General features: G+C 58.0%; 53 protein-coding genes (1 of these 53 only partly in view). 24 read left to right on the top strand and 29 right to left on the bottom strand.

All coding sequences use genetic code 11. From position 1 onward, the window contains the following. The 3 genes from pbpC to EQV93_RS11365 all read left to right on the top strand — a co-directional run. Positions 1-552, top strand: partial view of a peptidoglycan glycosyltransferase PbpC gene (gene pbpC / locus EQV93_RS11375; protein WP_240891693.1) — the 3' end only. It extends 1,758 nt beyond the left edge of the window; the window shows 552 of its 2,310 coding nt (coding positions 1,759-2,310); the start codon falls outside the window, past its left edge; it ends in the stop codon at positions 550-552. 282 nt (positions 553-834) lie between these two features. Continuing rightward, a complete protein-coding gene (locus EQV93_RS11370; RefSeq protein WP_240891587.1) occupies positions 835-2,886 on the top strand; it encodes a collagen-like triple helix repeat-containing protein in 2,052 nt (683 codons plus the stop codon). 181 nt (positions 2,887-3,067) lie between these two features. Next, complete coding sequence (locus EQV93_RS11365) at positions 3,068-4,750, top strand: ShlB/FhaC/HecB family hemolysin secretion/activation protein (protein ID WP_122784983.1); 1,683 nt, start codon at positions 3,068-3,070, stop codon at positions 4,748-4,750. Between the two features lie 206 nt (positions 4,751-4,956). On the opposite strand, the gene EQV93_RS11360 is transcribed toward EQV93_RS11365, so the two are convergent. Beyond that, positions 4,957-5,373 carry a response regulator gene (locus EQV93_RS11360; RefSeq protein ID WP_442968882.1) on the bottom strand — a complete coding sequence of 139 codons (417 nt, stop codon included), beginning with the start codon at positions 5,371-5,373 and terminating at the stop codon, positions 4,957-4,959. An 8-nt stretch (positions 5,374-5,381) separates the two neighbouring features. After that, entirely contained in the window at positions 5,382-5,603 is a 222-nt protein-coding gene (locus tag EQV93_RS11355; RefSeq protein WP_240891586.1) for a Flp family type IVb pilin, read from the bottom strand. 334 nt (positions 5,604-5,937) lie between these two features. On the opposite strand from EQV93_RS11355, the gene cpaB reads away from it, so the two are divergent. From cpaB to EQV93_RS11315, 8 genes are read left to right on the top strand one after another with little or no spacing between them, the layout of a single operon-like run. Further along, on the top strand, positions 5,938-6,876 hold the full coding sequence (gene cpaB, locus EQV93_RS11350) for a Flp pilus assembly protein CpaB (RefSeq protein WP_146384684.1): 939 nt from the start codon (positions 5,938-5,940) through the stop codon (positions 6,874-6,876). Positions 6,877-6,903: 27 nt separating this feature from the next. Beyond that, positions 6,904-8,130, top strand: a complete 1,227-nt coding sequence (locus tag EQV93_RS11345) for a type II and III secretion system protein family protein (RefSeq protein WP_146384682.1) — start codon at positions 6,904-6,906, stop codon at positions 8,128-8,130. Then, entirely contained in the window at positions 8,127-9,326 is a 1,200-nt protein-coding gene (locus tag EQV93_RS11340) for a pilus assembly protein (RefSeq protein WP_146384680.1), read from the top strand. Before EQV93_RS11345 ends, EQV93_RS11340 begins: the two co-directional genes overlap by 4 nt. Continuing rightward, positions 9,323-10,597 (top strand): CpaF family protein, encoded by a 1,275-nt coding sequence (locus EQV93_RS11335; protein ID WP_122784977.1) that lies wholly within the window; start codon positions 9,323-9,325, stop codon positions 10,595-10,597. The genes EQV93_RS11340 and EQV93_RS11335 overlap by 4 nt, the downstream gene beginning before the upstream one ends. A gap of 11 nt (positions 10,598-10,608) precedes the next feature. Further along, a complete protein-coding gene (locus EQV93_RS11330) occupies positions 10,609-11,493 on the top strand; it encodes a type II secretion system F family protein (RefSeq protein WP_240891585.1) in 885 nt (294 codons plus the stop codon). Position 11,494: 1 nt separating this feature from the next. After that, positions 11,495-12,379: a type II secretion system F family protein gene (locus tag EQV93_RS11325; RefSeq protein ID WP_146384676.1), complete on the top strand. Its 885-nt coding sequence runs from the start codon at positions 11,495-11,497 to the stop codon at positions 12,377-12,379. A gap of 14 nt (positions 12,380-12,393) precedes the next feature. Beyond that, the gene (locus tag EQV93_RS11320) at positions 12,394-13,086 is read left to right on the top strand and encodes a tetratricopeptide repeat protein (protein ID WP_122784974.1); all 693 of its coding nucleotides are present in this window, start codon (positions 12,394-12,396) and stop codon (positions 13,084-13,086) included. 16 nt (positions 13,087-13,102) lie between these two features. Then, entirely contained in the window at positions 13,103-13,369 is a 267-nt protein-coding gene (locus tag EQV93_RS11315; RefSeq protein WP_122784973.1) for a DUF3613 domain-containing protein, read from the top strand. A gap of 103 nt (positions 13,370-13,472) precedes the next feature. Here EQV93_RS11315 and EQV93_RS11310 read toward each other — a convergent pair whose 3' ends face one another. Both EQV93_RS11310 and EQV93_RS11305 read right to left on the bottom strand, forming a co-directional pair. Next, positions 13,473-14,267 carry a response regulator transcription factor gene (locus tag EQV93_RS11310; RefSeq protein ID WP_240891584.1) on the bottom strand — a complete coding sequence of 265 codons (795 nt, stop codon included), beginning with the start codon at positions 14,265-14,267 and terminating at the stop codon, positions 13,473-13,475. A 105-nt stretch (positions 14,268-14,372) separates the two neighbouring features. Continuing rightward, entirely contained in the window at positions 14,373-14,846 is a 474-nt protein-coding gene (locus EQV93_RS11305; RefSeq protein WP_146384674.1) for a prepilin peptidase, read from the bottom strand. A gap of 71 nt (positions 14,847-14,917) precedes the next feature. Between EQV93_RS11305 and EQV93_RS11300 the strand changes: the two genes are divergently transcribed. Together EQV93_RS11300 and EQV93_RS11295 are read left to right on the top strand one after the other, a co-directional pair. Beyond that, on the top strand, positions 14,918-15,358 hold the full coding sequence (locus EQV93_RS11300; protein WP_240891583.1) for a TadE/TadG family type IV pilus assembly protein: 441 nt from the start codon (positions 14,918-14,920) through the stop codon (positions 15,356-15,358). Then, positions 15,355-18,105 (top strand): PAS domain-containing sensor histidine kinase, encoded by a 2,751-nt coding sequence (locus EQV93_RS11295; RefSeq protein WP_240891582.1) that lies wholly within the window; start codon positions 15,355-15,357, stop codon positions 18,103-18,105. Before EQV93_RS11300 ends, EQV93_RS11295 begins: the two co-directional genes overlap by 4 nt. 177 nt (positions 18,106-18,282) lie before the next feature. On the opposite strand, the gene EQV93_RS11290 is transcribed toward EQV93_RS11295, so the two are convergent. The 7 genes from EQV93_RS11290 to EQV93_RS11260 form a co-directional block, all read right to left on the bottom strand. Further along, positions 18,283-20,253 carry a pilus assembly protein TadG-related protein gene (locus EQV93_RS11290; RefSeq protein ID WP_272492622.1) on the bottom strand — a complete coding sequence of 657 codons (1,971 nt, stop codon included), beginning with the start codon at positions 20,251-20,253 and terminating at the stop codon, positions 18,283-18,285. A gap of 220 nt (positions 20,254-20,473) precedes the next feature. After that, the gene (locus EQV93_RS11285; RefSeq protein ID WP_122784967.1) at positions 20,474-21,073 is read right to left on the bottom strand and encodes a DUF4136 domain-containing protein; all 600 of its coding nucleotides are present in this window, start codon (positions 21,071-21,073) and stop codon (positions 20,474-20,476) included. A 27-nt stretch (positions 21,074-21,100) separates the two neighbouring features. Further along, entirely contained in the window at positions 21,101-21,718 is a 618-nt protein-coding gene (locus tag EQV93_RS11280) for a DUF4136 domain-containing protein (protein WP_122784966.1), read from the bottom strand. Between the two features lie 24 nt (positions 21,719-21,742). Continuing rightward, positions 21,743-22,492 (bottom strand): methyltransferase domain-containing protein, encoded by a 750-nt coding sequence (locus EQV93_RS11275; protein ID WP_240891580.1) that lies wholly within the window; start codon positions 22,490-22,492, stop codon positions 21,743-21,745. Then, a complete protein-coding gene (locus EQV93_RS11270) occupies positions 22,489-22,794 on the bottom strand; it encodes a nucleotide pyrophosphohydrolase (RefSeq protein WP_122784964.1) in 306 nt (101 codons plus the stop codon). Before EQV93_RS11270 ends, EQV93_RS11275 begins: the two co-directional genes overlap by 4 nt. A 193-nt stretch (positions 22,795-22,987) precedes the next feature. Then, entirely contained in the window at positions 22,988-23,866 is an 879-nt protein-coding gene (locus EQV93_RS11265; protein WP_240891579.1) for a MaoC family dehydratase, read from the bottom strand. A gap of 3 nt (positions 23,867-23,869) precedes the next feature. Beyond that, complete coding sequence (locus tag EQV93_RS11260; protein WP_240891578.1) at positions 23,870-25,222, bottom strand: 3-oxoacyl-ACP reductase; 1,353 nt, start codon at positions 25,220-25,222, stop codon at positions 23,870-23,872. Between the two features lie 122 nt (positions 25,223-25,344). Here EQV93_RS11260 and EQV93_RS11255 point away from each other — a divergent pair, with 122 nt between their 5' ends. Further along, the gene (locus EQV93_RS11255) at positions 25,345-26,619 is read left to right on the top strand and encodes an acetyl-CoA C-acetyltransferase (RefSeq protein WP_122784961.1); all 1,275 of its coding nucleotides are present in this window, start codon (positions 25,345-25,347) and stop codon (positions 26,617-26,619) included. 4 nt (positions 26,620-26,623) lie between these two features. Here EQV93_RS11255 and EQV93_RS11250 read toward each other — a convergent pair whose 3' ends face one another. Next, positions 26,624-27,649 carry a bile acid:sodium symporter family protein gene (locus tag EQV93_RS11250; protein WP_146427018.1) on the bottom strand — a complete coding sequence of 342 codons (1,026 nt, stop codon included), beginning with the start codon at positions 27,647-27,649 and terminating at the stop codon, positions 26,624-26,626. 81 nt (positions 27,650-27,730) lie between these two features. Between EQV93_RS11250 and EQV93_RS11245 the strand changes: the two genes are divergently transcribed. Both EQV93_RS11245 and EQV93_RS11240 read left to right on the top strand, forming a co-directional pair. Then, entirely contained in the window at positions 27,731-28,522 is a 792-nt protein-coding gene (locus EQV93_RS11245; RefSeq protein WP_240891577.1) for an AraC family transcriptional regulator, read from the top strand. Between the two features lie 173 nt (positions 28,523-28,695). Beyond that, a complete protein-coding gene (locus tag EQV93_RS11240; RefSeq protein ID WP_122784958.1) occupies positions 28,696-29,589 on the top strand; it encodes a PA4780 family RIO1-like protein kinase in 894 nt (297 codons plus the stop codon). Between the two features lie 59 nt (positions 29,590-29,648). On the opposite strand, the gene EQV93_RS11235 is transcribed toward EQV93_RS11240, so the two are convergent. Next, on the bottom strand, positions 29,649-30,512 hold the full coding sequence (locus EQV93_RS11235; protein WP_240891576.1) for an MBL fold metallo-hydrolase: 864 nt from the start codon (positions 30,510-30,512) through the stop codon (positions 29,649-29,651). A 92-nt stretch (positions 30,513-30,604) separates the two neighbouring features. Between EQV93_RS11235 and EQV93_RS11230 the strand changes: the two genes are divergently transcribed. Genes EQV93_RS11230 through EQV93_RS11220 form a run of 3 tightly spaced genes read left to right on the top strand, consistent with a single transcriptional unit; the run spans position 30,605 to position 33,356 of the window. Beyond that, the gene (locus EQV93_RS11230; protein WP_122784956.1) at positions 30,605-30,934 is read left to right on the top strand and encodes an ArsR/SmtB family transcription factor; all 330 of its coding nucleotides are present in this window, start codon (positions 30,605-30,607) and stop codon (positions 30,932-30,934) included. A gap of 56 nt (positions 30,935-30,990) precedes the next feature. Beyond that, on the top strand, positions 30,991-32,556 hold the full coding sequence (locus EQV93_RS11225) for a bifunctional protein tyrosine phosphatase family protein/NAD(P)/FAD-dependent oxidoreductase (RefSeq protein WP_240891575.1): 1,566 nt from the start codon (positions 30,991-30,993) through the stop codon (positions 32,554-32,556). Positions 32,557-32,558: 2 nt separating this feature from the next. Next, entirely contained in the window at positions 32,559-33,356 is a 798-nt protein-coding gene (locus EQV93_RS11220) for a sulfite exporter TauE/SafE family protein (protein ID WP_122784954.1), read from the top strand. 120 nt (positions 33,357-33,476) lie between these two features. Here EQV93_RS11220 and cueR read toward each other — a convergent pair whose 3' ends face one another. The 3 genes from cueR to EQV93_RS11205 all read right to left on the bottom strand — a co-directional run bounded on the left by cueR (position 33,477) and on the right by EQV93_RS11205 (position 36,745). Continuing rightward, the gene (gene cueR, locus EQV93_RS11215) at positions 33,477-33,866 is read right to left on the bottom strand and encodes a Cu(I)-responsive transcriptional regulator (protein WP_146384656.1); all 390 of its coding nucleotides are present in this window, start codon (positions 33,864-33,866) and stop codon (positions 33,477-33,479) included. A 13-nt stretch (positions 33,867-33,879) separates the two neighbouring features. Next, positions 33,880-36,267: a heavy metal translocating P-type ATPase gene (locus EQV93_RS11210; protein WP_272492621.1), complete on the bottom strand. Its 2,388-nt coding sequence runs from the start codon at positions 36,265-36,267 to the stop codon at positions 33,880-33,882. 97 nt (positions 36,268-36,364) lie between these two features. Next, positions 36,365-36,745: a hypothetical protein gene (locus EQV93_RS11205; RefSeq protein WP_122784951.1), complete on the bottom strand. Its 381-nt coding sequence runs from the start codon at positions 36,743-36,745 to the stop codon at positions 36,365-36,367. 145 nt (positions 36,746-36,890) lie between these two features. Here EQV93_RS11205 and EQV93_RS11200 point away from each other — a divergent pair, with 145 nt between their 5' ends. Further along, entirely contained in the window at positions 36,891-37,091 is a 201-nt protein-coding gene (locus EQV93_RS11200) for a heavy-metal-associated domain-containing protein (protein WP_122784950.1), read from the top strand. Between the two features lie 1,255 nt (positions 37,092-38,346). After that, positions 38,347-39,543 carry a multidrug effflux MFS transporter gene (locus EQV93_RS11195; RefSeq protein ID WP_122782787.1) on the top strand — a complete coding sequence of 399 codons (1,197 nt, stop codon included), beginning with the start codon at positions 38,347-38,349 and terminating at the stop codon, positions 39,541-39,543. Here EQV93_RS11195 and EQV93_RS11190 read toward each other — a convergent pair. From EQV93_RS11190 to EQV93_RS11150, 9 genes are all read right to left on the bottom strand, one after another. After that, complete coding sequence (locus EQV93_RS11190) at positions 39,540-39,710, bottom strand: hypothetical protein (protein WP_167654251.1); 171 nt, start codon at positions 39,708-39,710, stop codon at positions 39,540-39,542. The genes EQV93_RS11195 and EQV93_RS11190 overlap by 4 nt on opposite strands. A 120-nt stretch (positions 39,711-39,830) precedes the next feature. Then, positions 39,831-40,784, bottom strand: coding sequence for an adenosine deaminase (locus EQV93_RS11185; RefSeq protein WP_122782788.1), 954 nt, complete (start codon positions 40,782-40,784; stop codon positions 39,831-39,833). A gap of 127 nt (positions 40,785-40,911) precedes the next feature. Next, positions 40,912-41,877, bottom strand: a complete 966-nt coding sequence (locus EQV93_RS11180) for a 2-oxoglutarate and iron-dependent oxygenase domain-containing protein (protein ID WP_240891574.1) — start codon at positions 41,875-41,877, stop codon at positions 40,912-40,914. Between the two features lie 53 nt (positions 41,878-41,930). Then, positions 41,931-43,013 (bottom strand): BMP family ABC transporter substrate-binding protein, encoded by a 1,083-nt coding sequence (locus EQV93_RS11175; protein ID WP_240891573.1) that lies wholly within the window; start codon positions 43,011-43,013, stop codon positions 41,931-41,933. Between the two features lie 222 nt (positions 43,014-43,235). Next, positions 43,236-44,594, bottom strand: coding sequence for an 8-oxoguanine deaminase (locus EQV93_RS11170; RefSeq protein ID WP_146384648.1), 1,359 nt, complete (start codon positions 44,592-44,594; stop codon positions 43,236-43,238). Between the two features lie 100 nt (positions 44,595-44,694). After that, the gene (locus EQV93_RS11165) at positions 44,695-45,381 is read right to left on the bottom strand and encodes an SDR family oxidoreductase (protein ID WP_122782792.1); all 687 of its coding nucleotides are present in this window, start codon (positions 45,379-45,381) and stop codon (positions 44,695-44,697) included. A 95-nt stretch (positions 45,382-45,476) separates the two neighbouring features. Further along, positions 45,477-46,403 (bottom strand): ABC transporter permease, encoded by a 927-nt coding sequence (locus EQV93_RS11160; protein ID WP_122782793.1) that lies wholly within the window; start codon positions 46,401-46,403, stop codon positions 45,477-45,479. Next, positions 46,403-47,506, bottom strand: a complete 1,104-nt coding sequence (locus tag EQV93_RS11155) for an ABC transporter permease (protein ID WP_122782794.1) — start codon at positions 47,504-47,506, stop codon at positions 46,403-46,405. Before EQV93_RS11155 ends, EQV93_RS11160 begins: the two co-directional genes overlap by 1 nt. After that, positions 47,490-49,055 (bottom strand): ABC transporter ATP-binding protein, encoded by a 1,566-nt coding sequence (locus EQV93_RS11150; protein ID WP_240891572.1) that lies wholly within the window; start codon positions 49,053-49,055, stop codon positions 47,490-47,492. The genes EQV93_RS11155 and EQV93_RS11150 overlap by 17 nt, the downstream gene beginning before the upstream one ends. Here EQV93_RS11150 and EQV93_RS11145 point away from each other — a divergent pair. Continuing rightward, the gene (locus tag EQV93_RS11145; RefSeq protein WP_240891571.1) at positions 49,054-49,416 is read left to right on the top strand and encodes a hypothetical protein; all 363 of its coding nucleotides are present in this window, start codon (positions 49,054-49,056) and stop codon (positions 49,414-49,416) included. The genes EQV93_RS11150 and EQV93_RS11145 overlap by 2 nt on opposite strands. Positions 49,417-49,594: 178 nt before the next feature. On the opposite strand, the gene EQV93_RS11140 is transcribed toward EQV93_RS11145, so the two are convergent. The 4 genes from EQV93_RS11140 to EQV93_RS11125 form a co-directional block, all read right to left on the bottom strand. Continuing rightward, on the bottom strand, positions 49,595-50,191 hold the full coding sequence (locus tag EQV93_RS11140) for an IMPACT family protein (protein ID WP_122782797.1): 597 nt from the start codon (positions 50,189-50,191) through the stop codon (positions 49,595-49,597). A gap of 7 nt (positions 50,192-50,198) precedes the next feature. Next, positions 50,199-50,855 carry a TetR/AcrR family transcriptional regulator gene (locus EQV93_RS11135; RefSeq protein WP_122782798.1) on the bottom strand — a complete coding sequence of 219 codons (657 nt, stop codon included), beginning with the start codon at positions 50,853-50,855 and terminating at the stop codon, positions 50,199-50,201. Positions 50,856-50,942: 87 nt separating this feature from the next. Beyond that, entirely contained in the window at positions 50,943-52,340 is a 1,398-nt protein-coding gene (locus EQV93_RS11130; protein ID WP_240891570.1) for a uracil-xanthine permease family protein, read from the bottom strand. A 176-nt stretch (positions 52,341-52,516) separates the two neighbouring features. Further along, a complete protein-coding gene (locus EQV93_RS11125) occupies positions 52,517-53,437 on the bottom strand; it encodes a LysR family transcriptional regulator (RefSeq protein WP_122782800.1) in 921 nt (306 codons plus the stop codon). Between the two features lie 123 nt (positions 53,438-53,560). On the opposite strand from EQV93_RS11125, the gene EQV93_RS11120 reads away from it, so the two are divergent. Together EQV93_RS11120 and EQV93_RS11115 are read left to right on the top strand one after the other, a co-directional pair. Continuing rightward, positions 53,561-54,910 carry an aspartate aminotransferase family protein gene (locus EQV93_RS11120; protein ID WP_240891569.1) on the top strand — a complete coding sequence of 450 codons (1,350 nt, stop codon included), beginning with the start codon at positions 53,561-53,563 and terminating at the stop codon, positions 54,908-54,910. A gap of 83 nt (positions 54,911-54,993) precedes the next feature. Then, positions 54,994-56,487: a CoA-acylating methylmalonate-semialdehyde dehydrogenase gene (locus EQV93_RS11115; protein ID WP_122782802.1), complete on the top strand. Its 1,494-nt coding sequence runs from the start codon at positions 54,994-54,996 to the stop codon at positions 56,485-56,487. Positions 56,488-56,787: the final 300 nt, after the last annotated feature.

Raw genomic sequence — 56,787 nt, 5'->3', positions numbered from 1 at the left:
CCCTTGAATCGCACTGATGTGAATTGTCGGCGTCAGCGTTTTGCCTGGACGTTGGACCACACCACACCGCCGACCTTACTGGCTGCCGACCAGCCTTTGGGTTCGGGTTTGCGCGAAACCATCTGGGTTGACCCGCAGGGCTTGCGAGTGGGGCCGCACTGCCCCGGTGCTACGCCTCGCGTAGTCGCCTTGTGGCCCGCGCCGCTTGAACCCTGGCTGCCTCGTGTTGAGCGGCGCGAAGCGCGTTTGCCGCTGGCTTCGGCGCAGTGCCCGCCGCCGGCGCTGAGTTCAGTCGCCCAGCTAACCATTGTCGGCGTTCGCGAGGGGGATCGCCTGCGCAGCCCGGCGTCAAGCCAGACGGTGGTGCGGCTTACCCTGTCGGCGTTGGGCGGCGATGGCCGGCGCTGGTGGTTTCTCAATGGCAGGCCGCTGGGTGACAGCGGCTTTGAGCAAACCTTGACCACTGCACTGGAGCAGGTGGGCCGTTACGAACTCAGTGTGCTGGATGAAAGCGGCCAAACGGCGCGGGTCGGGTTCAATGTGGTGGAGTAACAAGCAATCAATTGTGGTTATACCCTAAGGGGTAGCGAAGGTGCGTGTTTAATTGATTGAACATCTGCCCTGTTGAAAACACAGGGTTTTTTAATAACCAATAACGCCAAAGTATTAGTTATTAAGGTTGAGGCTCAGTGCGTTATATAAGGCGTTAATACCAAGGGGTGAATTGTCTGGAAGTGCGTCCTGGTTTGTTATGTGTACACGGATGAAGTGTATCTCTGGCGTCAGAACAGAGAACTTTCGAACTTAGTCGTTACGTGTGCCAGGACAATGAACATGAATACTCAACTGTGGTTAAAAACAAGTACAGCCCTACTGTTGGTAATGACTGTAAGCCTCGCTGGGTGCAGCAGTGGTGGCGGCGGTTCCAAAAGCCATGTTTCGGCAAGCACCCCTGAGGCCGGTACGGATGGTGGTACGGGTGGTGGAGACGGTGGCGCTGGCGGTGGCGATGGCACTGGTGGCGGAACCGGAGGTGGTACAGACGGCGGCGGAACCGGCGGCGGAACCGGTGGCGGAACCGGTGGCGGAACCGGTGGTGGAACTGACGGTGGCACAGGTGGTGGCGGAACAGGCGGTGGCACAGGTGGTGGCGACATAGGTGGCGGTGGTACAGGTGGCGGCGGCACAGGCGGCGGCGGCACAGGCGGTGGCGGCACAGGTGGTGGCGACACAGGTGGCGGTGGCACAGGTGGCGGCGGCACAGGCGGTGGCGGCACAGGCGGTGGCGACACAGGTGGCGGCGGCACAGGCGGTGGCGGCACAGGTGGCGGTGGCACAGGTGGCGGCGGCACAGGCGGTGGCGACACAGGTGGCGGTGGCACAGGCGGTGGCGGCACAGGTGGTGGCGGCACAGGTGGCGGTGGCACAGGTGGCGGTGGCACAGGTGGCGGCGGCACAGGCGGTGGCGGCACAGGTGCAGGCACCACACCGTTGGTGACAGGGCAGATAGTCGGGCAAGTTGGCACCGGTGTTCAAGGTGTCGGCAACGTGGTGAGCGGCATCGGCAATAGCTTGGTCGCCGTTCCTGTGGTTGGCACGGTGGGCAGTGGCCTGGTAACCAATACCGGCAACGCAGTGACGTCCGTGGGCACAGGCTTGACCAACGGCCTCGGCTCGCTGGGCACCAATAAAGATTCGCTGGGGCTGACAGTTGCGGGTGCAACGACTGCCGTGTCGGATATCGGTAAAGGGGTGACTTCGGTCGGCACGGGCGTCAGCACTGTGCTCGATAACACGATGATCAGTCAGATCCCGATCGTGGGCGGTGTGACCAACAAAGTCACAGACGTAGCGGGAGGGCTGGTTGGCAAGGTCGGCACGTCAGTCACCATGCTCGGTAACACGCTCACCGGGTCTGCAACCACTGGCCCGCTGAGTAACGTAACAGGCGCCGTGAATGACAAAGTGCTGGTGCCGGTCATTTCCATGGTGGAAACCACTACCGGTAAAGTCGGCACAACCACGGGCCTCGGTGCTCCGGTCGATGGTGTATTGAACAAGGTCAGTACCGCAGTCGGTGGTCTGGGCGACAAAGTGGCGGCAACGGGTAACAACCCGGTGACCAGTTTGGTCGGCGGTGTACTTAATACGGTAGCGGGCGCTACTGACAAGGCTGGCGGTCTGGTTAATCCGGCAGTCGGTACAGGGGGTGGTAGCACCGGAGGCTCGGGCGGCCTGGCTGGCAGTGGTCTGCTGGAAACCGTTGGCGGGGTGGTTAATGGCGTAGGTGCCGGCCTGACAGCAGGCAGCACCAATGGTGTGGTTCAGGCGGGCGGCGGCAATACAACAGGCGTAGGTAATGTGGTGGCTTCAGCCGGCTCCGTTTTGGGCGGCACAGGTGTGGCTAACACGGCGGCAGGCGCTCCGGTAGCCGCTGTCACTGGCACCGTAGCAACGGCGCTGAACCCGGTCACCACGGCGGTCACGACCGTTACCCAGAATGTCGGCGCGGCCACCGGGCTTGGTGCTCCTGTTAGCGGACTGTTGAATCAGGTGGGCAGTGCAGTCAGCAGCGTGGGGGCCAAAGTCGAGAGCACTACCTCTAACCCGGTAGGCAATGCGGTAGGCGCGTTGGTCGGCACTGTCGGTTCAACGGTAGGTTCAGTCGGTGGTCTGGTTCAGGCCGCGCCTGCTGCTCCGGGTGCTCCTGCGGCGGGTTCGGGCAATGCGGTCGGCGCACTGGTCGGCACTGTCGGTGCAGCGGTGGGTTCAGTCGGTGGTGTGGTTCAGGCCGCGCCTGCTGCTGGCGGTGCTCCTGCGACAGGTTTGGGTGGTGCGCTTGGCGGCGTACTTGGCGGCTTGGGCAACTTGGGCAAGAAAAACTAACGAATTGCTCCTGGCCGGTTCGACGGCCTTCCCTACAGCGCCTACGCTTGGTTGGACGAGAGATTGTGAGCAATCTCTCGTTTTTTTTCATGTGTAAGTTGTAGGGCTGATGCCGGGTAGCTTCACGGTCAGATGACGCGCCCCCCTCGTTTTGCCGCTGTAGTAGACCATGGAGTGTCTTATGCGAACTTGCGTCCCTTTTATATTGTTGGCGTTGACGCCTTACGTGGGTGCCGAACCTCTTCCGCGTTACCTCAACAGTAATGAAACCCTGCAAACCCTGCCCACGCCCAACTTGCCGGTCGATGCCTATCGCCCGCAGGCGCCTGCGCTTGAGTTGCCCAAACCCAAAGCTGCTCAGCCGGCACCGTTGACGATGAGCACACGTTTAACCATCCGCAAATTGCAAATTGAAGGCGGTACGGTGTACCCCCTCAAGGAGTTGGGTGCTGCCTACCAACCGTTGCTCAATCATGAAATCACCCTGGAGCAATTGATCCAGGCTACGCGCACCATCACCCAGCGCTACCAGGCCGACGGCTACCTGCTGTCCTATGCCTTTTTACCGCCACAGGACTTTGATCAAGGGTTGGTGCGCGTGGTGTTGGTCGAGGGGTACATCAGCAACTATCGCGTTGAAGGCGATGTGGGGCGGGTCAGGGGCATGATCGATGACTTGGCGGACAAGCTGAAGGCAGAGCGCCCGTTGACCCGTAAAACCTTTGATCGCTATGCCACCTTGATGGGCCGGCTGCCGGGCGTGACGTTGCAGGCGCAAGTGCCGCCACCCACAACCACCGATGGTGCGTCGACGATGCAGATTACTGCCAGTCGAAAGCCCTTCACCACCAGCATGAGCCTGACCGAAGGCAGCCGTAACAGCACTCAGGCGTTGCTTGCTGCGAGCAGCAATTCGCAGACGGGCATGGCCGAGCAGTTGACCCTGAGCGGCTTGTTTCCGCCGGGCCACGACAAAGAGCATTACTACCGTCTTGATTACAGCCAATACCTCAATGCCGAAGGCACGCAACTGAGTCTGTACGGCTCGCACTATCGCAGTGACCCGGCCTCCAGTATTGCCACCAGTGACGGCTTTGAGCTTAAGCCCCATCGCAAGAACGACCGGTTTTCGGTGGGCGTAAGTCATCCGCTGATTGCTGCGCCCGATCAATGGCTGAGCATCGGCACCCGGCTGTATGGCGTCAACGACAACACGGACTACGAAATCGTCGGGTATGACCCGACCATCAGCGAACGTACCAATGTGCGAGCACTGGCGGTAGAAGGGGATTGGCGCAAGTCTGATGCCAAGCAGTTGCGCATCGTCAGTGCCGGCGTGTACCAGGGCATCAATGGGTTGGGTGCCAAAACCGAGACAAACTTGACCGGCAGCCGGTATGACCTGGATTTCTTCCGTTTGCGCCTGTCGGGTGTTCAGAGCGATGGCTTCTTCGACAACTGGCAGGGGGTGATGTCGGGCGCGCTGTACTGGAGTGATGACAGTTTGCCGGACAGTGAAAGGGCAGTGTTTGGTGGGCAAAACTTTGGTCGTGGCTACCCGGATGACCAAGCCTCGGGTGACAAGGGCTGGGGTGTTGCTTATGAGGTTAACTACAGTTTCAACCGTGATGGCGACTGGGTGAAGTTGTTGCAACCCTATGTGGTGCTGGACAAGGCCAAGACCTGGTTCAACGAACTGCCGTTCAAAGGTTCGGACATGTCCTCGGCGGCGGCAGGGCTGCGCTTTGGCGACAAGCGTTATTACAACATTGCTTTAGAGGTGGCCAAGCCGATGTCTGACATGGCACTGGACAGCTTTAACCGCAGGCCGCGTTATACCTTGAGTTTCAGTTATCAGCTGTAAAACCCTCACCCTAGCCCTCTCCCAGAGGGAGAGGGAACTTGACCGGGGAAAGTTGGAGTAATTAGGCGGTCTGGCGTTAATGCGTTGCATCTGAAATCGGCCGGGGGATGTTCGGGTAATCATGCGGTCTGGCGTTAGTGTGTTGCATCTGAACCCGGCACGGTCAGTCCCCTCTCCCTCTGGGAGAGGGTTAGGGTGAGGGGCTTCTAAGGCGCCAACTGTTGCAAGACAGACTTGGGGAAGAGGTGATCCAGCGTACTGAGCAAGCGCACGTGGTAGATGGGTTTGCGAAACAGATCCAGCACCTGCAAGCGCAGCAGATCACTGACATCGTCCATATCGGCATGCCCCGAAATGACGATCACCGGCAAATGCTGACGCTGCGTGTGCTCGCGCAGACGCTGTATCAGAGCAATGCCGCTTTCCTCCGGCATGCGCAGGTCAGTGATGACCAGCGCAATGTCAGGATTAAGGGTCAGCAGTTGAAGGGCGCTGATGACAGACGTTGCCGTATGGCAACAAAAACCTTCGCCCTCCAACAGCTCGGCCAGCTCCATCACCGCCTCTTCTTCGTCATCCACCAGCAGAAGCGGTGGTCGCGTAGCGGTTGGATACATGCTCATTTACCGAATTAAGCTTTGGCGTCCAAGCCAGCCTTGATGGAATCGAACATCGTTGTTACGGACGTCCGAATACCCGGAGACACCGCAATAATAACAATCGCAACCATCGCAACAATCAATGCGTACTCAATAGCCGAAGCACCTTCAGTCCGTTTTGCAAACTGTTTAACCTGATGCGCGACAAACGTTCGGGCCGGAACATACACGCTAAGAACAGTATTTAAAAACATCTGACTTCTCCTTGGTGCGCCGATCGGAGCACTCTGCACATAAGGTGTCGCTAAGTTGAATCTGCACCCACAGCATTGGCAATAAACCCCTCTGCTTCAACTGTAAATAGGAACTAATGCCAAAGTATTAATACTAAAGTTATTTTCAGAAAACGCGTGTTAAATCAAACTTCCAGCATTTATTTGCAGCTTTTTAAAGTGGCTAATGGCAATTTGAAATACCTGCGCTATTTTCAAATAGCGAAATGGTTGAAACGGTTTTCAATGTGTTGATCGATACCTGATCACGAAGGTTTTATGGACTGCCGTTTGCAGTGAAAAAGGGAGTTTTTACATGAACAATCGTCGCAGTTTGATGTTGGCCGCCGTTTTGTTCGTGGGTGCCATTGCTGCAGGTTATTGGGGGTTGGTGATTTCACGGCAACAACCGATTGCGCAGGTTCCTGTAACTCAAGTCGTCGAGCAGGGTGTGGCAAACGTTGAAGACCAGACCCGTCATCCCGTGGTGGTGCTGGTACGTGATGTGCCCCCCCATGTCGCCCTGACAGCTGATGATGTGACCCTTGAAAAATTACGCACAGTCCCCGCCGGCAGCCTGACCGCCATTGATCAGGCCGTGGGGCGTACGCCGTGGCGAGCACTCAATGCGGGTACATGGGTGAATGAGCAGAGTTTCGAAATCGGCGGGCCGTTGTCGCGCATGATTCGCCCGGATGAGCGTGCGCTGGCCGTGGCCATCGATGAAGTCAGTGGGGCGGGGGGGCAACTCACGCCCGGCGATTACGTCGATATCCTGCTGTTCCTGCGCCAGGACCCGGCCAACCCTCAGCAGTCTGCGCAAGTGGTATTGCCGGCCGTGCGGGTATTGAGTGTGGGCGAGGAGTTGGGCCTGACCAGCGATGGTCAATTGGCCCGCCAGCCGTTGAACGCCGAAGAAGCCCTTAAACAGGCCCAGAACCGCGCAGCAGCGCGCACTGCCGTACTGGCGGTGCCAGAACCGTTACTTAACCAGCTGATGCTCGCGACCCAGGCGGGCACGCTGCGCTTGGCTGTGCGCAGCGCTGAGGAACAACGCCTGAGCAAATACTGGGCCGGTGAAAAAGACGCCTCCGCCAACCTTGAGTCGGCCAAGCGCAGCCTCTATCAATTCAACCAGTTAGCCATGACCAGCCCGCCTAAAGCACCGGTGGTCAGCACGGCCAATGGTGTGACGCGTGAGCGGGGTATCGAAATCATTCGCGGCAATCAAGCGGCTCAGCAGCCCGCCCAATAAAAAATCTGAACTGCAAGGAAGCCCAGCATGAGTCATCGTTTTTCGGTGTTGTACAAACGAGCTGTCTGGACTCTGATTTTAAGCAGCGCGCCATTTGAAATGGCCTTGGCTGTTCCAAGCAATTGCGCAGCCCTGGGCCAGTTGCCGTCCGTACTGGAGGTCGCGCAAGGCACCCAGCAGGCAATGGATTCCCCTGTCGCGATTTCACGCATTGCGGTCGGTGACCCGGCCATTGCCGATGTGCACGCCAATGGCAGCAATGCGTTCTTGCTCACCGGCGTTGCGCCCGGCACCACCAGCCTGATGATCTGGACCGCGTGTTCGAAATCACCCCGCCAGAGCATGGTGTTCGTCAAGGGTAAAGCCACTGTCGGCTACACCAGCGCCACCGTATCCCCTTCAGAAGACCCGACGCTGCCTGTGCAGGTGCAAACCGATATTCGTTTTGTCGAGGTCAATCGCACCAAACTTCAAGAAGCCAGCACCTCCATTTTCGGTATGGGCAGCAACTTCCTGTTCGGCTCGCCGGGCTCATTTCTCAGCACGGCTGAAGGCCTTATCACCGGTGGCCCAGTTGCAGATGGCAAGTACTTCAACATCGGTTTTGGGGGTGGTCGGGTCAGGGCCATGATCAATGCACTGGAAGGCAGCGGCTTTGCTTACACCCTGGCGCGACCCAGTCTGGTGGCAATGAGCGGGCAGAGCGCGACCTTTCTGGCCGGGGGCGAAGTGCCCATCCCGGTGCCCAGTAGCGGCAGCGACAACGTGTCGATTGAGTACAAAGAGTTCGGTATTCGCCTGACGCTGACGCCGACGGTGGTCGGTCGTGACCGTGTCATGCTCAAAGTGGCGCCCGAGGTCAGCGAACTGGATTACACCAATGCCGTGAATATCGCCGGTACTTTGGTACCGGGGCTGAATGTTCGCCGCACCGACACCAGTATTTCCCTGGCCGATGGCGAAAGTTTCGTGATCAGCGGCCTGATCAGCACCCGCAACAGCTCGCAGGTCAATAAATTCCCGGGTCTTGGGGATATTCCGGTGTTAGGCGCCTTTTTTCGCGACTCCAATATCAGCCGTGAAGAGAAAGAGTTGCTGATGATTGTGACCCCGCATTTGGTCCAGCCATTGGCGGCCAATGCTCAGTTGCCGTCATTGCCCGGCGAAAAGCTGCGTAATTACGACCCCAACTGGTACCGCCTGTATTTCCTTGAAAACGGTAAGTTCAATAACCGTAGCGGGCTATCCCAATGAGCCAAAGCCTGAGCCAGACGTTTCTCGCGCTTACGCGCAACAACACCGATCTAGAATGGCTGCAAGGTGCTCTGGCGCCGCTGGGCCAAGTCGTGGGTGCAGGCACTACCAGCCTGGATGAGTTGCTGGCGTTGGTCGATGTGACCTTTGCCGGGCTGATTTTTGTGGGTCTGGATCGGGAAAAAGTCGTCGCGCAATGTGCGTTGATCGAGGGCGCGCTGGAAGCCAAACCGATGTTGGCCATTGTGGCCCTGGGCGATGGCATGGATAACCAGCTGGTGCTCAATGCCATGCGTGCCGGTGCGCGGGATTTTGTCGCCTATGGCTCACGCTCCAGCGAAGTGGCAGGTTTGGTGCGCCGCTTGAGCAAGCGCTTGCCGGCGGTTACGCCGAGCACCACGCTGGGCGGTATGACCGTGCTGTTCAGTACTCAGTGCAACGCCGATGGCGCCTTGCTCGCCAGCCACCTGGGCTTGGTGGTGCACAAACACAATCACAAAACCCTGTACCTGGATCTGGGGGTACCTCGCGGCGATGGGCTGGCGTTACTGGGCCTTGAAAGCACCTTCTTTTTTGGCGACGCCATGCGGCATTTGCGGCGTCTGGACAGCACCTTGATTGATAGCGCATTCGCCAAAACCCCTGACGGTATGTGCGTGCTGGCCCATGGCTACAACGATGAGCCGCTGTCGCAAACCAGTGCGGCCGAGCTGTATATGCTGCTCAGTGCCCTGCGTAATCATTTCCAGCACATTGTGGTCAACCTGACCGGCCAGCCCGATGGCGAAGCCATTCGCACCTTCGTGACCCATTGCGACAAATTGCTGTGGTACACCGATCAAAGCGTGCTCGATTGCCGACGCAATCTGGACGTGCTGAGCCTGTGGCGCGCCAAGGGCATGAAGCTTGAGCACGCCGCCTTGCTGGTGGACCGGTATCTGCGTGGCGTGGCGCCGGATGCCGATGCACTGGTCAAAACCTTTGGTATACCCCTGTCGGTGACGTTACCGCCGAGCGCCGAGTTGCGGCTTAATGCCAAAAATCAGGCCACCACCCTCTATGACCTGGCCTCGCGGGATGGCTTGAGCCTGGGCCTGAAAAAAGTCGGTGAACAACTGGCCAGGCATTCGCCCGCCACTCAAGCGTCCTCGGCCAGCCCTGGCAAGTGGTTTAACCGTCTGTTGGGGGCTAAATGAAAGGTGAAAACCTGTTCGGCTCGGGCCTCTATAAAGATGGGCGAGCTGACCACGACGGCCTGAAATTGGTGCTGCACCGGTACATCATTGATGCCATTGAGGAGAGCGGCAAAAACCTGCTCGAAGATTCGCGTCAGGCGCTGTCGCAATTCGTCACTGACCGCGTGGCCGAATACGTATCTCGCCTGCATCTGGCCATTTCGCGGTATGAGATGGAGCGGCTGGCCGAAGAGATAGTCGACGAGTTAACCGGTTTTGGCCCGCTTGAAGTTTTGCTGCGCGACCCCGCGGTGACCGAAATTCTGGTCAACGGCCCGTATCGGGTGTTTGTGGAGCGCGAGGGTGTGCTTAGCCAGACCGACCTGCGTTTTATTGATGATCACCATGTCGAGCGGGTGATGCAGCGCATTCTGGCACCTTTGGGGCGACGTCTTGATGAGTCCTCGCCGATGGTCGATGCGCGCATGCCGGACGGCAGCCGGGTTAACGCGATCATTCCGCCGATTGCTTTGGACGGCCCGTGCCTGTCCATCCGCAAATTCCGCAAAGACATGCTCAACAGCACAGACCTGGTGGCCATGCACACCATTGATCAGGACATCTTGGAGTTCTTTCAAGAGGCGGTGGGCAAGCGCTGCAACGTCCTGATCAGTGGCGGTACAGGCACGGGTAAAACCACACTGCTGAATATTCTCAGCCAACTGATCAACCCCCATGAACGTCTGGTCACTATCGAGGACGTGGCCGAATTGCAGCTCGGCCATCCCCACGTGGTGCGCCTGGAAACCCGCCCGCCCAATGCTGAGGGGCATGGCGAAGTGAAATCCAGTGATCTGATTCGCAACGCGCTGCGGATGCGCCCTGATCGCATCATTCTGGGTGAGATCCGGGGTGTGGAGGTGCTCGACGTGTTGACGGCGATGAACACCGGTCACGATGGCTCGATGAGTACCGTGCACGCCAACACTGCCCAGGACGCCTTGTTGCGTCTGGAAACCCTGGTGGGCCTGACCGGCCGTACGGTGGCTGAAAAGACGTTGCGGCAAATGATTTGCGCGGCGCTGGACGTGATTATTCAACTGACGCGCATGCCCGACGGCCGCCGCTGTGTCAGCGAGGTGCTGGAAGTCGTTGGCGTGCGCGACGATGTGTATGTGACCAACACGCTCTTCCGTTTGGACAGGCGCACCGGCTTTGGGTTTATGCGCGAAGCGTTAAACCCTGCAAGCGACAAGTTGCGTCGTGATCCGATTTTGAATCCGAACGGCTGAGAGGGCTGCTGATGATCCCGGCATTGGTGCTTTTTGCGTGCAGCCTGATGATGTTCATGTTGTCGCTGCATCTGGTGTATCGCACGTTACGTGATCCGACGACCAGTAGGGTGCTGGAGCGTCTGGGTGAAGGCCGGGTCGTGGTGGCCGAGCAAGCCTTCACTGTCGCGTGGCTGGATCGGGCTTTTTTGCAGGCGGGGCTAAGGCGACCTTCCGAACGGCTGGGGCTTTGGCTGTCATTGTGGGGTGTTGCTGTCGTTCTGGGGGCGGTGCTGGGCGGCCCCATGGTTGCCCTCGCGTGTGTGTTGCTGCCGCCCTTGTGCGTGTGGCTGTTTGTCAGCTGGCGCTACCACCGCCGGGTGCGTCGTATGGTTGCGCAACTCCCGGGTCTGCTCGACTCCAGTGTGCGCAGCCTCAAGGCCGGTCGCACCCTGGCTGACGCCGTGTTGCTGGCCATTGAGACGTCCACAGACCCCCTCAAGACCAGTATCAGCCGGGTGGCCCGTAACGTGCAGATGGGGGTGAGTTTGCCCGAAGCCGTGCAGGACTTTGCCGAGCTGTATGACCGTGAAGAATTTCGCATGTTCGCCCTCGGCTTGAAGGTCAATCATCGCTACGGGGGCAACGCCAGTGAGCTGCTGGATAACCTGATCGTGCTGATTCGCGAGCGTGAGCAAGGGGCCCGAAAGTTGAAAGCCATGACCGGTGAAACCCGCATGACGGCCATTGTGTTGGGGTTGTTGCCGATACTGGTGTGCTCCTTTTTTATGATCAGCAACCCCAATTACCTGATCAACATGTGGCATGACCCCAAAGGTCAGAACTTGATGCTCACCGCCCTTGCCATGCAGGTGTTCGGCAGTGTGGCGCTGTGGCGCATGGTGCGGAGCGTATGACATGGCCTTTGTGATTTGCATATTGCTGATGGTGGCCGCAGTGGCGTTGCTGATCAATATTGCGGTGCGCGACCGCCTGCGCCAGCAGCGTGTGATGCAACGTCTGGAAGGGGAAAAGACCGGCCCTGGCAAGTTTGATACGTGGATGCGGGCGGTGGGTAACACCAAATTTGGCCAGCGATCAGTCTCGATGGACAGCGAGACCGAAGTGCTGCTCAACCGGGTAGGTTGGCGCACCGCTAACCAGCGCGCGCTGTTTGCCGCATTTCAGGTGGCGACCCCAGTGGCTTTTGCCGGGCTGGTGTTTCTAGGCCATGAGCTGTTCTTTCCTCGCTCCGGCAACCTGCTGGTGGTGCTGCTTTGTGCTTTGGTGTTGGGCTATCTGATCCCCAAACGCATGCTGGCCTATGTCGCCAAAAAACGTCAGCAAGAAATCGCGGTAGAGATCTCAACGTTTATTCCGTTGCTGCGCATTCTTTTTGAGTCAGGCATGGCGGTGGAGCAAGCCCTGCGGGTACTGAGCCTTGAGGCACGGCAGTTGTTGCCGGTGCTCACCGGTGAACTGCGCGTGGTGCTGGCGCGGGTGGACTCCGGCCTGGAGCTGGGCCAGGAACTGAGTAAAACCGCGAGCTTGCTGGACGTGGATGAGTTCAATGACACCTGTGTGATTTTGCTGCAATTGATTCAACAGGGCGGCGGTGCCATGAAGTCACTGCAAGCGCTTAAACAGATGCTCGATGACCGTCGTGCGGCGCGACTTGAAGAATACATCTCAAAAATGTCCGCGAAGATGTCTGTGGTGATGATGGTCTTTCTGTTTCCGGCGCTGATGCTGGTGCTGGCCGGACCCAGTTTTATTGCGATATCACGGGCGTTTGGCTCTTGATCAGGAGTAGGAATATGAAAGCAGTCCTTAGCGTGTGTGCCCTCCTGATGCTGGGGGGCTGTGCGACAGAAGGGCAGAGCAACCCGCCGTGGCTGGCCTTGACCGACAGCAGTTGCGCCAAGTTAAGCGGCGATCAGGAGTTGTCGATGAACCTGGCGGACGACATGGCCAAGGAGGGCAAGCTGCACGCCAGCCTCGCCAACTTGCAGAGCCTGCCGGAGCGTTATGCTCAGGTGCAGTTGCGAAAAGCGCGGATCTACCGCCAGTTGGGTCGCCCTGAAGCCGGGCCTTTATACCAAGGGCTGTTAAGCACCTGCCTGAGTGCTGAAGGGAACCACGGCCTTGGGCAACTGGCGGCAGGCGCTGGTGATAACGCCCTGGCGGTCAGTTACCTTGAGCGTGCAGCCCAAATGGCGCCTACCGATGACAAAATCAGAAACGATCTTGGCGTGGTTTATCTCAATCAACTGCAGCTCGACAAAGCCCGCTTCGAGTTTTTGACTGCACTGGAACTCAAGCAATCGGATTCGCTGGCGGCCTTGAATCTGGTGACGCTACTGATTTATCAGGACCAGTGGAGTGAGGCCGCGGAGTTGGTCACCCGTGCTCAATTGTCGCCAGAGCAAGTCAGTGATGCTCAGGCCAGGGCGCAAGCCTTGAAAACTCAAGCACGACCCACCAGCAACCAGGTGGCTGCGATCAAATAAGCTCAGGAGTTGTGCCATGAGAGAGTCGATTCGCGTGGGTGTACTGTTGGCGGTGCTGCCATTGAGTGCACTGGCCATTGAGCCGGGCCCGGCGTCCCAGTATCAGCAGGAAACGGAAAATTGGCTGCAACTGCAAGTGAGCGGCAAGGTGAAATCGCCGGTGCCTCAGGCAGCCACCGCAGCAGAGAGAGAACGTAGCCTGCAGCGCTGGTTGGACAGTTACACCCATCCAATCCCGGAGTACTACAAGCAAAAGGAAGGCGGGAGTGCCAAGCAGGACTGAGGCGAGGAGGGCTTGTTGTCGCTAACGTGGAACGAAGGCGGCTTTGCCGCCCATTGCAGCCTGCGTTCCTTGTCAGCGACTACGGTCTCTTCAAGCGCTGGTTTTAATGCGCGGTTTGCCGGCGCTGTTGATCCGATGCATTAGGGGACAAGGCCAGCGCCAGTTGAGTACGGTTGTTCATGTGGGTCAAACGCAACACCTGTGACACATAGAGTTTCACGGTGTTTTCGGTGATGCCCAGATCGCAGGCAATTTGATAGTTGGTTTGACCTTTGCTCACCAGTTTTGCAACGTCCAGTTGGCGTGGGGACAGCTGTTTGAAAATAGTCGGGATTTGCCCAGAGGGTGAAGCGTCCTGCTCCATGCCTTGAGCGGCATGGGCGTAGTGTGGCGGTCGGCGAACCGACTCCATGTCTTGATAAAGGTCGTCGATGGATTCAGCCAGATACTGCAATTTCTGGTTCAAATGCCCGAGCCGTTCAGTTTTTTGCCGTTCTTGCAGCACCGTGATCTGGCGCTGGATACCCTCAAGCAACTCGTTCAAGTCGACCGGTTTTTGATAGTAGTCAGCGATGCCCACGCGCAACGCTTTGATCACGTCTTGTTTGTCGGCTCGGCCGGTCAGCAAAATGCTTTCAAAGATCCGTTGCTTGCCCGCCAGGGCTTGCAAGTGTTGGGTCAGCTCGATGCCATTCATCTCTGGCATGTGGAGGTCGCACAACACAAGGGCGATGTCAGTGTCGGCCTCAAAAGCTTCGATGGCTGCACGACTGGATTCACACGGCACGCAACGGTAGCCGCTGCTTTCCAGAAACTCGCACAGTTCTTCTACGATTAACGCTTGATCGTCGACAACCAGTATTTTTATTAGGGCAGGGTTTTTCACGCGGTTCTCCATCCTGGTAAACCAATCCGGGACATCTTGGCAGTATCAATTGAGGTGGCTCAATTGAAGTTAGACTAACTTTAGTACTAGGTACAATGTATTAACCCGTTCACTCACTTAAATATAGAGCATGAGCGTTAGAATAAAACCTGCGAGCAGGAAGGGGGCGAAGGGAAGTTTTTTTGACGTTGCTCCATTCGGCTTATTGTCAGGATGCTTAAGCTGTTGATTCAGCAGCGGCAGTATTTTTGACGCGACCAACCAGGCGATGGCAACCCATAGTCCAGCACCGATAAGCGTCCCCAGAACCATCAGACGATCGGTTGCCAGTGCGAGTGCACACAGCAGTTTTACATCGCCTGCACCGAATTTATTGAGTGCATACCCGGGCAGAGTCAGTATCAGAATAATCAACAGTGCCCAGCCACCTTCTGCGGCACTGGCCCCGAGCAACGTGTGGCCGGTGCAAAGTAAGTATACGAGTGCCAAACTAACGGCGCCCAAAGTTAGAAGGTTGGAAATTTGACGCTGATATAAATCCTGAGCGGTACAGGCCACAAACCAGATCACGATAAGAACTATATTGAACACTTAATTAACATCCTTTTTTTACGAATGATTCTATGCTCAAACCACGTTGAATTGTCAGGGTAGACGCTGTCATGAAAATAGGACTTCCCCGAAAACAGCAAGGCGCAGCGGCCATCGAGTTTGCTTTGGTCTTTGTTATTTTTTTTGCAGTGTTATATGGCGTGGTGAGCTACAGCCTGCCGCTATTACTGTTGCAGTCATTCAACAACTCCACGGCCGAAGCGGTGCGTCGCAGTGTGGCAGTGGACCCGACGTTGGCGGCGTCGGCTTACAAGACCACCGTTGAGAACACGGCCAAAGCCGTGCTCAAAGATAAATTATCGTGGGTGCCGGGCGGGCTTAAAGTCACCCAAACGGCCGTATATGACCCGACAGCGGGCGTACTGACCGTCATGGCCAGCCTGCCCGCGAGTGCGTTGAGCACTATCCTGCCAGTCATCGTGCTGCCGGGAAATATCAGAGTGCCGAACCTGCCCGATAACCTGCAATCCACCTCGAGCATGAAGTTTTGACTCAGGGCCAAAGGCTGCTCGCACGCTGGTTGAGCCGAAACGAGCCTGAGCCTCCACCCGTTGCTGCCCTATTGCCCACCGGTAACGCCCTGCAACTGCTGCTCGATGATCGGGGGCGAGTGGTTCAAATCCACGGCGCACTGAATCATGGCCTGACGCCGGTGAAAGAGGGAGCAGAGCCGAAGCTGCTGCTGGACTATCTGATGCCGGGCAGTACCCAAGCCCTCGAAGGCACTCCAGCGCAGTGGACAGGGCAGATGATCGATCTCGACTTTCGGGGGGCTGACCAGCAGGTGCTGCGCACCCGAGGCTGGGTACAACCTCAGGCCGAGGGTTGGTTATTACAGTTGATAGACATCAGCGATTTACAGCGCGACAGCCAGCAAGCGCGCGTGAACGCCCACAATAGCGACTTGATTCACAGCATTGGCCAACAACTGCGCCAGTGCGACCTGGCGCGACTGCCTGCGGTGATGCTTGAGGCCTTGCAGCAGGTGGCTGAGCATTGGCGTGTGCCCGGCGTGGCGCTGGCCTTGCGCACGGACACGCACCTGGGGTGGCGGCTGTACAGTGCGTATCACGCCTTCGACACCCCGCAGTTATGGACGACGGGACAAACCCTTGGCACAGCACTGGATGGTTTGAACGAGTGCGCGCCGATTCCCGTGAGTGCCAAACAGGCTGACAACCAGTGGCTTATCAGCCTGTTTGGCAATGCAGAGGGTTTACTGGTGCCTTTTCGCGACCAGAGCGGGGCGTCGGCGTGGTTGCTGTTGGGGTTTTATTCGGCACCGTCTGGTGGCGCGCAGACGAGCGCCCGTGATTGGTTGCAGGTGTGCGCGACGATTGCCGGGCCGTTGCAAGACCGCTTGCGAGCGCAGCATTACGAGCAACAGCGCGAACGTATGGAAGCATTGCAAGGGCTGCTCGGTACGGGCTGGTGGGAATGGCTGCAAACTACTCGGCAAATGCAATTGGCGCCTCAACTGAGTGCCAGCCTCTTGCCCGCACTGGAGTCGGTGTCGTTGTCACGTGAGGCATGGCTGGCGCTGTTTCATCCCGCTGATCGCGATGAAATCAGTAGCGGCTTTACCGCGTTGCTGGAGCAGGGAACGCCGCTCTTACTGTGCGCCCGCGTGCATCAACCGCAGGGCACTGAACCGGCGCAGTGGTACCGCATTCAAGGGCAGGTACTGGGCAAGGGGGCAGGGCGTCGGATTGTCGGTTTCATGCTGAATGTCAGCGACATCAAAAATCAGCAACTGCAAGCGGCAGCGGCACAGGCCCGTTTGGGTAACGTGATCGCCCGCTCACCGGCCGTGATTTATGTACAGCGTTATGTTGAAGGCGCCTTGGTGCCCGAATTTTTCAGTGAAAGCCTGCAGCCCTTGCTGGGGTTAGGTCTTGACGACTGCTCGGGGTCTGCATTGATCGAGCGTATTCATCCCGACGACCGTGAACACTACCTGGAGCGCACTCGCCAGTTGCTGCGTGAGGGAAGCGCCCGTGGTCGTTATCGCCTGCGTGATCAGCAGGGCAATTACCACTGGTTGCTTGATGAGGCCAAATTACTGCGTGACGATTTGGGGCTGCCTGTTGAAGCGGTCGGGCTGTGGCTGGACGTTACCGAAGCAACCGAGGTGGCAGAGCGAGTCCGGCACAGTGAAGAGCGTTACCGGATACTGGTCGAAGATTCGCCCGCGATGATTTGCCGTTACCTGCCGGACTTGACCCTGACGTTTGGCAATCGGCCGTTGGCCAACTACCTGGAGTGCGCGCCCGAACAACTGCCGGGGATTAACCTGGCCAGTTGGCTGTCGCAGGAACAGCATGAGGCGTTCTTGCAGCGCATGGCCAGTTTGACCCCTGAACTCCCGGTCAGTACGGCTGAAATCAGCCTGCAACTGCCGGGGCGTGAACATGCGTGGTGGGTGTGGTCTGACCGAGGTGTTTTTGATGGGCAGGGCCAATTGTTAGAGATTCAGGCGGTCGCCCGCGACAACACGGAAGTCAGACGCTCGCAACAACAACTGACCCACGGCGCCAAAATGGCCACCCTTGGCGAAATGGCCACGGGGTTGGCCCACGAAATCAACCAGCCGCTGAATGTGATGCGCATGGCCATCGTTAACGTGCTCAAACGGCTGAGCAATGGCGATGTGCAAATTGACTACCTGCAAGAGAAGCTCACCCGAATTGATGCGCAAATCCAGCGGGCGGCTCGGGTGGTTGATCACATGCGGGTATTTGGGCGTCGCTCCGAGATAGAACAGCAATTGTTCAATCCTGCGCAGTCGCTGGAAGGCACGTTGGCCCTGTTGGGGGAAGGTTTGCGCGGTAAAGGGGTAGAGATCCGCAGTGATGGTCTGAACTGTAGCGTTCATGTGCGTGGTCATACCGATCAGTTGGAGCAAGTGCTGATCAACCTGCTGGTCAACGCCCGCGATGCCTTGTTAAGCAAGTGTGAGACGGACCGCGATTTCAAGCCGTGGATTGCCTTGAGCTCGGAGCGGGCAGGCAACTGTGTGCGTCTTTGGGTGCAAGACAATGGCGGCGGGATTGACCCGCGTTTGCTGGAGCGCATCTTCGAACCGTTCTTCACCACCAAGCCTGTGGGTGTGGGCACAGGCCTGGGCTTGTCGGTGAGCTACGGCATCATCGACAACATGGGTGGGCGCTTGAGCGTCAGCAACACCGAGCATGGCGCTCGGTTCTGCGTGGAATTACCGGTGGTGGATGAGGGATAGAGGCACAGATAAAGACGCGTAAAAATCCCGTAGCAGCTGCCGAAGGCGGCGTTCGGCGGCAAAGCCGTCGTAAATTCAGAGATCGCGGTGTATTTGTTAGACCGCGCGCTCAGGTTTTACGATCGCTTCGCAATCGGACGCAGCCTTCGGCAGCTGCTACGCGAGTGGTGGTGCGGGTCAAAGCACCAGTTGGGCGCGGCCTCCGGCATTGCAGGAGAGATTGGCGCCGACTTCGGCGTTGCCCAAACTGATGCCTAGGGCTTTTAACAAGGTATTGACGAGCGGATCGAGCAACGGTGATAGCACACTGCTCAATGCCGTTGTTAATGCTCCGGTGAGTTGGTTGAGCAGATTCGAGACGGAACTGAGCAGATCACCCGTGACGGTTTTGCCTGTTGGGGGCGTATACGAAGTTTGAACATTTCCAGTAAGAGCACTCAGACTGCCAATCACGTCCACCGTGGTGAGTTTTTTTGAATAAGGGGCAAGGTTTATTGTGGGCAGGGTTGAAGGGGTGGCTGATGTTGCTGAGTAATAAATATCTCCCGGCGGCTGGCTGACGCTAGACCTGACCAGCACATTGAAACTGCCGGCCTTGCCTGGATCTATGTCGCAAATAAGCGCAAGGAGGCACGTTTTGATATTTATGTTAATAAGCTTCACGGGCGAAACAACCAACTTTCCATCTTTGTCTACGCCGGGGAAGATTCCTGTTGTGGGGGCACTGCCAATCGTCAGGGTGGCCACTGAGGTTGAGGCATGGGCTGTCAGTGATTTTGATCCGCCGGAGGCGCAGCTATAGTCGGTTACGTAAGCATTTGCGCTCGCGGCTTCGACATAGACGTCCAGTGAAGACGCGATGCTCAGGGTGGCTGACTGGCAGGACACAAGGCATTTGACGGCATCAATCAAGTTAAGTGACAAGATTTTCTTCGTCACTTCCAAGACGGTTGATAAAACACTGCTGAGCGCATCCGTCAGGGGTTGCAACGTTTGGAGGATGGCGAGATCAACGTGGATGCGGGCTTGAACTTGTGCTGTCTTGACCGCTATTTGATTTGGCCCGGTCGGATTGGCTTTCGCCAGCGCCGGGTTACCGGTACTTGATGTTTGTGGCGGCTGGATGATTTTTACGTAGACGGTGGCTGCACCAATCAAAGGAATGTTGGTATTGATCGTGGCGGTTGCCCCACTGCTACCTCCGGCGACTTGAACAATGCCGTCCAGTAAATCGAAGGCCTTTAGGCTGGTATCTAGCCCTGAAGTGGGTGTTCCATTTTTTATATTAAGCACATCTCCCAGTTTGATGATTTGAGTGTTCTTGGTAATCAGTTTTATATCGGTCAGTGCTTTTGACGCAACGGTGACACCGCCGCCATTCTTTTCAAGTACTTTGATTGCTGCATCCAGAAGTTGAGTGACTTGTATATTGCTGTTTAACAGTTGGTTGTAATCACCCGCCGTTGCACCGACGTTAATGGCCAGTTGATCAAGATAACTGAGCAGGTTGATATTGGCCGCTGCCAAGCCTTGCCAGGAAACTGCGCTCAACGACAAGTTGCCGCCTAATAGCCCGCCAATCAGGCTGTTAAGCAGCGGTGAATTGGCCGTATTGATGTCCACCAATGAACTGTTGATTGTCAGTCTGGCCAAGGGCGCACCGCCAATCGCCCCCACCGCACTCGCCGTCAGCGGAGTATTGATCAAGAACTTGCCATTGGAATAAAACGACCACAAACCGCCGGCCACGCTGGTGGGGACGGTGGTGGTGGCGATCACGCGTATGGCGTCGGATTTGGTGCTGTCCAGTTTGAAGGCGCGCAGGTTGTTGCTGCCCGTCACCAGTGTGCCGCAGGTGGTGTTGATCTTCTGCACGGTGCCCGGCGTGAAGCTATTGCGGGTGGCGCTCTCGTTGGCGTAGGTGGGGGCTGTGCCCGCCGTGCAACTGCCACCACGGCTCACGGCTTCAAGCACCGCCAAATCCGCGACTCGCTGCAATTTGCGCTGCTCCAGATACAACCGCCCGCTGTCGACCACCAACAGCATGAATAAAAGAACCAGACCCAGCGTGACGGCGGCCATTAAACCAATGGCCCCGCGCTGTTGTTCAGGTCCTTTGAATTGAATAGAACGAAGGGGGGGAGACATCAAGCACTCCTGTTGCTGGAAAACACCCAGCGCTAACGCTCCAAAGTTTCAGCGAGTGTAGCCAAGAAGTGTGTACTGCGCTGGCAAGTTGCCAGTTTTAGAAGCGCGATGTGCGGGGGTTATCAAAACTGTTCGTTATAGGAGGCTTTGCAACTAACGTACTCGCGAAAGTATTAATACATTGGTAGGTGTTAGTTTCGCGAGTACGTTTGCTGACTACTTAACGTGAACCTGGTTTTGGTGGGTAATCGCTGAAGATTTTAGCCACGGCTTTATGAATGGCCGCGCTGCGTTCCTCAGGCGACGGGGTATCGTCGACGACTTTTTCTGCGCTGCCACGCCAGACCAGTTGACCGGTTTTGGCATCCATCAGGTCAATTTGAAGCGTGCCCACCTGATAGACGACATTGCGGGTTTCGTTATACATCGGTGGGCCCCAGTAACCTTCCCACGGGCCGCCCCAATAACCTCCCCAAGGTCCGCCCCAAGGGCCGCCGTAACCATAGTTGGTGACGATCTGCTCCTGACGGTTGGCGACGATCAGCCAGGTGTGCACCAGCAGATCCGGCTTGGCGCCGGGCGCTACCGGGCGCAAGCCCTTTTGATCCATTTGGGTGGTTACCGCCTGCATGATCCGCTGCTCGGTCAACTCGCTTCTGAGCATCGGGTTATTGGGCTGGTACTGAACGGGAGGATCTTGCCAGGCCCACGTATGAAAGGCCGCGAAATCCGTAGCGGGGTTGTAATCGTAGTTAACCTGCATGGATTCGCAGGCACTGAGCAACAGGGCCATGCCCAATAATGCAATGCGACGAAGCATAATAGTTCTCCGCTAAAACAATCAGTCTTAATGAGGAGGGTAAGCCTGCACTGCCTTGTTCAGTGATTCGCGCAGGGCGTCACCGCGTTCGCTCAGGCTGCCGGTACTGCTGGTTTCTGCACTCGAACTCCACACCGGTTGCCCGGTTTTACCGTCATACAGATTGATCCGCACCACCATGACGTCCACCTGATAAGTGCGGATCACAGGTACGGAGCCGTACATCCCGCCATAACGTCCCCAACGGTCGCCATAGCCAGCCCCGTAACCAGCCCCATAACCATAGTCGTCCTGAACCTGACGCAAGCGTTTTTCTGTATGTAAATCTGCACTCACCAGCAGGTCGGGCGGACGATTGGGTTGCACTGGCCGTAAACCGCGCTGATCGAGGGCATTACTTACCGCTTCGGCAATTTGCGCCGAGTCGGCCCACGCGGTGCCCACCGGCAAGCGGCCATTGAGCCAGGCCCAGCTTTGGTAACGGCCGTAATCCCGTGGCGGCGCCGGGTAGGCGCTCAAGTCCAGGGTGTTGGCCGCTTGCGCCGGGGCGGGCGGCATCGGCATTGCGCTGGGTGTGTAGGGGTTTGGGCTTTGGCAGGCGCCCAGTGCAAGGCTCAAAACGAGTAAGGCAGCACGGCGATACATGATGTTTTCCCTCAAACGAGCGGTTTAAACCGGACGGCACACCCAATGCAGATAGCGGCCCAACCCCGCAAAGGCCGGGTGACGACGATGGGCCATTTCCATTTCTATCAACGCAGCCAATTCAGCACGGGCCTGAAACTCAACGGGCATGTAGTCATGAAATACCCGTACGCCACTTTGTGTCTCTGTTTTCCACAAGTCTTGCATCGCTGTCGCCAGTTCCCGTGGGTCGAGCGGTTGCTGAGGCGTCAGGCTTTGCTTCTCGCCAGCCATGTCGTTCTTGCGCATTTTGCGGAAGTGGCCTTTGAGCAGGTTGCGATAGATCAGCGCGTCGCGGTTATAAAACGCCAGCGACAACCAACCGTCCTGGGCGGTCAATTGGTGCAATACCGGCAAAATGGTGTGGGGCTCGGCCAGCCATTCCAGTACGGCGTGGCACAGCACCAGATCATAAGGTTCGGTCAGTTGGCCCAGCAGTTCCTGCCACGGGGCCTGAATGAAGGTGGCCGTCTGGCCGGCTTCGGCAAACCGTTGGCGAGCGCCTTCGAGCATCGGCGCAGCAGGCTCGGCCAATGTCACGTCGTGGCCTTGTTGGGCCAGCCACAGCGACATATGGCCCAGCCCGGCGCCAATATCCAGTACGCGCAACGGGCGCTTGGGCAAAGACTCTTCAAGGTCGGCCTGTAGCACAGCGAGGCGAATGGCCCCTTTGGCGCCGCCATAGATTTTTTCGGCGAAGCGGGTCGCCAGTTGATCGAAGTGACGGTCACTCATTTGCTGAAACGCCTTTCGTTATCGGCCAGTTTGTTGCGCACCACTTCATTCATGTCCAGCCCAAGCTCCGCGCACAGCAACACCAGATACAACACGATATCGCCCACTTCCTGGCCGGCGTGGGCCAGTTTGTCAGCAGGGAGCTGGCGTGACTGGTCTTCTGTCAGCCACTGAAAGATTTCTACCAGTTCAGCCATTTCAACACTGGCGGCCATGGCCAGATTTTTCGGGCTGTGAAATTGTTTCCAGTCGTTGTTATCGCGGATGCGATGCATGCGCTGAGTCAGTTCGTCGAGGTTCATCGGGGTGTGCTCTCCAGAAGACGCAAAGCTTGCGGCTCAACGAACCTTGGCGCAAGTGAAAAGCCAAATCCCACCCCCCGCTCCGTAGCAGCTGCCGCAGGCTGCGTTCGGCTGCGCAGCAGTCGTCAATGCGCCACCCGCGGTATTCAGGTTGTACGAGCCTTACGCGTCCGGACGCAGCCTGCGGCAGCTGCTACGGGATTTGATCAAGCGGGCATTCGCCGATGGGGCGCCACTGCCCGACCATGTGCACCAGATCGCCGTGCCCATTGAGCTGGAAGTCGCCGCTGGAACTCACCTCACTGCTCAGCAGGATCACTTCGCCGGGTAAGCGCACCGGCTTTTTGAAGTCCACGCTGATCTCTACATTGGTGCTTGGCACGTGGGAGTTGAGCGCCGCCAGCGCCCGGGCTTTTAGCCAAAGGCCGTGGGCAATGGCGCTGGGCAGGCCAAATAGTTTGGCGCTGGCTGCGCTGAGGTGGATGGGGTTGTAGTCGCCCGAAACCTTGGCGTAACGACGGCCAATGTCTGCAGGGGCGTACCAACGCGTCAGTTCGTTCAACGCCAGCGGTGCAGCGACAGGGTGTTCAGGTACTTCGCCGGGCAATTTGACGCCTTTGCACAGCAAGGTACTGCGGGCTTCCCACAAGGGACCGAGCCAATCATCCACCCGAGTGATGACATCAAAGGTGGCGCCTTTGGCGTGTGGTTGCAGGTTGTCCACGTACACACCGATGTGCAGTTGACTCACACCGCCCATGGGTCGCAACACTCGGATCCGGTTACTCAGGTGAATCAGCCCCAACAGCGGGAAAGGGAAGTCCTTATCGGTCAGCAATTGCATTTGCAGGCCGAACGCCAATACATGGGGATACGTAGGCGGCAACAGTGGGCTGGGCGCCAACCCGCAGACGTCGCGAAAGGCTTGCAGCGACGGCGCGTCAACCGGTACCCAGCTGCGCAAGCCCTGTTCAGGCAGTGTGCTGCCGGTAATCTTGCGTTTTGCGGCCGCGTGAGCGTACAGGGCCGGTAAATGAGGTGCACTGGCGAGGTCTGTCCATGTGACGCTCATGCTTCATGCTCCCAATACGCTTTGGCCGCATACCCGCAAGGCTTGCCCGGTCACAGCGCCCGAACCCGGCTGGCTGAGCCAGGCGACAGCTTCGGCAACATCTTGCGGTTGACCGCCCTGGCCTAACGAGCTCATGCGCCGACCCGCTTCACGCAGGGCAAAGGGAATATGCGCGGTCATTTGAGTTTCGATAAAACCGGGTGCCACAGCGTTGATGCTGATGCCACGTTCGCTCAACACAGGGGCCCACGCCTGTGCCAAACCGATCAGTCCGGCTTTGCTGGCGGCGTAGTTGGTCTGACCCCGATTGCCGGCAATGCCACTGATGGAGGCGAGCAGAATGACCCGGCCGTTATCACGCAGGGTCCCGCTGTCGAGCAGGGCTTTGGTCAGCACTTGAGGCGCGTTGAGGTTGACGGCAATCACCGCATCCCAAAACTCAGGGGTCATGTTGGCCAGGGTTTTGTCACGGGTGATGCCCGCGTTATGCACCACAATGTCGACGCCTTCAGGCAACTGTTCGATGAGGCGGGCAGGGGCGTCCGGGGCGCAAATATCCAGCGCGATGCTGTTCGCGCCCAAGCGGGCGGCCAGTGCATCAAGGTCACTTTTGGTGGCGGGCACATCGAGCAGGATGACTTCGGCGCCGTCTCGAGCCAGTGTTTCGGCAATGGACGCACCAATACCGCGAGCGGCGCCGGTCACCAGCGCCTTGCGTCCGGCCAAAGGCCGTGTCCAGTCTGCGACCTGTGACCCGCAGGCATTCAGGCGAATGACTTGGCCACTGATATAGGCACTTTTAGGTGACAGGAAAAAGCGCAGTGCCCCTTCCAGTTGGGCTTCAGCCCCTTCGTCGACGTACAGCAATTGCAAGGTGGCGCCATTGCGCAGTTCTTTGGCCAGCGAGCGGCTAAAGCCTTCAAGGGCTCGCTGAGCGCTTGCGGAGAAGGGATCGCTCAACGTTTGCGGAGCGCGGCCCAGAATCACCACGTGGGCGCTGTGCTCAAGGCTGCGCATCAAGGGCTGGAAGAATTCGCGCAGCTGCTTGAGCTGGTCGGTATGCAGCAGTTCGCTGGCGTCAAACACCACCGCTTTGACTTTGGGCCCGGTGCCGGGAATCCAGGGCGAGGCGACCAACGGCTCAGGGCCATAACTGAATACCGTGTCGGTGAGCTTGGCAGCAAAGCGGTTCACCTGTTCGGCCAAAGCGCCGCCGCCAATCAGCAGAGGCCCTTCGATGGGGCGCAGGCGCCCAGCTTGCCAGCGTTCCAGTCGCACCGGTGACGGCAGCCCCAACGCGCCGACCAGTCGCTGGCCGAGGGATGAGTTGACGAAGTCAATATAACGGTCTGACATGGAACACTCTCCGACTGATGGGGTTCAAAAGGTTGACCACACACAAGCGATAGTCGTTCGTTCTTAGCGATAAGACCTACGCTTGTACCGATCAAAGTTCATAAGAGAATAGGGTGAATCGTATGAGTCTGCGTCGTGTCGCCATTATTGGCGGTAACCGAATCCCGTTTGCGCGCTCCAACGGGCCGTATGCGACCGCCAGTAATCAGGACATGCTGACGGCCGCCCTTGAAGGGTTGATTGAGCGTTACAACCTGCACGGGCAGCGTCTGGGCGAAGTGGTGGCCGGGGCGGTACTCAAGGATTCGCGCGATTTCAGCCTGACCCGCGAGTGTGTGCTGGGTTCGCGCCTGTCGCCGCAAACACCGGCTTATGACATTCAACAAGCCTGCGGCACAGGGCTTGAAGCGGTGTTGCTGGTGGCCAATAAAATTGCCCTGGGGCAAATCGACTGTGCGGTGGCCGGAGGTGTCGACACCACCTCTGATGCGCCGATTGGCCTCAATGACGGGCTGCGCAAATGGCTGTTGCAGTTCAATCGCACTAAATCCCCTGTGGATAAATTCAAGAGTTTGCTGCAATTGCGCCCCGGCTTTTTAAAGCCGGAGTTCCCGCGCAAGGGCGAGCCGCGCACAGGGCTGTCTATGGGCCAGCACTGTGAGTTGATGGCACAAACCTGGAGCATCCCCCGGGTTGAACAGGATGAATTGGCTTTGCACAGCCATCAGGCATTGACCCGGGCCTATCACGCTGGCTGGGAAGATGATCTGCTCACGCCGTTCAGAGGCCTGAGCCGCGATAACAACCTGCGTGCTGATCTGACGATGGAGAAGCTGGCCGCGCTCAAACCCGTGTTTGAACGCAGTGCCAAAGGCACGTTGACGGCGGGTAACTCAACCCCGCTGACAGACGGTGCCGCCGTCGTGTTATTGGGCAGTGAAGAGTGGGCCAAGGAGCGTGGGCTCCCCATTTTGGCTTATCTGCGCGATGGCGAAACTGCGGCAGTGGATTTCGTGCACGGCGCCGAAGGTTTGCTGATGGCTCCGGTGTATGCGGTGCCGCGATTGCTGGCGCGCAATGGCCTGACCTTGCAAGACTTTGACTACTACGAGATACACGAGGCGTTTGCCGCACAGGTGCTCTGCACCTTGAAAGCCTGGGAGGACGCAGCCTACTGCAAAAGCCGTCTTGGCCTTGAGGCGCCGCTGGGGTCGATTGACCGTAGCAAACTCAACGTCAAAGGCAGTTCACTGGCCGTTGGGCATCCGTTTGCGGCCACGGGCGGGCGGATCGTGACCAATTTGTCCAAGTTGCTCGCCACTGCCGGGCAAGGCCGGGGGCTGATCTCTATCTGCGCTGCGGGCGGTCAGGGCGTGACCGCCATTCTTGAGCGATGAAGCTTTATTGCGCAGGCAGTGCGTTCTGCGCCAGCAGTGCTTCTTCGCGGCTGCGACTGGCGTAGCTTTCAGCCATCACCGAACAGACGATCAGCTGCAACGGATGGTAAATCATGATCGGCAGCAGAATCAGGCCCAGACCGGGGTTGGCGCCGAAGATCAGCGCGGCCATCGGCGCTCCGGCGGCCAATGATTTCTTGCTGGCGCAGAACACGGCGGCAATTTCATCGGGGGTACTGAATTTCAGGGCGCGAGCGGTGCGGGTGGTCAACCACAAGATGATCGCGAGCAGGATCGCACTGCCCACCAGCGCGCTGACAATCACGGAGGTGCCTTGTTGCTGCCACATGCCCGAGACCATCGAGTTGCAGAACGCGGCATACACCAACAGCAGAATCACCAGTTTGTCGACGATGTTGGTGTAGCGCTTATGGCGAGCGAAGAAGCGACCCAACCACGGGCGCACCAATTGGCCCAGCACCAAGGGCAGCAACAGCATGGCGCACAGGTCGAGCAAGGTTGAGCCCAGGTCAATCCCGCCGGCACCGCTGCCCACGACGAAACTGACCAGCAGCGGGGTCAGAAATATCCCCAGTACGCTGGACAGGCTGGCGTTGAGAATCGCCGCCGGCACGTTTCCGCCTGCGCTGCCGGTCAGAGCCACCGAGGACGAAATGGTTGAAGGCAGGGCGCACAAGTAGAAGAAACCCAGCATCAGCAAGGGCGGGATATGGCTGCCCAGCAGTTTGTCGGCGATCAACCAGATCAGCGGGAAGACAATAAACGTAAAGCCTTGCACCATCATGTGCAGGCGGATGTTCTTAAGACCGTGGCTGATCTGCTCGCTGGACAGGTTGACCCCATGCAGGAAAAAAACCAGAAACACACCGATGTTGATGACCCATTCAGCGTGCATGGCGCCGCCGCTACTGCCGAACTTCGGAAACACATACGCGAGAAAGGTCGCTAGCAGCATCCCGCACAGAAACCAGTCAGTGAACAGACGTTTGAGGTGTTTGAGCACAGGCATGGGGGGACTCTAATATTGTAAGAATTGATAACTTAGCCTAACGTCGGGCTTCACTGACGTCTTGCGACATAAGGCCAACCAATGCCGACTAACGGACAGCGTGGCGCGCCAAGGGCGATTCCACAGCTTGATGCTTTACCGCGACCGCTGTATGCCCGGTCTGAGAGTCTGGGGGCTGGGTCGTGGACGCCGCGTCATCGGCATGACTGGGTGCAGTTTTCGTACGCCATCAGCGGCGTATTGGGTGTCCATACCGACGAAGGCAGTTTCTTCGCGCCGCCGCAGTGGGGTATCTGGATTCCGGCCGGGCTGGAGCATGAGGTGTTGACCTCGACTCGCGCAGAAATGCGCAGCCTGTATGTGCGCCCCGAGGTTTGCCGATGGGCGCCCACCCATTGCCGGGTGCTGGAAGTCACGCCGTTGGTCCGTGAGTTGATCAAGCGCTTCTGTGCTTTACCGGTGCAATACCCAGAGGGAGGCAGCCCTGAAGAGCGCTTGGTGCAAGTACTCCTCGACCAGTTGGCCGACTTGACCGAGGTGGGGTTCTCGCTGCCTTTACCGCGTCATGCCCGGTTACTGGCCTTGTGCAACGAGCTGATCGAATGCCCGGATGCAGAAGTGAGTTTGAGCCAGTGGGCGCAGCGGCTGGGTACTTCAGAAAAAACCCTGATGCGTTTGTTCGACCGGGAAACCGGTTTGAGCTTTCGCAGTTGGCGTCAGCGCATGCGCTTGCTGTCCTCACTGCGAGTGCTGGAGGAGGGTGTCAGCGTGACCGGAGCTGCGTTATCGTGCGGGTACGATTCGACCTCGGCCTTTATTGCCGCCTTTAAAAAAATGTTCGGGTTTACGCCGGGCGAATTATTCAGGCAGTGATTCGTCTATCATCCGGAACGCATGGCGCAGGACGCCAGCCTCTGGATATTTTGGACAGAGGGAGTGTAAACAAGCGACGCTTAACGCGGTTCCCCTCTCCCCGTAACGAGTGGATTGCCGTATAACGAATGACTTTCGCGTGTTTGGTAACAAAGGACCCACAATAAAAGCTGATGAAGACTCCAAAACGCTTAGAAGCCCTGATCGAAGACGGTCTGATCGACGAGGTGCTGCGCCCACTCATGAGTGGCAAAGAAGCAGCTGTGTACGTAGTCCGCTGTGGCAATGAGCTACGGTGCGCCAAGGTTTATAAGGAGGCTAACAAACGTAGTTTCCGTCAGGCCGCCGAGTATCAGGAGGGTCGCAAGGTTCGCAACAGCCGTCAGGCCCGAGCGATGGCCAAGGGCTCGAAGTTCGGCCGCAAAGAGACCGAAGACGCCTGGCAAAATGCCGAAGTGGCTGCACTGTTCCGTCTGGCGGGCGCCGGTGTTCGCGTTCCCAAGCCGTTCGACTTCCTTGAAGGCGTGCTGTTGATGGAACTGGTAGCGGATGAGTACGGCGATGCCGCTCCGCGTCTGAACGACGTGGTGCTGGAACCGGATCAAGCCCGCGAGTACCACGCCTTCCTGATTCAACAGATCGTGCTGATGTTGTGCACGGGGTTGGTTCACGGTGACTTGTCCGAGTTCAATGTACTGCTCACGCCGACCGGCCCGGTGATTATTGACTTGCCGCAAGCGGTCGATGCTGCAGGCAATAACCACGCGTTCACCATGCTGGAGCGTGACGTGGGCAACATGGCGTCCTATTTCGGACGATTTGCCCCCGAGTTGAAGACCACCAAGTACGCCAAGGAAATGTGGGCGCTTTACGAAGCGGCTACCTTGCACCCCGGCAGCGTATTGACCGGCGAGTTTGACGAGCCGGACGAGCTGGCTGATGTGGGCGGTGTGATGCGCGAGATCGAAGCGGCCCGTCTGGACGAAGCGTTTCGTCAGGCCGTGCGGGCGGCAGACGATGCCCCGCCGAGTAAAACCGAAGAGCCGCCTCCGCCCTGGATGCAGTGATTCGATGAATAAAAATCCGGCTTCGGCCGGATTTTTTGTGCCTTGCAATTGCCCGGATTTCAAAACCGGTTCAGCGGAATCTTCAGGCTGTGCAAGCCGCTTTCATCGGCAGGCGGCAGGTTGCCGGCGCGAATGTTCACCTGGATGGCCGGAATCAGCAGCGCCGGAACACCCAAGGTTGCATCGCGGGCAGTGCGCATGTCGACAAAGCCCGCCAGATCAATGCGGTCGTTAACGTGGATATTGCTGGCGCGCTGTTCATGCACGGTAGTTACCCACGAGGCCTCTCGCCCTGCGGGTGGATAGTCATGGCACATAAACAGTCGCGTTGAGTCGGGAAAGGCCAGCAGGCGCTTGATCGAAAGGTACAACTGCCGCGCATCGCCCCCCGGGAAGTCACAGCGCGCGGTGCCCACATCGGGCATGAACAGCGTGTCACCGACGAACAGGTTGTCGCCTTCAACCTGATACGCCATGTCAGCCGGGGTGTGCCCTGGTACATGCAGCGCCCGCACGTTCAATCGCCCAATCTGGAACTCGGCGTCTGCTTCGAACAGGCGGTCGAACTGGGAACCGTCCAGCTTGAACTCAGGTTCCAGGTTGTAAATATCGCGAAATACGCCCTGAACCTGAGTGATTGCCGCGCCAATGCCGATCTGACCGCCCAGGGTGCGTTTCAGGTAGGCGCTGGCAGACAAATGGTCGGCATGGGCATGGGTCTCCAGCAGCCACTGCACTTTCAAACCTTTGGCCTGCACAAAGGCGGCGATGTTATCGGCGCTGGCAGTGCTGATTCTCCCGGCAGCGGCATCGTAGTCGAGCACCGGGTCGATGATCGCGCATTCCTCTTGGCCTGCGGCATAGACCACATAGCTTACAGTCGAGGTCGCAGGGTCGAAAAATCCTTGAATGTCGGGGTGCATGAATGGCCTCGCGCAGATCAATAAGTATTCAATATATTGAAACATATATTATCGGGTCGTAGACTGTCGACCATCACGTCACGGAGCGTTCCATGTCTGCTCAACTCACCCACGAAGAAATCGGCCTGTTGCGCGACTCTGCTTCCAAAGCCTGCACCCTGCTCAAAGCCTTGGCCAATGAAGACCGGCTATTGTTGCTCTGCCAGCTCACCCAAGGTGAACGCAATGTAGGCGAACTTGAAGCACTGACAGGCATTCGCCAGCCCACGCTGTCGCAACAGCTTGGTGTGCTGCGCGATGAAGGCATGGTCAATACGCGACGGATGGGCAAGTACATTTTTTATTCACTCGCCAGTTTTGAAGTGGTTTCTGTGATGCAGACCTTGTCGGGGCTGTATTGCGGGCAAGCCCTGAAAAAGTGACGCGGCGGGTTCCCTGCCGGCTTATTCCATTTATTTTGTTGTGACTGGAGCGCTCAATGGAGCAAAGCATCAAGCGAATCGACGCGTCATTTTCGGTGGCAGGGCAGATTGATCCTGCGGATCTCACCGTGTTGGCGGCACAGGGTTTTCGCACTGTGATCTGCAATCGACCTGACCATGAAGGCGGGCCACAGCAACCAGACCACACTGCGATTGAGCAGGCAGCGCACGCGGTAGGCCTGAGCTTCGTTTACTTGCCGGTGCTGACTACGGGCGCGACGCCTGAACAAGCCAGTCAGTTGCGCCAACTGCTCAACGAATTGCCTAAACCTGTTCTGGCCTACTGCCGAACGGGTAATCGCTCATCAAAGCTTTACGAAGCCGCCACGCAACCTGCGCGTGAGCTCAAGCAATACGATGTGGTCGTCGTGGGTGGCGGCTCGGCGGGTATCTCCGTCACGGCCAGCCTGCTTAAACGTAACGCTTCGTTGCGCATCGCCGTTATCGAACCCAATAGCGAGCATTACTATCAGCCCGCGTGGACGCTGGTTGGCGGTGGTGCCTACGATGTCAAAGACACCGTGCGCCCTACCGCGCAGGTGATGCCCAAAGCTGCGGTCTGGATCAAAGCGTCACTGTCGGCCTTTGCCCCGCAACGCAAGGTCGTGTTGCTGTGCGATGGCACCGAGCTGGGCTATCAGCAATTGATCGTCTGCCCCGGCTTGCAACTGGCCTGGGAGAACATCGAAGGCCTTGAAGAAACGTTGGGTAAAAACGGGGTGACGTCCAACTATCGCCACGATCTGGCTCCCTACACCTGGGAGCTGGTACGCAACCTGCGTGGCGGCAAAGCTTTATTCACCCAACCGGGCATGCCGATCAAATGTGCAGGCGCTCCGCAAAAAGCCATGTACCTGTCCTGCGATTATTGGCGCAAGCAAGGGGTACTGGATTCGATTGCGGTGGAGTTCAATCTGGCAGGCGCGGTGTTATTCGGTGTTCCCACCTTTGTGCCGCCATTGATGAAATACGTTCAGGCCTACAACGCCCAATTGGCCTTCCAGTCCAATCTGGTCAAGGTGGATGGCCCCAACAAAAAGGCCTGGTTTGAGGTGACAGACGCTGCCGGTCAAGTGACCCGTGTTGAGAAATCCTTCGACCTGTTGCATGTCGTGCCGCCTCAACAAGCGCCCGATGTCATTCGGCGCAGTGAGTTGGCTGATCAGGCGGGCTGGTTCGAGACTGATCCGGCGACCTTGCAACACCCGCGTTATCCCGAAATATTTGCCTTGGGTGATGTGTGTAACACCACCAATGCCAAAACAGCGGCGGCAGCTCGCAAGCAAGTGGTGGTGGTCGCTGACAACCTGCTGGCGTTGCGCAGTAATGCGCCGTTGCCCAAACGTTATGACGGGTATGGTTCATGCCCGCTGACGGTGGAAAAAGGCAAAGTGATTCTGGCCGAGTTTGGTTATGGCGGGAAATTGCTCCCCACCTTCCCACTGGACCCGACCGTGGCGCGCAAATCGGCCTGGCTGCTCAAAGCCACGCTACTGCCGTGGTTCTACTGGCAGGGCATGCTCAAGGGCCGAGAGTGGTTCACTGACTGCAAACCGGACTGAGTATGTTGATTATCCTGTTGGGCGTGCTGGTGGGCTTGCTGCTCGGACTGACGGGCGCAGGCGGTGGCATATTGGCGATCCCGGCATTGACCTTGGGGCTGGGCTGGACGTTGCTTGAAGCCACTCCGGTGGCCTTGTTGGCCGTCGGCATGGCGGCAGCAGTCGGTGCGCTCGACGGGTTGCGCAAAGGGCTGGTGCGTTACAAGGCGGCCGGGTTGATGGCGGGTGCTGGCTGGCTGGCCTCTCCGGTGGGGCTTTACCTGGCCAAGTTGTTGCCTGCCGCGGCGCTGATGACCTTATTTGCCGCGATCATGATGTTCGTTTCCGGGCGGATGTTCCGCCAGGCCGCTGACGGTTGTTCAGAGATTGACGCGGCGCACGGCAAAAACTGCCGGATTAACCCCGACACAGGCCGGTTGGTGTGGGATACCAAATGCTCCACCACGCTGGCCTGTATCGGTGCGGTATCAGGTTTGCTCACGGGCTTGCTGGGTGTGGGGGGCGGTTTTTTGATTGTGCCTGCGTTCCGTCGTTTCAGTGATGTACCGATGCACGGCATCGTTGCCACCTCGCTGATGGTGGTGGCCCTGGTGTCGTTGGGCACCTTGGCTCACTTGTTGTATCAGGGCGTGAGCCTGTCGGGCGAAGCCTCGGTGTTCATCGGCGCGACATTGGCCGGGATGATCGTAGGTCGGCTGATAGCCCCCAAAGTCTCAGGCAAACGAATGCAGCAGGGCTTTGCCGTCGTGTGTGCCATCGTCAGCGTGCTGATGTTGGTCAAGGTGGCTCTGATCTCGTAGCAGCTGCCGAAGGCTGCGTTCGGTTGCGAAGCAATCGTAAAACCGGTTTGCCGAACAACCCTTATTGACGACGGCTACGCCGCCGAACGCAGCCTGCGGCAGCGGCTACAGGTTTGTTCATCAGCCTGCCGCCAGATCCTTGAGGATCGGGCAGTCAGGGCGGTGATCGCCCTGGCAGCTTTGCACCAGTTCCTCCAGGGTGTCACGCAAGCTGCTGAGTTCGGTGATTTTCTGGTTCAGCTCTTCAATGTGCTGTCGTGCCAGTGCTTTGACATCGCCACTGGCCCGTTGGCGATCCTGCCACAGCGTCAGCAGTTTGCCGACTTCCTCCAGTGAGAAGCCCAGGTCGCGCGAGCGTTTGATGAATGCCAGCGTATGCAGGTCATCGCTGCTGTACAGGCGGTAGCCGCTGTCGCTGCGATTCGCCGGTTTGAGCAAACCAATGGATTCGTAGTAGCGAATCATTTTGGCGCTCAAGCCGCTGTGTTTAGCGGCTTGGCCGATGTTCATGAAAGATGCCTCCTCACTGAAGGTCCTTGGGTTTCCAGAATTTCAACAGCAACGCATTGCTGACCACGCTCACACTGGAAAAGGCCATCGCTGCGCCCGCCAGCACCGGGTTCAGGAAGCCGAAGGCGGCCAGGGGTATGCCTACCACGTTGTAGATAAACGCCCAGAACAGATTTTGCCGGATCTTGGCGTAGGTTTTGCGGCTGATTTCCAGTGCGGCGGGCACCAATCGTGGGTCACCGCGCATCAGTGTAATCCCGGCGGCATGCATGGCTACGTCGGTACCGCCGCCCATCGCAATGCCAATGTCCGCCGCCGCCAGCGCGGGTGCGTCGTTGATGCCATCGCCCACCATGGCCACAACGCCGGTTTTTTTCAGCTCGCTCACAGTGGCCGCTTTGTCGGCGGGCAGCACTTCGGCGTGTACATCGGTGATGCCCAGCGCCTCGGCCACCGCCTTGGCGCTGCCACGGTTGTCGCCGGTCAACAAGTGGCTGCTGATATGCAGCGCATTGAGTTGTTGAATCGCGGCCAGGGCTCCGGCTTTCAGTGTGTCGCCAAAGGCAAACAGACCCAGAACCTGCGGCTGTGGGCTTTGCTCGATCAACCATGACAGCGTACGACCTTCGGCCTCCCATGCGGCGGCTGAGTCGGCCATCGCGCCCGGTGTCAGACCGGACTCTTCCAGCAGGCGGCGATTGCCCAAGGCTAAACGACGCCCTGCCAGCGTGCCGGCAATGCCGCGTCCGGTCAAAGATTGGCTCTGCGTGACATTGGGCACTTCGAGATCACGTGCGGTGCAGGCGTCCAGAACGGCTTTGGCCAGCGGGTGTTCGCTGCCGCGTTGCAAAGCCCCCGCGGCTTGTAAAACCTGACTGTCCTCACCGTCAACCGCCCGCAAATGAGCGATCTGCGGTGTGCCGGAGGTCAAGGTGCCAGTTTTGTCGAACACCACCGCGCTGACTTCGTGGGCCCGCTCCAGGGCTTCGGCATCTTTGATCAGAATCCCGTGACGGGCGGCCACACCGGTGCCGGCCATGATGGCGGTAGGTGTTGCCAACCCCAGGGCGCAGGGGCAAGCAATCACCAGCACGGCGACGGCGTTGATCAGTGCTGTTTCAATTGGCGCGCCATACAGCCACCAGCCGAGCAGGGTGGCGAGGGCAATCAACAGCACCACCGGAACAAAAATCTGGCTGACTTTATCCACCAATTTCTGGATCGGTGCCTTGGCTGCCTGGGCATCTTCGACCAGACGAATAATGCGCGCCAGTACGGTTTCAGTGCCCAGTGCCAGGGTTCTGATGACCAATCGGCCTTCGCCGTTGATGGCGCCGCCGGTGACTTTATCGCCGGGTTGTTTGGGCACGGGCAAGCTCTCGCCGCTGATCAAGGCTTCATCGGCGTGGCTTTGACCTTCGACCACTTCTCCGTCCACCGGGAAACGCTCGCCGGGTTTGACCAGCACTAGATCATTGATGCGCAGTTCGCTGATGGCAACATCCTGTTCCTGACCGTCGACCACTCGCAAGGCGCGCTCAGGCCGCAACGCTTCAAGGGCGCGGATGGCGCTGGCGGTCTGTCGCTTGGCACGGCTTTCGAGGTATTTGCCCAGCAGCACCAGTGCTATCACCACGGCCGACGCTTCAAAATACAAGTGCGGCATCTCGCCGGGTTTGGCAATGGCCCACTCATACAGGCTCAAGCCATAACCGGCGCTGGTACCAAGGGCGACCAAGAGGTCCATATTGCCTGCACCGGCTTTAACGGCCTTCCAGGCCGCCACATAAAAGCGCGCGCCGAGAATAAATTGCACGGGTGTGGCAAGTATGAATTGAGCCCAGGCGGGCAGCATCCAGTGCACGCCAAACGGCGCCAGCAGCATAGGCAGTACGAGCGGCAGCGCCAAAACGATCGCCAGGATCAAGGCCCAGCGCTCACGGTGTAGACGGTGTTGTTGGTCGTCCTGGGTGGCCTGCTGGTTTTCGTGCAGGCTGGCGCTATAGCCCGCCTGGCTGACCGCGTTGATCAGAAGTGTCGGGTCTACGTGGCTGAGCAGTTCGACGTGAGCCCGCTCGCTGGCAAGGTTGACGCTGACCGATTTGACCCCGGGAACCTTGGCCAGCGCTTTTTCGACGCGCCCCGCGCACGAGGCGCACGTCATGCCGCTGATGTCCAGTTCCAGACTGCTGGACGGAACGCTGTAGCCGGCTTGCTGAACGGCCTCAATCAATGCCGGCAAGCTTTCGGACGGGGCTTCTACACGTGCCTGTTCAGTGGCCAGATTGACACTGACCGAGCTGACACCCGGCACTTTGGCCAGCGCTTTTTCGACACGCCCTGCGCAACTGGCACAGGTCATGCCGGCAATCGGCAGATCGAAAGTAGTGGACACAAGCAGTCCTCCTCAAGAAGTTATCTCTCCATAGAATCAACCTTGACCCGATGGCAAGGTCAAGGCTTCTTGTTGACCATTACTGTAGTCACTTGTGCGGGTTTCAATAGCCCAAGGCGGCAGGTTTGAGGTAAACGCCATCTTTGCCCAGGGCCATGCGGTATTTAACGACGTCACCGGCTTTCAAGGTGAATTGCTGCGCGGGAGGCACCAGCATGCCTGGCAAGCACCCGGGCGCCTGGCCCGGCAGTAGCTTGAGACGAATACCGACATTACCGGCCGGCAGATTGAAGGAGAGCGATTGTTCCTGAAACAAACGTCCGGCCAACTGGTCATCTATATAGATGCCAATTTCGCAATTGGTGGGCACCTCAAGGCGCTCGCGGGAAATAATCAGCACCCCATAGTCCTGAGCCGCATTTGCCCACAGTGGCAAACTGGCAAGACCCAAAAGGCTGACTAGGCTCAACGTTGACCAGCGCATGACTAGGTATCCTGTTCTCGATAGCAAGGCGTTCAGCTTGGCCGAGCAGGGTATAGATTGCCAGTACGTAATCGTAGAAGGGGGCTTGACCTTGCCACGATGGTAAGGTCAAAGCTGTCGCTATCTCAAACAAGGAGCAAGGCTTATGTACGTATACGAAGTCAAGAATATGACCTGCGGTGGCTGTGTGAATGGCGTCAAGAAGGCGGTGTTGACGGTTGATCCCAATGCTCAGGTCGAGGTGGATCTGGCCACCAAGAAGGTCACGGTTGAAAGCACCCACCCTTCGACAGAGTTTGTTGATGCACTGACAACCGCCCAATACGATGCGCGCACTGCACATTAAGTCTGAAATTCGTAGCCGCTGCCGCAGGCTGCGTTCGGCGGCGAAGCCGTCGTAAATCCTGACCTTCCGAGTGGCCTGAGTTAGCGACCGCTGCGCGCTCGATCGCAGCCTTCGTCAGCGGCTACAGATTACGCCAGCGACTTGGCGCAGAACGTTGTAGCCGCTGCCGCAGGCTGCGTCCGGCGGCAGAGCCGTCGTAAATCCTGACATTGCGAGTGGTCTGATATTGCGACCGCTGCGCGCTCGATCGCAGCCTTCGTCAGCGGCTACAGATTACGCCAGCGACTCGGTGCAGAACTTCGTAGCAGCTGCCGCAGGCTGCGTCCGGCGGCGAAGCCGTCGTAAATCCTGACCTTCCGAGTGGCCTGATTTTGTGACCGCTGCGCGCCCAATCGCAGCCTTCGTCAGCGGCTACAGATTACGCCAGCGACTCGCTGCAGAACTTCGTAGCAGCTGCCGCAGGCTGCGTCCGGCGGCAGAGCCGTCGTAAATCCCGACCTTCCGAGTGGCCTGGTTTTGCGACCGCTGCGCGCTCGATCGCAGCCTTCGTCAGCGGCTACAGGTTACGCCAGCGACTTGGCGCAGAACGTTGTAGCCGCTGCCGCAGGCTGCGTCCGTCGGCGAAGCCGTCGTAAATCCTGACCTTCCGAGTGGTCTGATTTTGCGACCGCTGCGCGCTCGATCGCAGCCTTCGTCAACGGCTACAGGTTACGCCAGCGACTTGGCGCAGAACGTTGTAGCAGCTGCCGCAGGCTGCGTCCGGCGGCGAAGCCGTCGTAAATCCTGACCTTCCGAGTGGCCTGATTTTGCGACCGCTGCGCGCTCGATCGCAGCCTTCGTCAGCGGCTACAGATTACGCCGCGCGACTTGGCGCAGAACGTTGTAGCCGCTGCCGCAGGCTGCGTTCGGCGGCGAAGCCGTCGTAAATCCTGACCTTCCGAGTGTCCTGATTTTGCGACCGCTGCGCGCTCGATCGCAGCCTTCGTCAGCGGCTACAGGTTACGCCAGCGACTCGGTGCAGAACTTTGTAGCCGCTGCCGCAGGCTGCGTCCGGCGGCGAAGCCGTCGTAAATCCTGACCTTCCGAGTGGCCTGATTTTGTGACCGCTGCGCGCCCAATCGCAGCCTTTGTCAGCAGCTACGGATTGTGTGCTGCTTTAACGGCTTGTTAGCTAGCTCGCTATCGTTATGTTCAAGTTCTGTATCCACAGCTAGACTGTCGAGCTGCGCTAACCGCAGCTCGATCTGGATACCTGATGAACCTTAAAACCATTTTGATCCTGGGTGCCTTGAGTGCCTTTGGTCCGTTGGCCATCGACTTCTATTTGCCGGGCTTTCCGGCAATGGCGACCGCTTTTGCGACCGACGAAACACAGATTCAACTGACCCTTGCCGTGTATTTTTTGGGGCTGTCCATCGGCCAGCTGATCTACGGCCCCATCGCTGACCGCTTCGGTCGGCGGATCCCGTTATTGGTCGGTGTAGGCCTGTTTACGGTGGCTTCTCTGGCCTGTGCACTGGCACCGTCGCTGGAGTGGCTGATCGGTGCGCGCTTTGTTCAGGCACTGGGCGGCTGCGCAGGGATGGTGCTGTCGCGGGCGATTGTCAGCGACAAGTGCGACTCCGTAGGTGCGGCCAAGGTGTTTTCGCAGTTGATGCTGGTGATGGGGTTGGCCCCGATTCTGGCGCCAATGCTGGGTGGCCTGTTGGTCAATCTGTATGGTTGGCAGTCGATTTTTATCGTCTTGACGGCCTTCAGTGCGTTGGCGGCGCTGGCCGTTGCGCTCGGGTTGCCAGAAAGCCTGCCTGATAATGTGCCGCGTCAGCCGCTGTCGGGAGCGCTTCGCCAATACGGCCGGCTGCTCAAGGATCGCGAGTTTCTCGGCCATGCCCTGACCGGGGGGATCGCAATGGCCGGTATGTTTGCCTACATCGCCGGCTCACCCTTTGTCTTTATCAAACTCTACGACGTGCCCGCCGAGCATTACGGCTGGCTGTTCGGCAGCAACGCGGCCGGTTTTATTTTGGTGGCGCAGATTAATGCTCGCTTGTTGGCCAACCGTGGGCCCGCTTTCTTGCTGGCGCGTACGATCTGGATCTATCTGGCTGCGGGGGTTGTGTTGCTGGGTGTCAGTGCCTTGCACACCCAACAACTGTGGCCGTTGCTCATCCCGTTGTTTGTCTGCATCGCCAGTCTGGGCTGCATCATTCCCAATGCCTCCGCCTGCGCCATGAGCGGGCAGGGCGCACGCGCCGGCAGTGCCTCAGCCATGCTGGGTTGCTTGCAGTTCAGTGTGGCGGCTGGGGCCGCGTCGCTGGTTGGCGTGCTACACAATGGCACGGCCATGCCGATGGCAATGGTCATCACCTTGTGCGGGGTGTTGGCTGTGGTGCTCGCCATGGCGACCCGGCGCGTCTATACCGCGCGGATCGCCGCTCAAGAGTTGAGCTAACTGACCAGACGCTCGGGCAGGTAGTGCGGGGCTTGCAAGCGTGCTTGCAGCTTATCGACAAAGGCCCGGGCTTCGGCCTCACTGCGAAAGGTGACGGCCTGCTGGTCGAGTTGAACCAGCCATCGGGCATCGCGGGATTTTGCTAACGCTTTCATCAGGATTTTCATTTCTGGCCTCCTTGAGTTTGCAAAGGAGGCCAGTGTAAGCCTGATTTTTCGCTGGGAAATGCCAGGGATCAACTCTCTGACTGACGGTCAAAAAATGGCCGCTTCTATCCCGTTCAGCCCTTAGGGTTTGATCAGTCGTGCATCCAGACCGTTTTGCGCCAGGCGCGTAGCTTGCTCTTTGGTCATGCCCAGATCGGTGTGCAGCGCGTGGAAGTTCTCGGTCATGTAGCCGCCAAAGTAAGCCGGATCATCCGAGTTGACGGTCACTTTCACGCCGCGTTCCAGCATCTCAAGGATGTTGTGCTGGGACATATGGTCGAACACGCACAGTTTGGTGTTGGACAGCGGGCACACGGTCAGCGGAATTTGTTCGTCGATGATGCGCTGCATCAACCGCTCGTCTTCGATGGCGCGTACGCCATGGTCAATACGCTGGATTTTCAGCAGGTCCAGCGCTTCCCAGATGTACTCCGGCGGGCCTTCTTCGCCAGCGTGGGCCACGGTCAGGAAGCCTTCGTGGCGGGCGCGGTCAAACACGCGCTGGAACTTGCTCGGCGGGTGGCCCATTTCGGAGCTGTCGAGACCCACGGCAACAAACGCATCGCGAAATGGCAGTGCCTGGTCGAGGGTTTTTTCTGCCTGTTCTTCGCTCAAGTGGCGCAGGAAGCTGAGGATCAGGCCACTGGTAATGCCCAGTTGCTGCTCGCCATCCTTGAGTGCGCTGGCGATGCCGTTGAGCACCACTTCGAACGGAACGCCACGGTCAGTGTGGGTTTGCGGATCGAAGAAAGGTTCGGTGTGGATAACGTTCTGTGCCTTGCAGCGCAGCAGGTACGCCCAGGTCAGGTCATAGAAGTCTTGCGAGGTGCGCAGTACGTCCGCACCTTTGTAGTACAGGTCGAGAAATTCTTGCAGGTTGTTGAAGGCATACGCTTTGCGCAAGGTTTCAACGTCGTTCCAGGGCAAAGCGATTTTATTGCGCTCAGCCAGCGCGAACAGCAACTCGGGTTCCAGAGAACCTTCCAGGTGCATGTGCAGTTCTGCTTTTGGCAGGGCGTTCAGCCAGTCATACATATCGGTTCATATCTCATCAGGTGCAAACAGGGCGTTCGCAGTGCTCGCAAGCGACAGCGGTGCGCGCTTAAAACCCGCCATTCTACAGCCGCGTAACCGCGAGTTACATAAAACCTGACCAACTGGATCAGGGTATTTGCTGTTCACGCCGGTACGCATAAGTGTCGGCGAAGCGCGAGAGCAGAAATTCGGCACAGGTAGTGGGCGGGTATTTGACCGGGTGTTGTGCGTCCTGACAGCCGGGCAGGCATTCAATCGCAGTGTCGGGGTGCGGTTCGGCAAAGAACGGCATGGAGTAGCGGTTGACTCCCTGCGGGCTGATGACCCGGTGCGGTGTCGAGACATACCGGTCATTGCTCCAGCGCGCCATCATGTCGCCGAGATTGACCACGAATGTGCCGTCAATGGGCGGTGCGTCGATCCATTCGCCCTGAACATTGCGTACTTGCAAGCCGCCTGCGGCATCTTGATACAACAGGGTCACGCAGCCGTAGTCCGTGTGTGCGCCCGCACCTTGCTGCTCGTGGCTACTGGCCGTTTCGCGGGGCGGATAATGGATGATCCGCAGCACGCTGACCGGTTCCTCAAAGCGCTGATCAAAGAAATCACGGTCTATGCCCAGCGCCAGCGTCATGGCTCGCAGCAGGGTTTGCGCCAGCGCTTGCATGTCCGTGTAGTGGGTTTCCATCAGGTCTTGCCAGCCGGGCAGGTCGGGATGGCGGTTGGGCCCGCGCAAGGGTTTTTCGGCCATGACGTGCGGGTGGTCTTCGGGCAAGTGCAGGCCCATGTCGAAGGTTTCTTTCAGGTCGCTGGGACGGGCGGGGTCGAGCTGTTCGGTAGCGACAGCACCATAACCGCGGTGATGGCGTGTCTGCGTAATATCGATGCGCAGTTTTTCCTCGTCCGGCAGGGCGAAGAAGGTTTTAGCGATGTTGAGCAGTTGCTCAATCCGCTCGGGGCTGATCGGGTGGCCCTTGATATAGAAAAAGCCCCATTCACGGCAGGCTTGGTCAATGTGTTGGGCCACGGTGTGCCAACCCGCGGCTCCATCCTGATACAGCGGGCTGATGTCGATAACGGGAAGCCGGTTCATGGGGGCGCTCCGGTAAGTGCGGGCACGCAGATCAGTCTGGGCCCGCAGAGGGTTTACTTCGGTAGATCGGCTTTCATGCCTTCGACGTAGTAATTCATGGACGCCAGTTCGGCGTTGCTGGCGGTGACACCGGCAGCGATTTTTTCAACGCCTGCCTGATCCTTGACAGGACCCGTGAACGGGTGGAATTCGCCGCTTTCGATGCTGGCGATTATTTTCTCGGCTTCGGCCTTGGTGTCCGCAGGCACTAAGTCACTGATCGGCAATTGCACGGTGCCTTCTTTCAGGCCACCCCAGTAGTCCTGCGATTTCCAGGTGCCGTCGATCACGCCTTGTGTGGCCTGAATGTAATGCGGCCCCCAGTTGTTGACGATCGAGGTGAGCACCGCTTTTGGCCCGAAGTGCTGCATGTCCGAGGCATAACCCACGGCGTATACGCCACGACGTTCGGCCGCCTGAATGGGGGCCGGGCTGTCGGTGTGCTGGAACACCACATCCACACCCTGGTCGATCAGAGCGTTGGCGGCATCCGCTTCTTTGCCCGGGTCAAACCAGGAGTTGACCCACACCACTTTGATCTCGGTGCCGGGGTTGTATTTATTCAAGGCCAGTTGAATGGCGTTGATGTCGCGGATCACTTCCGGGATTGGAAAGGACGCCACATAGCCCACCTTCTTGCTCTTGGTCATATTGGCTGCGAGAAAGCCTGCCACGTAGCGACCTTCATAGGTGCGTGCCAGGTAGGTGCCCATATTCTTGTCTTGCTTATAGCCGGTGGCGTGTTCAAAAGTGGTCTTGGGGAATTGCTTGGCCACTTTCAACGTCGGGTTCATGTAGCCGAAAGAGGTGGTGAAAATCAGGTCGTACTTATCTTTGGCCATATTGCGAATGACGCGTTCGGCGTCGGCGCCTTCGGGCACGTTTTCGACATAGCTGGTGGTGATCTTGTCGCCCAATTGCTTGGTCAGCGCCTGGCGGCCCTGTTCGTGCTGGTAAGTCCAGCCATGGTCGCCGATCGGGCCGATATACACGAAGCCGACTTTCAACGGATCGGCGGCGCTGGCCGAAAGGCTGGCGCTCAGGCCAATGGCTGTGGCAAGGGCACAAAGCAGCGTTTTCAATGGACGTTTATGCATGGGGAGCGTGTTCCGTCTTGTTGGTTGTGTTGTGGGATCCGTGACTGAATAGCGGGTCTCTGCGGACAGACTGCCCAATGCAAAAAATTGACCAACAAGACAACAAACGCGGGTTAGCGCGTTTGTGTCGTGCTGCCGGTTCTGAACGTGAGCTTGACCCATGATGGCAAAGAGCCAAGCCGGTGCGTGACCAATGGCCTGTGCCTGCCGCTGGTGCGCGGTTTAGAGACCGTTGACCAAGGTATGGGCAGCGTGTCGGTGGTCAGCAATCAAACCTTGCACGTCGAGCCCTTCCACTTGGCCATCGATGACGCGCCACTTCCCGCCGATCATGACCCGGTCTGCGCGATCCGCACCGCACAGCAATAAAGCAGCGACCGGGTCATGGCTGCCGGAAAAGCGCAGTTCGTCGAGTTTGAACAGCGCCAGATCAGCTTGTTTGCCGACCGCCAGTTCGCCGATGTCGGTGCGCCCCAGCAGGCTCGCCGAGCCGCGAGTGGCCCAGCCCAGCACGAGCTCGGGGGTGATTTTTTCGGCCCCGTAGCGCAAGCGCTGCAAGTACAACGCCTGCCGTGTTTCGAGGATCATGTTCGACGCGTCATTGGAGGCCGAGCCGTCAACACCCAGCCCTATCGGGGCTCCACTGGCGAGTAGCTCCAGTGTCGGGCAAATGCCTGAAGCCAGTCGCATGTTGGAACTGGGGCAGTGGCTGATACCGGTGCGGGCGGCACCCAAGCGGGCGATTTCTTGTGGGTTGAAATGAATGCCGTGGGCCAGCCAGGTACGTGGGCCGAGCCAGCCGACGCTGTCCAGATAATCCACGGTACGCAGGCCAAAGCGTTGCAGGCAGAACGCTTCTTCATCGAGGGTTTCGGCCAGATGCGTATGCAGGCGTACATCCAGTTGCTCGGCCAGTTCAGCGCTGGCCCTCATGATCTGCGGGGTGACGGAAAAGGGCGAGCAGGGCGCCAGGGCAATCTGGATCTGCGCGCCGTCACCACGTTCATGGTAGGTCTCTATCAGGCGCTGGCTGTCGGTCAGAATCACTTCGCCCTGTTGCACCGTTTGTTGAGGTGGCAAACCCCCATCGGCTTCGCCCAGACTCATCGAACCACGGGTCAGCATGGCGCGCATGCCAAGCTCGCGCACGCACTCGACCTGAATATCAATGGCGTTTTCCAGACCGTCCGGGAATAAATAATGATGGTCGGCTGCCGTGGTGCAGCCGGAAAGAAGCAGCTCTGTGAGTGCGACTTTACTGGCCAGTGCCAGTTGCGCAGGCGTCAGGCGTGCCCACACCGGGTAGAGCGTTTGCAACCAAGGGAACAAGGGTTGGTTAACCACCGGGCCCCAGGCACGGGTGAGGGTTTGATAGAAGTGGTGATGGGTGTTGATCAGCCCCGGCAGCAGCACATGTTCGCGGGCATCGAAGACGTGATCGCACGGCTGGGCAGGGTGTTGCCCGATACCGAGCAACTCAACGATACGCTCGCCTTCGAGCACCAGGCCGCCACGGGCATCAAGGGTGTTGGCGGTGAACACGGCCAAGGGGTTTTTTAACCAGATACGGGTCGCAGGCACGGGCCGGCTCCTCTGAAAGTTGAGTTCAGGTTTGCCAGCTCAGTGTTGTCCTGTCTGCTGATCCAGGAGTGATGCGGTGTGTGTTATGGCATCGAGGCTATCACCATGCAATCGTCTCGCCTTGGTAATCGAGGAAGTAATGGCCTCCTTTACCGGTGTAGGCATTGATTACATCAACCAGACCACGGGTGCTGGTGGCGACATCAATCTGCGCATCCTCGCCGCCCATATCGGTTTTGACCCAACCCGGATGCAGAGACAAAACGGTCAGTTTGCGCTCACCCAATTGGCTGACGTACGTGTTAGTCAGCGAGTTGAGGGCCGCTTTGCTGGCCTTGTACAGCGCCAATTCAGGCGCGTCCGGGCTGGTGATGCTGCCAAGACCGGAGCTCATGAACGCCAGCACGCCAGTGTCGGGGCGCAGGTTGTGGGTGAAGCGTTGTGCCAGGCTGATGGGGGCCACGCTGTTGGTCAGGAACAGTTGTGCAACTTCTTGCGCGGGGGCGGCACCGGGCGTCTGGTTGGCAGGACCTTTGACGCCGGCATTGACGAACAGCAAGTCGAACACCTGATCGTGCAGCCGGGTATGCAGCGCGTCGACGGACTGGGCGTCATCCATATCCAGCTGTTCAATCTGTATGCCCGAGACAGCGCGCAGCGCCTCTGCCTTGCCGGTGTCGCGCACGGTCGCGGTGACCGCCCAGCCATCTTCTTTCAGACGCTGCACAAGCCCCAGGCCCAAGCCTCGAGAGGCGCCGATAATCAGTGCTCGTTTAAGTGCGGACATGCATAAGTTCCTTTGAGTAGATAAGACCCCTGTAAGAAACTGTGCCCCAGCGACTGGCGTAACACCAGCTCTGATTCATGCCTCTGATCTTTCATTCAGTGCCCTGCTTGCCAAGGTTGACCCAGTGAAACCGGGGCGTATAACCGTGTTCGCAGCGCATCGCGCGACAACAGCACCAGCACCACAATAGTGGCGACATAGGGCAGCATGGCCAGCAGGTTAGAAGGAATCGCCAACCCCAGCCCCTGTGCAACCAGATGCAGGATGCTGGCGAGACCAAACAGATAAGCGCCCAGCAACAGACGCCCGATTCGCCAGCTGGCAAATACCACCAATGCCAGCGCGATCCAGCCGCGCCCGGCTGTCATATTTTCGGCCCACATCGGGGTGTAGGCCAGAGAGAGGTAGGCACCTGCCAGACCGGCCATCGCCCCGCCAAACAATACGGCCAGTGTGCGCACCCACAACACCGGTATGCCCATTGCATTGGCTGCGTGAGGATTTTCACCCACCGCCTGAATGATCAGCCCGACCCGGCTTTTGAGCACAACCCAAGCCACCAGTACAAACAGTGCAAAGGACAGGTAAACCAGAGCGTCCTGCGCAAACAACATGCGACCGATCAGCGGAATATCGCTCAACAGCGGGATGGCCAGCGGGTCAAAGCCGGCAAGGGGTTTACCGACCCAAGCGGCCCCGACAAAGCTCGACAGGCCGACACCGAAGATGGTCAGAGCCAACCCGGTGGCCACCTGATTGGCGTTGAACACCAGTGCCACCAGTGCAAACAGTGCGCTGAGCAGCATGCCCGCCAGCATCGCCAGTAAGACACCGAGCCACAGATTGCCGGTGCTCAACGCGACAATAAAACCGATCACGGCGCCGAACAGCATCATGCCTTCCTGCCCAAGATTGAGAACGCCGCTTTTTTCGCAGATCAGTTCGCCCATCGCCACCAGCAACAGCGGTGTACCGCAGCGCACCATGGCGTAGAAAATATTGCTCAGCAGATCCATGTCCATCAAAGCGCTCCCATCGTGGCAATGACCGGGTTGCGTCGGCTCCAGCGCAGTGTGAGGCGCGGGCGATAAAGAATCAGCACGTCACTGGCCAACAGGAAGAACAGCATCATTCCCTGAAACAGTTGCGTGATTGCCAGTGGCAGATTGAGGGTCATCTGCGCTTGTTCACCGCCCAGATACAGCAAGGCCATCAACAGGCTGGCAAACAGAATGCCGAGGGGGTTCAAACGCCCCAGAAAGGCCACGGTGATCGCGGCGTAGCCGTAACCCGGTGAGACTTGCGGCACCAGTTGCCCCAGTGGCCCGGTGACTTCGCAGACCCCCGCCAAACCGGCCAGGCCTCCGCTGATTAACAGTGCCAGCCAGATCAGGCGTTTTTCGCGAAAGCCGACAAATCCGGCGGCGCGCTTATCAAGCCCCAGCACTTTGATCTGAAACCCGACAAAGCTTTTTTGCAGCAGCACCCATACCGCGACCAACGCCAGCAACGCGAAATACACCCCGGCGTGCACGCGGCCGTCTTCAGTCAGCAGAGGCAATCGACTGGCATCTCCAAACATCGCCGATTCAGGGAAGTTGTACCCGGCCGGATCCTTGAGGGGGCCGTGGACGCAATACAGCAGCAGGTTCAGGGCGATGTAATTGAGCATGATGCTGGTGAGGATTTCATTGGCATTGAAGTGCGTGCGCAGCCACGCCGTCAGCCCACCCCACGCGGCACCCGCCAGCGTGCCGCAGAGCAGGATCAGCACCAGTGCCCAGCGACTGTCCAGGTCGATTACGTTTACGGCCAGCGCACTGCCGGCCAGTGCACCGATCAACAGTTGCCCTTCGGCCCCGATGTTCCAGATGCGCGCTTGATACGCCACCGCCAGGCCGAGGGCACAGAGCAAGATGGGCAAGGTTTTTATCATCAGTTCGCTGACGCCATAAAGGTCGCTGACCGGGGCTATCAACAGTGTGTGCAGGGTCAGTAACGGGTCGTGTCCCAAGGCGATAAACAGCAGTGAGCCGCAAGCCAGTGTCAGCAGTGCCGCGAGCAGGGGTGAACACCACAACATGGCGCGCGATTGTTGGCCGCGGGGTTCAAGGGATAGCAACATGACTCGCTCCGTGAGCAAAAGAGGGGTTGGCAGGCGTGTCAAACTGGCCGGCCATCCAGCCGCCGACCTCCACCAGATGGGTGTGGACCGTGTCTTTGAGCGGCGATAACCGGCCGCTGCACAGAGCCCCGAGGCGATCACTGATCTGGAACAGCTCATCAAGGTCTTCGGAAATCACCAGAATCGCCGCCCCGGCATCACGCAGGGCAATCAGGGCGCGGTGGATCGTGGCGGCTGCACCGACATCGACGCCCCAAGTAGGGTGGGCGGCAATCAGCAATTTAGGCTGCTGGAGGATTTCCCTGCCCAGGATAAATTTCTGCAAGTTACCCCCAGACAGGCTTCGGGCCTGAGCCTCATAGCTGGGCGTTTTAACGTTAAATCGTTGGATGATCTGTTCGGCCAATGCCTTGACCCGCTCATGACGAATTAACCCGCAGCTCACCAAACCTTGTTGAAAGGCGGTTAACAACGCATTGTCAGCCAGACTCATTTCGGGCACCGCGCCATGGCCCAAGCGCTCGGCGGGTACAAAAGCCATGCCTTTGTGCCGTCGGGCATCGGGACGCAGATGGGCGACAGGCTGCTGGTCGATGCAGATGTGCCGGCCTTGACTGACGGGCAAGCGCACCTCACCACTGAGCAAGGCCAGCAACTCATCCTGACCGTTGCCGGCCACGCCCGCGATGCCAACGATTTCGCCGCTGCGTACATTCAAGTTGATACCGTGGAGCGCACAGCCGAAAGGGTCCGGGTTGTGCCAGGACAGTGCGTCTACCTGCAAAAAATCTGACCCACCTTGGGCCTTCGGGTAGGGGTCAATCAGGTTGGCAGCCTCACCGACCATCATCTGCGCCAATTGCCTGTCTGAGCACTCGCCCGGAATGCAGTGCCCCGCCACCCTGCCACCGCGCAGCACGGTGGCACTGTGGCAGAGCGCCCGTACTTCATTGAGCTTGTGGCTGATAAACAGAATGCTGCATCCCTCGCGAGCCAACCGGCGCAATGTCACAAAGAGCTCATCGGCTTCCTGTGGCGTGAGCACTGAGGTGGGTTCATCAAGAATCAGCAGGCGAATGTCTTGCATCAGGCAGCGAATGATTTCGACCCGCTGGCGCTCGCCAATCGAAAGGCTGTGCACCAGGCGCTCAGGCTCCAGCGCCATGCCATAACGTTCGCTGACTTCACGAATACGCGGCTCCAGCTGTTTGGGCGTCCCGGCGCTGGCACCCAACGCCAGAGCAATGTTTTGCGCCACGCTCAGGGTTTCAAACAGCGAAAAGTGTTGGAAGACCATGCCAATACCCAAGCTGCGTGCTTGAGCGGGGTTGCGAATAGTCAGAGGTTGACCCTGCCAGATGACTTCGCCGGAATCGGCTTGGGTCACGCCATAAATAATCTTCATCAGGGTGCTTTTGCCTGCGCCATTCTCCCCCAGCAGGGCGTGGATTTCGCCGGGCTGGATGCTCAAGTCAATGGCGTCATTGGCCAGGCAGCCGGGGTAGCGTTTGCTGATACGGCGTAGTTGCAAGCGGGCAGGGTTGGACATGACAGGCTCGATTGATCAGAGGTGTACTGTCAGGGCTAAAGCAATTTCTTGGCCAACAGGTCAGGAAATGAGGCGGTTTGGCTGTTCTGCAGGGCTGAGCGACGAAGGAAGTAATTTATCCACACGCAACGGGCACTGTTTCAGGGCGCAGATTAGCGTTCAGGCGCTGATTTGGTTCCTGCTGTTTGATCAAAAAACATACAACGTCGTACAAGTCCTGCCGCATATGCATTTCGGGGGCTCTTGCACGGGTTATCCACAGGTTGCTCCACAGGAACTGTGCGCAAGCGTAAAAACCCTGCATAAGGCCAATAAGGCTTTGTTCCAACTGGCGATATACGCTGGCAAGCCGCTGATTTAGATCGAAAAGGTGCGGCTATTAAGTAAATTGATCGTTTTTTGATCATTGATAGCCAAGCCACGGTCTGTCTGGCCTGCAGCGGTATGTGCTCAGGTTATCCACAGCCCGGTGCACAGTGGTTGGGGGTAAAGATTCAAAGGCGGACTCATCCTGTCGGGCTTTGGCTCCCGAGAATGGCTCACTGCATTTGAGGGGGACGGTGCAACGTAATGCGCCCGCGACTCAAGTCTGCAAGCTGCTGTTGCAAGACGTCGATTTGCGGTTCGCCGACCGCTATTCGCAGCGAGACTCCATTGGCATTGAAGGTTTCATCGAGTATCAGACCGCCGAGGTCATGCAGACGCACTTTCAGCAAGGCCAGTTCACTGAACATGCATTCGCAATTCAACTCAGTGCGCTTGATCAAGGGCACGTGCTCTGCATTTTGCAGGCACTTGTTGGCGCCTCCGCCATAGGCTCGCGCCAGCCCCCCCGTACCCAACTGAATGCCGCCGTACCAGCGAATCACCAACACCGCGACTTGATCAAAATCCTGGGCTTCGATGGCGGCCAAAATGGGCCGTCCTGCGGTACCTCCGGGTTCGCCGTCGTCATGGCTGCGGTATTGGTCCGCCAACTTCCATGCCCAACAGTTATGTGAGGCATTCGGGTCACGGTGTTGCTCGATAAAGGCCTGCGCCTCGGCGGCCGAGTTAATCGGGCTGGCAAAGGTGATAAAGCGGCTTTTGCGAATTTCTTCACGGTATTCACAGAGACCGGCCAACGTAAAGGACATGCGTTACTCAGTGTGATGACGGGGGTGTCAGGCCGCAGCCCTTGAGGATGATGCGGGTCAGATTGTAGCTGGCATCCGCCATGTCTTGCTTGGTCAGACGTGAGCGGCCTGTGACTCGGCAGATTTGCGTCGCGAAGTCAGCATAGTGCTGCGTGCTGCCCCAAAGCAGGAAAATCAGGTGGGTGGGGTCAACATCATCCATTTTTCCGGCATCGATCCAGGCCTGGAAAACCGCCGCCCGGCCCTGGAACCAGAGGCGATAGTCCTGGTTGAAGTACTCGGTGAGGCATTCGCCGCCACTGATGATTTCCATCGCGAAGATGCGCGAGGCCTTGGGCTGGCTGCGGGAAAACTCCATTTTCGCCTGGATATAACGGGTCAGCGCCTGAGCGGGATCGTCCTGTGCGTTGAGGGTATTAAAGGTGCTGTCCCAGAGCTCAATGATATTGCTCAACACGGCAATATAAAGCCCGAGTTTGTTGGTGAAGTAGTAGTGCAGGTTGGCTTTGGGCAGGCCAGCATTTTGCGCGATGGTGTTCATGCTGGTGCCTTTGAAACCATGGCGGGCGAATTCGTCCTCGGCGGCCTTGAGGATGGTTTCTTCGTTTTTTTGACGAATACGGCTGGCAGGTTTACCTGCGTGTGCGGGGACTTCAAGGGTCATAAGCAATTCCGGACAGGTCGGTGGGCGCAATCGGTGCACTGATAGCGCACCCACCGTAATGAAACAAGCATTGTGCCCATAAGCAGTTCAGCTTTTTGGCTCGAGTGCGGGGCTTGTCGCAGGCACAAGCACGATCTCAGCTTCGGTTTTTTTCTCCGGCAGGAGCAGGCACATGACCAACGCAGTAATGCCGCCGCTGGTGATCGCCGAGTCGAACAGGTTTTGCACCAACTTAGGCATTAAATGCAGCAAGCCAGGCTGCGCGGCGATCCCCAGACCTACGCCAAAGGAGGTTGCAATAATCAGCATGTTGCGACGATCCAGCGGTGTTTGAGCGAGGATGCGCACGCCCGCTGCGGCGACGCTGCCAAACATGACCAGCGTGGCACCACCCAGTACCGGCTTGGGTATTTGCTGCAACACGGCGCCAATCACCGGAAACAACCCAAGACAGATCAAAATGGCGCCGATATACAGGCCGACATAGCGGCTGGCCACGCCGGTTAACTGAATGACACCGTTATTCTGGGCGAACGTGGTGTTGGGAAAAGCACTGAAGGTGGCGGCGATCATGCAACTGACACCATCGCCCAGTACGCCGCCTTTGAGCCTTGCAATGTAACTGGGCCCGCTGATGGGTTGGCGGGCCAGCATGCAGTTGGCCGTGAGGTCGCCGACGGTTTCGATCGTGCTGATCACGTAGATCAGGGCGACGGGCAAAAAGGCCGTCCAGTCAAAATTGAAACCAAACTTGAACGGTACAGGGGCGCTGATCAGTGGCAGGCCGGCAATGGCCTTGGGCGTCAGTTGACCGCTGAACCAGGCGATCACGCTACCCACGGCGAGACCGATGATTATGGCCGACAGACGAACCCAAGGGGTCGAAGAGCGGTTGAGCAAGATGATGGTCAGCAGTACAAAGCCGCCCAAGGCCAAATTGGCGGGCGCGCCAAAGTCCGGTGCATTGAAACCGCCCCCCAGATCTGTGATGCCGACCTTGATCAGGCTGACGCCAATCAGGGTAATCACGATGCCCGTCACCAGGGGTGTGATAACACGGCGCAATTGGCCAATAAAACGGCTGAGGATGATTTGCACCAGTGCGCCGAAAAAGCACACGCCAAAAATCATCGCCAGAATATCTTCCGGGCTGCCGCCTCGTTGTTTGACCAGAAACCCGGCGGACAGAACGGCGCCGAGAAAGGCAAAGCTGGTGCCTTGCAGGCAAATCATTCCGGCGCCAATGCCAAAAGGTCGACGGGCCTGAATGAAGGTGCCAACACCAGAGACCAGCAAGGCCATGCTGATCAGATAAGGCAGGTGTTCCATCAGACCCAGCGCAGAGCCGATCACCAGCGGCGGGGTAATGATGCCGACGAATGCTGCCAGTACATGCTGTAGCGCAGCCAAGGTTGCGGCGAGCGGTTTAGGGCGGTCGTTAAGGCCGTAAATCAGTTCACTGGGCGTAGATGATTCTGGCTGCATGGGGCGCTCTCTGCATTCGGCTGTGCATGTTGGGTCAATAGGCCGTTGCAAAAAGCTGTCCAAGTGCTCAGGTAATTGTTCGGTGGTTCTCTCTAAATTTTTACAAATCAGTAAGTTAAAAGTTTTTTTCAGACGCTGAATGATGCCTGTGTCAGGTCTTGAAACCGATAGGCGCCCTAGCGTGTAGCGGCCAGACTCTCCAGAAAGCTTTCCAGCACCAAATGGGGGCGGCGGCCTTTGCGCGTGACGGAGGCCAGGCTCAGATCGTAATAGCGCAGTGTAGGTTTGAGCGCACGTAACCGGCCTTGCTGCACCCAGAATTGGGCGTAGTGGTCTGGCAAGTAGCCAATGTATCTGCCGGTCAGAATCAAAAAAGCCATGCCTTCTCGATCCGAAGCACTGGCCGTACAGTTGAGTGCTTGATAGTGCGCTTGAATCTCGGCTTGCAGGCGGAAGGTCGGGGCAATGGCGTCCTGATCATTGAGCCGCTTATCCTCCAGCAAGCGGTCGTCGACATAGAACAGCGGATGGCCCACGGCGCAATAAAGCAGTGAGCGTTCGCTGTACAACGGTTGGTATTCAAGCCCGGACAGAGCACTGGCCTGAGGCACCACACCCACATGCAAACGCCCGTCGAGCACGCCTTGCTCCACTTCATTTGGGGCGATCATACGGATATGGATTTGCACGTCTGGCCCTCGCTCCTTGAGCTGAGCCAAGGCATGGGTAATGTGCATATGGGGGAGGGTGACAAGATTGTCTGTCAGCCCGATGGTCAACTCACCGCGCAAATGGTGGTGTAAACCGTTGACCTCGGTACGAAAGCTTTCCAGTGCGCCCAACAACTGGAGCGCCGACTGGTAAACCTCGCGGCCTTCTTCAGTCAGGGAAAATCCGGCTCGCCCACGCTGGCACAGACGCAACCCCAAGCGCTGCTCAAGGTCACTCATTTGCTGGCTGATCGCCGAGCGTCCTATCCCCAATACCGTCTCAGCAGCCGAAAAACCGCCGCATTCCACAACGCTGCGGAAGATGCGCAGCAATCGGATATCAAAGTCGCTGACTTGCGCCAGTGCATCGGGACGACGGCTGCTCATAGTTTAGTGACCACCTAACTAAAGGTTAGAAGAGTTGGATTTCACAGACTTTATAGGCGTGTCAATTTAGCTGCAACAACGCTTTCAATCCCACGCCGCTTTCTGCTTTGCGAGGTTTTGCCCATGAACATGCCTGAAAATGCCGAGATCTCAGTGACCAGCCAATTGAAGCTGGATGCTCACTGGATGCCTTACACCGCCAACCGTAACTTCCATCGTGACCCGCGTTTTATCGTGGGAGCAAAAGGCAGTTACCTGACGGACGATAAAGGTCGGCAAATTTACGATTCGCTGTCAGGTCTGTGGACGTGCGGCGCAGGGCATACCCGCACAGAAATTCAGGAAGCGGTGGCCAAGCAACTGGGCACATTGGACTACTCTCCCGCCTTCCAATACGGGCACCCGCTGTCCTTTCAATTGGCCGAGAAAATTACCGCGCTGACGCCGGGCAATCTGAATCACGTGTTCTTCACTGATTCGGGGTCTGAATGTGCGGACACGGCCGTGAAGATGGTGCGTGGTTATTGGCGTTTGAAAGGCCAGGCGACCAAGACCAAAATGATTGGTCGTGCTCGCGGCTATCACGGAGTGAACATTGCCGGTACCAGCCTGGGCGGTGTGAATGGCAACCGTAAGTTGTTTGGTCAGTCAATGATGGACGTCGACCATCTGCCTCACACGCTGTTGGCCAGTAACGCGTTTTCTCGCGGTATGCCTGAGTTGGGCGGCATTGCATTGGCCGATGAGCTACTGAAGTTGATCGAGTTGCACGACGCCTCGAACATTGCCGCGGTGTTTGTCGAGCCAATGGCCGGCTCTGCCGGTGTACTGGTGCCACCACAGGGTTACCTGAAGCGCCTGCGTGAAATCTGTGACCAGCACAATATCCTGTTAGTGTTTGACGAGGTCATCACCGGGTTTGGTCGCACGGGCTCGATGTTCGGAGCTGAAAGCTTCGGTGTGACGCCAGACTTGATGTGTATTGCCAAACAAGTCACCAACGGTGCCATTCCTATGGGGGCCGTGATTGCTTCCAGCGAAATTTACCAGACGTTCATGAATCAGCCGACGCCTGAGTACGCGGTTGAGTTCCCGCATGGTTACACCTACTCGGCTCACCCGGTGGCGTGTGCTGCAGGCATTGCTGCGCTGGATCTGCTGCAAAAAGAAAACCTGGTGCAGAGCGTGGCTGATGTTGCACCGCATTTCGAGAATGCGCTGCATGGTCTTAAGGGCGTGAAAAACGTCATCGATATTCGAAACTATGGCCTGGCGGGCGCCATTCAAATTGCGCCCCGTGATGGCGATGCGATTGTGCGGCCGTTCCATGCGGCGATGAAGCTGTGGAAAGCCGGCTTCTATGTGCGCTTTGGCGGTGACACCCTTCAGTTCGGACCAACATTTAACAGCAAGCCGCAAGACCTGGATCGTTTGTTCGATGCAGTCGGTGAGGCGCTGAACCAGATCGACTGATCCTTCTATATATAGAAGCGATACTTTTGCCTTTACCCAGGCGCGCAGCGTTCGCGCCTGTGGACAACTTTTCTGGAGCATCCATGAGCACCATTCAACATTTGATCAATGGCGAGTTGCTGAACGATACCGGTCGTACTGCCGATGTGTATAACCCGTCGACCGGTAAAGTGATCCATCAGGTTCCCTTGGCCAGTCGCGAGACGATTCAACAAGCGATTGACGCTGCCAAGGCGGCATTCCCGGCCTGGCGCAATACGCCTCCAGCCAAGCGTGCTCAGGTGATGTTCCGATTCAAACAATTGCTGGAGCAGAACGAAGCGCGTATCTCGCAGTTGATCAGCGAAGAACATGGAAAGACGCTGGAAGATGCGGCGGGCGAGCTCAAGCGTGGTATTGAGAATGTCGAGTACGCCTGTTCAGCGCCGGAAATTCTGAAGGGCGAATACAGCCGTAATGTAGGTCCGAACATTGATGCATGGTCGGACTTCCAACCGTTGGGTGTGGTGGCCGGTATTACGCCATTTAACTTCCCGGCGATGGTTCCGTTGTGGATGTACCCATTGGCGATTGTGTGCGGCAACTGTTTCATCCTTAAACCGTCGGAGCGCGATCCAAGCTCGACTTTGTTTATCGCTCAGTTGCTGCAAGAGGCAGGGCTGCCCAAGGGTGTGATGAGCGTCGTGCATGGTGACAAGTCCGCAGTGGATGCGCTGATCGAAGCGCCGGAAGTCAAAGCGTTGAGTTTTGTGGGGTCTACGCCGATTGCTGAGTACATCTATGCCGAAGCGACCAAGCGCGGCAAGCGTGTTCAGGCATTGGGCGGGGCGAAGAACCATGCGGTGTTGATGCCGGATGCAGATTTGGATAACGCGGTTAATGCGTTGATGGGCGCCGCGTACGGTTCTTGCGGCGAGCGCTGCATGGCGATTTCGGTCGCCGTCTGTGTTGGCGATCAGGTGGCGGATGCTCTGGTGGCCAAGTTGGTTCCACAGATCAAGGCGCTGAAAATTGGGGCCGGCACTTCGTGCGGACTGGACATGGGGCCTTTGGTTTCAGGGCAGGCGCGTGACAAGGTCAGTGGTTATGTGGAAGACGGTGTAGCAGCGGGCGCTGAGCTGGTGGTTGATGGTCGCGGTTTGAGTGTCAAGGATCACGAGGATGGCTTCTTCCTGGGAGGCTGCCTGTTTGATCGCGTAACGCCTGAAATGCGCATATATAAAGAAGAGATCTTTGGGCCGGTGCTGTGCATTGTGCGGGTGGCTAGCCTTGAAGCGGCGATGAAGTTGATCAATGATCATGAATACGGCAATGGCACCTGTATTTTTACCCGTGACGGTGAGGCGGCGCGTTTGTTCTGCGATGAAATCGAAGTGGGCATGGTCGGTGTAAACGTTCCACTGCCCGTACCTGTGGCTTATCACAGCTTTGGTGGCTGGAAGCGCTCACTGTTTGGTGACTTGCATGCCTATGGCCCCGATGGCGTTCGTTTCTACACGCGCCGTAAAGCAATCACACAGCGTTGGCCGCAACGTGCCACGCATGAAGCGTCGCAATTCGCGTTTCCTAGCCTGTAAAGACTTCGTTTCATCGGCATAAAGCAAAGGCCAGCCGTGAGGCTGGCCTTTGCTTTTTTGGGCTATATGGCAGAAATGTGAAATGACCGCTTGACCCAGAATCCTAACGGCCTATAATTCGCCCCACTTCCGGCGCAGTCGAAACGGAAAACTCCTTGAGATTCAATGAGTTATACGGTTTTCGGCGGTGTCAGCTTCAAGTCATCGAAGCAGGAAATGAGGTGTTGACAGCAGCGTGTAACGCTGTAGAATTCGCCTCCCGCTAACGAGAGATCGAAAGCGCAAGTGGTTGATGTTACA

It is taken from the genome of Pseudomonas sp. TMW22091 (assembly GCF_022496705.1).
Lineage (GTDB): Bacteria > Pseudomonadota > Gammaproteobacteria > Pseudomonadales > Pseudomonadaceae > Aquipseudomonas > Aquipseudomonas saxonica.
This window is presented reverse-complemented; position numbering and strand designations above follow the sequence as displayed.

Coding starts and splice junctions, on each gene's coding strand:
- EQV93_RS11180 (WP_240891574.1), bottom strand. CDS start 41,877: ATGAACCGGCTTCCCGTTATCGACATCAGCCCGCTGTATCAGGATGGA.
- EQV93_RS11285 (WP_122784967.1), bottom strand. CDS start 21,073: ATGCTTCGTCGCATTGCATTATTGGGCATGGCCCTGTTGCTCAGTGCC.
- EQV93_RS11360 (WP_442968882.1), bottom strand. CDS start 5,373: ATGAGCATGTATCCAACCGCTACGCGACCACCGCTTCTGCTGGTGGAT.
- EQV93_RS11250 (WP_146427018.1), bottom strand. CDS start 27,649: ATGCCTGTGCTCAAACACCTCAAACGTCTGTTCACTGACTGGTTTCTG.
- EQV93_RS11200 (WP_122784950.1), top strand. CDS start 36,891: ATGTACGTATACGAAGTCAAGAATATGACCTGCGGTGGCTGTGTGAAT.
- EQV93_RS11260 (WP_240891578.1), bottom strand. CDS start 25,222: ATGTCAGACCGTTATATTGACTTCGTCAACTCATCCCTCGGCCAGCGA.
- EQV93_RS11225 (WP_240891575.1), top strand. CDS start 30,991: ATGGAGCAAAGCATCAAGCGAATCGACGCGTCATTTTCGGTGGCAGGG.
- EQV93_RS11145 (WP_240891571.1), top strand. CDS start 49,054: ATGACAGGCTCGATTGATCAGAGGTGTACTGTCAGGGCTAAAGCAATT.
- EQV93_RS11120 (WP_240891569.1), top strand. CDS start 53,561: ATGAACATGCCTGAAAATGCCGAGATCTCAGTGACCAGCCAATTGAAG.
- EQV93_RS11185 (WP_122782788.1), bottom strand. CDS start 40,784: ATGTATGACTGGCTGAACGCCCTGCCAAAAGCAGAACTGCACATGCAC.
- EQV93_RS11320 (WP_122784974.1), top strand. CDS start 12,394: ATGAAAGCAGTCCTTAGCGTGTGTGCCCTCCTGATGCTGGGGGGCTGT.
- EQV93_RS11245 (WP_240891577.1), top strand. CDS start 27,731: ATGCCGACTAACGGACAGCGTGGCGCGCCAAGGGCGATTCCACAGCTT.
- EQV93_RS11325 (WP_146384676.1), top strand. CDS start 11,495: ATGGCCTTTGTGATTTGCATATTGCTGATGGTGGCCGCAGTGGCGTTG.
- cpaB (WP_146384684.1), top strand. CDS start 5,938: ATGAACAATCGTCGCAGTTTGATGTTGGCCGCCGTTTTGTTCGTGGGT.
- EQV93_RS11310 (WP_240891584.1), bottom strand. CDS start 14,267: ATGGAGAACCGCGTGAAAAACCCTGCCCTAATAAAAATACTGGTTGTC.
- EQV93_RS11335 (WP_122784977.1), top strand. CDS start 9,323: ATGAAAGGTGAAAACCTGTTCGGCTCGGGCCTCTATAAAGATGGGCGA.
- EQV93_RS11330 (WP_240891585.1), top strand. CDS start 10,609: ATGATCCCGGCATTGGTGCTTTTTGCGTGCAGCCTGATGATGTTCATG.
- cueR (WP_146384656.1), bottom strand. CDS start 33,866: ATGAACATCGGCCAAGCCGCTAAACACAGCGGCTTGAGCGCCAAAATG.
- EQV93_RS11125 (WP_122782800.1), bottom strand. CDS start 53,437: ATGAGCAGCCGTCGTCCCGATGCACTGGCGCAAGTCAGCGACTTTGAT.
- EQV93_RS11235 (WP_240891576.1), bottom strand. CDS start 30,512: ATGCACCCCGACATTCAAGGATTTTTCGACCCTGCGACCTCGACTGTA.
- EQV93_RS11265 (WP_240891579.1), bottom strand. CDS start 23,866: ATGAGCGTCACATGGACAGACCTCGCCAGTGCACCTCATTTACCGGCC.
- EQV93_RS11340 (WP_146384680.1), top strand. CDS start 8,127: ATGAGCCAAAGCCTGAGCCAGACGTTTCTCGCGCTTACGCGCAACAAC.
- EQV93_RS11365 (WP_122784983.1), top strand. CDS start 3,068: ATGCGAACTTGCGTCCCTTTTATATTGTTGGCGTTGACGCCTTACGTG.
- EQV93_RS11300 (WP_240891583.1), top strand. CDS start 14,918: ATGAAAATAGGACTTCCCCGAAAACAGCAAGGCGCAGCGGCCATCGAG.
- EQV93_RS11290 (WP_272492622.1), bottom strand. CDS start 20,253: ATGTCTCCCCCCCTTCGTTCTATTCAATTCAAAGGACCTGAACAACAG.
- EQV93_RS11135 (WP_122782798.1), bottom strand. CDS start 50,855: ATGACCCTTGAAGTCCCCGCACACGCAGGTAAACCTGCCAGCCGTATT.
- EQV93_RS11205 (WP_122784951.1), bottom strand. CDS start 36,745: ATGCGCTGGTCAACGTTGAGCCTAGTCAGCCTTTTGGGTCTTGCCAGT.
- EQV93_RS11280 (WP_122784966.1), bottom strand. CDS start 21,718: ATGTATCGCCGTGCTGCCTTACTCGTTTTGAGCCTTGCACTGGGCGCC.
- EQV93_RS11230 (WP_122784956.1), top strand. CDS start 30,605: ATGTCTGCTCAACTCACCCACGAAGAAATCGGCCTGTTGCGCGACTCT.
- EQV93_RS11315 (WP_122784973.1), top strand. CDS start 13,103: ATGAGAGAGTCGATTCGCGTGGGTGTACTGTTGGCGGTGCTGCCATTG.
- EQV93_RS11130 (WP_240891570.1), bottom strand. CDS start 52,340: ATGCAGCCAGAATCATCTACGCCCAGTGAACTGATTTACGGCCTTAAC.
- EQV93_RS11160 (WP_122782793.1), bottom strand. CDS start 46,403: ATGGACATGGATCTGCTGAGCAATATTTTCTACGCCATGGTGCGCTGC.
- EQV93_RS11275 (WP_240891580.1), bottom strand. CDS start 22,492: ATGAGTGACCGTCACTTCGATCAACTGGCGACCCGCTTCGCCGAAAAA.
- EQV93_RS11175 (WP_240891573.1), bottom strand. CDS start 43,013: ATGCATAAACGTCCATTGAAAACGCTGCTTTGTGCCCTTGCCACAGCC.
- EQV93_RS11220 (WP_122784954.1), top strand. CDS start 32,559: ATGTTGATTATCCTGTTGGGCGTGCTGGTGGGCTTGCTGCTCGGACTG.
- EQV93_RS11140 (WP_122782797.1), bottom strand. CDS start 50,191: ATGTCCTTTACGTTGGCCGGTCTCTGTGAATACCGTGAAGAAATTCGC.
- EQV93_RS11370 (WP_240891587.1), top strand. CDS start 835: ATGAATACTCAACTGTGGTTAAAAACAAGTACAGCCCTACTGTTGGTA.
- EQV93_RS11345 (WP_146384682.1), top strand. CDS start 6,904: ATGAGTCATCGTTTTTCGGTGTTGTACAAACGAGCTGTCTGGACTCTG.
- EQV93_RS11150 (WP_240891572.1), bottom strand. CDS start 49,055: ATGTCCAACCCTGCCCGCTTGCAACTACGCCGTATCAGCAAACGCTAC.
- EQV93_RS11255 (WP_122784961.1), top strand. CDS start 25,345: ATGAGTCTGCGTCGTGTCGCCATTATTGGCGGTAACCGAATCCCGTTT.
- EQV93_RS11270 (WP_122784964.1), bottom strand. CDS start 22,794: ATGAACCTCGACGAACTGACTCAGCGCATGCATCGCATCCGCGATAAC.
- EQV93_RS11115 (WP_122782802.1), top strand. CDS start 54,994: ATGAGCACCATTCAACATTTGATCAATGGCGAGTTGCTGAACGATACC.
- EQV93_RS11165 (WP_122782792.1), bottom strand. CDS start 45,381: ATGTCCGCACTTAAACGAGCACTGATTATCGGCGCCTCTCGAGGCTTG.
- EQV93_RS11195 (WP_122782787.1), top strand. CDS start 38,347: ATGAACCTTAAAACCATTTTGATCCTGGGTGCCTTGAGTGCCTTTGGT.
- EQV93_RS11355 (WP_240891586.1), bottom strand. CDS start 5,603: ATGTTTTTAAATACTGTTCTTAGCGTGTATGTTCCGGCCCGAACGTTT.
- EQV93_RS11190 (WP_167654251.1), bottom strand. CDS start 39,710: ATGAAAATCCTGATGAAAGCGTTAGCAAAATCCCGCGATGCCCGATGG.
- EQV93_RS11155 (WP_122782794.1), bottom strand. CDS start 47,506: ATGTTGCTATCCCTTGAACCCCGCGGCCAACAATCGCGCGCCATGTTG.
- EQV93_RS11240 (WP_122784958.1), top strand. CDS start 28,696: ATGAAGACTCCAAAACGCTTAGAAGCCCTGATCGAAGACGGTCTGATC.